55 protein-coding genes (1 of these 55 only partly in view) are annotated in these 57671 nt (G+C 61.2%); 14 read left to right on the top strand and 41 right to left on the bottom strand.

Features of this window, described 5'->3' with window-relative positions; all coding sequences use genetic code 11:
• Window positions 1–96: 96 nt before the first annotated feature.
• The 3 genes from ACWGXF_RS07495 to ACWGXF_RS07485 all read right to left on the bottom strand — a co-directional run bounded on the left by ACWGXF_RS07495 (window position 97) and on the right by ACWGXF_RS07485 (window position 2433).
• Window positions 97–321 (bottom strand): hypothetical protein, encoded by a 225-nt coding sequence (locus tag ACWGXF_RS07495; protein WP_144267725.1) that lies wholly within the window; start codon window positions 319–321, stop codon window positions 97–99.
• Window positions 322–770: 449 nt separating this feature from the next.
• Window positions 771–995 carry a hypothetical protein gene (locus tag ACWGXF_RS07490; protein WP_087866335.1) on the bottom strand — a complete coding sequence of 75 codons (225 nt, stop codon included), beginning with the start codon at window positions 993–995 and terminating at the stop codon, window positions 771–773.
• Window positions 996–1530: 535 nt separating this feature from the next.
• Window positions 1531–2433: a LysR family transcriptional regulator gene (locus tag ACWGXF_RS07485; protein ID WP_202788579.1), complete on the bottom strand. Its 903-nt coding sequence runs from the start codon at window positions 2431–2433 to the stop codon at window positions 1531–1533.
• Between the two features lie 191 nt (window positions 2434–2624).
• On the opposite strand from ACWGXF_RS07485, the gene ACWGXF_RS07480 reads away from it, so the two are divergent.
• The 4 genes from ACWGXF_RS07480 (at window position 2625) to xth (ending at window position 7470) form a co-directional block, all read left to right on the top strand.
• On the top strand, window positions 2625–3530 hold the full coding sequence (locus ACWGXF_RS07480; RefSeq protein ID WP_452101818.1) for a Bug family tripartite tricarboxylate transporter substrate binding protein: 906 nt from the start codon (window positions 2625–2627) through the stop codon (window positions 3528–3530).
• A gap of 11 nt (window positions 3531–3541) precedes the next feature.
• Window positions 3542–5143 carry a sulfatase family protein gene (locus ACWGXF_RS07475; RefSeq protein ID WP_256630947.1) on the top strand — a complete coding sequence of 534 codons (1602 nt, stop codon included), beginning with the start codon at window positions 3542–3544 and terminating at the stop codon, window positions 5141–5143.
• 42 nt (window positions 5144–5185) lie between these two features.
• The gene (locus ACWGXF_RS07470) at window positions 5186–6280 is read left to right on the top strand and encodes a porin (RefSeq protein WP_034394857.1); all 1095 of its coding nucleotides are present in this window, start codon (window positions 5186–5188) and stop codon (window positions 6278–6280) included.
• 413 nt (window positions 6281–6693) lie between these two features.
• Complete coding sequence (gene xth, locus ACWGXF_RS07465; protein WP_041744257.1) at window positions 6694–7470, top strand: exodeoxyribonuclease III; 777 nt, start codon at window positions 6694–6696, stop codon at window positions 7468–7470.
• A gap of 13 nt (window positions 7471–7483) precedes the next feature.
• Here the strand turns inward: xth and ACWGXF_RS07460 are convergent, their stop codons facing one another.
• The 9 genes from ACWGXF_RS07460 to ACWGXF_RS07420 form a co-directional block, all read right to left on the bottom strand.
• On the bottom strand, window positions 7484–8251 hold the full coding sequence (locus tag ACWGXF_RS07460) for a hypothetical protein (RefSeq protein ID WP_240487512.1): 768 nt from the start codon (window positions 8249–8251) through the stop codon (window positions 7484–7486).
• Window positions 8252–8451: 200 nt separating this feature from the next.
• Window positions 8452–10002 carry a nitrogen regulation protein NR(I) gene (gene ntrC, locus ACWGXF_RS07455; RefSeq protein ID WP_039048797.1) on the bottom strand — a complete coding sequence of 517 codons (1551 nt, stop codon included), beginning with the start codon at window positions 10000–10002 and terminating at the stop codon, window positions 8452–8454.
• Between the two features lie 46 nt (window positions 10003–10048).
• A complete protein-coding gene (gene glnL, locus ACWGXF_RS07450) occupies window positions 10049–11158 on the bottom strand; it encodes a nitrogen regulation protein NR(II) (protein WP_256630948.1) in 1110 nt (369 codons plus the stop codon).
• Window positions 11159–11194: 36 nt separating this feature from the next.
• Window positions 11195–11707 carry a hypothetical protein gene (locus tag ACWGXF_RS07445; protein ID WP_452101817.1) on the bottom strand — a complete coding sequence of 171 codons (513 nt, stop codon included), beginning with the start codon at window positions 11705–11707 and terminating at the stop codon, window positions 11195–11197.
• Between the two features lie 179 nt (window positions 11708–11886).
• Entirely contained in the window at window positions 11887–13302 is a 1416-nt protein-coding gene (gene glnA / locus ACWGXF_RS07440; protein ID WP_003063782.1) for a type I glutamate--ammonia ligase, read from the bottom strand.
• A gap of 322 nt (window positions 13303–13624) precedes the next feature.
• Window positions 13625–14512 carry an EI24 domain-containing protein gene (locus tag ACWGXF_RS07435; RefSeq protein ID WP_003063784.1) on the bottom strand — a complete coding sequence of 296 codons (888 nt, stop codon included), beginning with the start codon at window positions 14510–14512 and terminating at the stop codon, window positions 13625–13627.
• Between the two features lie 14 nt (window positions 14513–14526).
• Window positions 14527–15507, bottom strand: a complete 981-nt coding sequence (locus ACWGXF_RS07430; protein WP_012839165.1) for a sterol desaturase family protein — start codon at window positions 15505–15507, stop codon at window positions 14527–14529.
• A 21-nt stretch (window positions 15508–15528) separates the two neighbouring features.
• Window positions 15529–16356 (bottom strand): polysaccharide deacetylase family protein, encoded by an 828-nt coding sequence (locus tag ACWGXF_RS07425; protein WP_256630950.1) that lies wholly within the window; start codon window positions 16354–16356, stop codon window positions 15529–15531.
• Window positions 16357–16428: 72 nt separating this feature from the next.
• Entirely contained in the window at window positions 16429–17595 is a 1167-nt protein-coding gene (locus tag ACWGXF_RS07420) for a YncE family protein (protein ID WP_256630951.1), read from the bottom strand.
• A gap of 17 nt (window positions 17596–17612) precedes the next feature.
• Here ACWGXF_RS07420 and ACWGXF_RS07415 point away from each other — a divergent pair, with 17 nt between their 5' ends.
• The gene (locus ACWGXF_RS07415; protein ID WP_165570843.1) at window positions 17613–17759 is read left to right on the top strand and encodes a hypothetical protein; all 147 of its coding nucleotides are present in this window, start codon (window positions 17613–17615) and stop codon (window positions 17757–17759) included.
• A gap of 116 nt (window positions 17760–17875) precedes the next feature.
• On the opposite strand, the gene ACWGXF_RS07410 is transcribed toward ACWGXF_RS07415, so the two are convergent.
• The 23 genes from ACWGXF_RS07410 to surE form a co-directional block, all read right to left on the bottom strand.
• The gene (locus tag ACWGXF_RS07410; RefSeq protein WP_003063794.1) at window positions 17876–18400 is read right to left on the bottom strand and encodes a phosphoribosyltransferase; all 525 of its coding nucleotides are present in this window, start codon (window positions 18398–18400) and stop codon (window positions 17876–17878) included.
• A 40-nt stretch (window positions 18401–18440) separates the two neighbouring features.
• Complete coding sequence (locus ACWGXF_RS07405) at window positions 18441–19817, bottom strand: adenylosuccinate synthase (protein ID WP_003063796.1); 1377 nt, start codon at window positions 19815–19817, stop codon at window positions 18441–18443.
• 37 nt (window positions 19818–19854) lie between these two features.
• The gene (locus ACWGXF_RS07400) at window positions 19855–21003 is read right to left on the bottom strand and encodes an ATP phosphoribosyltransferase regulatory subunit (protein ID WP_003063798.1); all 1149 of its coding nucleotides are present in this window, start codon (window positions 21001–21003) and stop codon (window positions 19855–19857) included.
• 93 nt (window positions 21004–21096) lie between these two features.
• Complete coding sequence (locus tag ACWGXF_RS07395) at window positions 21097–21285, bottom strand: DUF2065 family protein (protein WP_012839168.1); 189 nt, start codon at window positions 21283–21285, stop codon at window positions 21097–21099.
• 146 nt (window positions 21286–21431) lie between these two features.
• A complete protein-coding gene (gene hflC / locus ACWGXF_RS07390) occupies window positions 21432–22322 on the bottom strand; it encodes a protease modulator HflC (protein ID WP_003063801.1) in 891 nt (296 codons plus the stop codon).
• Between the two features lie 11 nt (window positions 22323–22333).
• Window positions 22334–23725 carry an FtsH protease activity modulator HflK gene (gene hflK / locus ACWGXF_RS07385; RefSeq protein WP_034359349.1) on the bottom strand — a complete coding sequence of 464 codons (1392 nt, stop codon included), beginning with the start codon at window positions 23723–23725 and terminating at the stop codon, window positions 22334–22336.
• Window positions 23726–23796: 71 nt separating this feature from the next.
• Window positions 23797–24960, bottom strand: a complete 1164-nt coding sequence (gene hflX / locus ACWGXF_RS07380; protein WP_452101823.1) for a GTPase HflX — start codon at window positions 24958–24960, stop codon at window positions 23797–23799.
• 101 nt (window positions 24961–25061) lie between these two features.
• Window positions 25062–25316 carry an RNA chaperone Hfq gene (gene hfq / locus ACWGXF_RS07375; RefSeq protein WP_012839170.1) on the bottom strand — a complete coding sequence of 85 codons (255 nt, stop codon included), beginning with the start codon at window positions 25314–25316 and terminating at the stop codon, window positions 25062–25064.
• A 104-nt stretch (window positions 25317–25420) separates the two neighbouring features.
• Window positions 25421–26761, bottom strand: coding sequence for a ribosome biogenesis GTPase Der (der, locus tag ACWGXF_RS07370; protein WP_012839171.1), 1341 nt, complete (start codon window positions 26759–26761; stop codon window positions 25421–25423).
• Window positions 26762–26776: 15 nt separating this feature from the next.
• Complete coding sequence (bamB, locus tag ACWGXF_RS07365; RefSeq protein ID WP_256630952.1) at window positions 26777–27952, bottom strand: outer membrane protein assembly factor BamB; 1176 nt, start codon at window positions 27950–27952, stop codon at window positions 26777–26779.
• Window positions 27953–27954: 2 nt separating this feature from the next.
• Window positions 27955–28632 (bottom strand): YfgM family protein, encoded by a 678-nt coding sequence (locus ACWGXF_RS07360; RefSeq protein WP_034359353.1) that lies wholly within the window; start codon window positions 28630–28632, stop codon window positions 27955–27957.
• Window positions 28633–28681: 49 nt separating this feature from the next.
• Window positions 28682–29998: a histidine--tRNA ligase gene (gene hisS / locus ACWGXF_RS07355; protein ID WP_256630953.1), complete on the bottom strand. Its 1317-nt coding sequence runs from the start codon at window positions 29996–29998 to the stop codon at window positions 28682–28684.
• Window positions 29999–30197: 199 nt separating this feature from the next.
• Window positions 30198–31478, bottom strand: coding sequence for a flavodoxin-dependent (E)-4-hydroxy-3-methylbut-2-enyl-diphosphate synthase (gene ispG, locus ACWGXF_RS07350; protein WP_034378387.1), 1281 nt, complete (start codon window positions 31476–31478; stop codon window positions 30198–30200).
• 18 nt (window positions 31479–31496) lie between these two features.
• On the bottom strand, window positions 31497–32480 hold the full coding sequence (locus ACWGXF_RS07345) for a RodZ domain-containing protein (RefSeq protein ID WP_452101816.1): 984 nt from the start codon (window positions 32478–32480) through the stop codon (window positions 31497–31499).
• A complete protein-coding gene (gene pilW / locus ACWGXF_RS07340; RefSeq protein ID WP_452101815.1) occupies window positions 32473–33324 on the bottom strand; it encodes a type IV pilus biogenesis/stability protein PilW in 852 nt (283 codons plus the stop codon). The genes ACWGXF_RS07345 and pilW overlap by 8 nt, the downstream gene beginning before the upstream one ends.
• 25 nt (window positions 33325–33349) lie before the next feature.
• Window positions 33350–34471 carry a 23S rRNA (adenine(2503)-C(2))-methyltransferase RlmN gene (gene rlmN / locus ACWGXF_RS07335; protein ID WP_034376389.1) on the bottom strand — a complete coding sequence of 374 codons (1122 nt, stop codon included), beginning with the start codon at window positions 34469–34471 and terminating at the stop codon, window positions 33350–33352.
• A gap of 132 nt (window positions 34472–34603) precedes the next feature.
• Window positions 34604–35029, bottom strand: a complete 426-nt coding sequence (gene ndk / locus ACWGXF_RS07330) for a nucleoside-diphosphate kinase (protein WP_003053316.1) — start codon at window positions 35027–35029, stop codon at window positions 34604–34606.
• A 122-nt stretch (window positions 35030–35151) separates the two neighbouring features.
• A complete protein-coding gene (locus ACWGXF_RS07325) occupies window positions 35152–36741 on the bottom strand; it encodes a pseudouridine synthase (RefSeq protein WP_256630955.1) in 1590 nt (529 codons plus the stop codon).
• Complete coding sequence (gene scpB, locus ACWGXF_RS07320) at window positions 36738–37910, bottom strand: SMC-Scp complex subunit ScpB (protein WP_256630956.1); 1173 nt, start codon at window positions 37908–37910, stop codon at window positions 36738–36740. Before scpB ends, ACWGXF_RS07325 begins: the two co-directional genes overlap by 4 nt.
• Window positions 37911–38009: 99 nt before the next feature.
• Window positions 38010–39068 (bottom strand): RluA family pseudouridine synthase, encoded by a 1059-nt coding sequence (locus ACWGXF_RS07315; RefSeq protein ID WP_039048788.1) that lies wholly within the window; start codon window positions 39066–39068, stop codon window positions 38010–38012.
• A 2-nt stretch (window positions 39069–39070) separates the two neighbouring features.
• The gene (locus ACWGXF_RS07310) at window positions 39071–39931 is read right to left on the bottom strand and encodes a peptidoglycan DD-metalloendopeptidase family protein (protein WP_003063839.1); all 861 of its coding nucleotides are present in this window, start codon (window positions 39929–39931) and stop codon (window positions 39071–39073) included.
• Between the two features lie 13 nt (window positions 39932–39944).
• Window positions 39945–40730 (bottom strand): protein-L-isoaspartate(D-aspartate) O-methyltransferase, encoded by a 786-nt coding sequence (locus ACWGXF_RS07305; RefSeq protein ID WP_034361763.1) that lies wholly within the window; start codon window positions 40728–40730, stop codon window positions 39945–39947.
• Window positions 40727–41512, bottom strand: coding sequence for a 5'/3'-nucleotidase SurE (gene surE / locus ACWGXF_RS07300; protein WP_256630958.1), 786 nt, complete (start codon window positions 41510–41512; stop codon window positions 40727–40729). Before surE ends, ACWGXF_RS07305 begins: the two co-directional genes overlap by 4 nt.
• Window positions 41513–41634: 122 nt before the next feature.
• Between surE and ACWGXF_RS07295 the strand changes: the two genes are divergently transcribed.
• The 3 genes from ACWGXF_RS07295 (at window position 41635) to ACWGXF_RS07285 (ending at window position 45999) form a co-directional block, all read left to right on the top strand.
• A complete protein-coding gene (locus ACWGXF_RS07295; protein ID WP_202788568.1) occupies window positions 41635–42612 on the top strand; it encodes an NADPH:quinone oxidoreductase family protein in 978 nt (325 codons plus the stop codon).
• Between the two features lie 86 nt (window positions 42613–42698).
• Window positions 42699–44306, top strand: a complete 1608-nt coding sequence (locus tag ACWGXF_RS07290) for an alkaline phosphatase D family protein (protein WP_256630959.1) — start codon at window positions 42699–42701, stop codon at window positions 44304–44306.
• Between the two features lie 22 nt (window positions 44307–44328).
• Window positions 44329–45999, top strand: a complete 1671-nt coding sequence (locus tag ACWGXF_RS07285) for a phospholipase D family protein (protein WP_256630960.1) — start codon at window positions 44329–44331, stop codon at window positions 45997–45999.
• A gap of 1 nt (window position 46000) precedes the next feature.
• Here the strand turns inward: ACWGXF_RS07285 and ACWGXF_RS07280 are convergent, their stop codons facing one another.
• Window positions 46001–47380 carry an NAD(P)/FAD-dependent oxidoreductase gene (locus tag ACWGXF_RS07280; RefSeq protein ID WP_256630961.1) on the bottom strand — a complete coding sequence of 460 codons (1380 nt, stop codon included), beginning with the start codon at window positions 47378–47380 and terminating at the stop codon, window positions 46001–46003.
• Window positions 47381–47766: 386 nt separating this feature from the next.
• Here ACWGXF_RS07280 and ACWGXF_RS07275 point away from each other — a divergent pair, with 386 nt between their 5' ends.
• From ACWGXF_RS07275 to ACWGXF_RS07265, 3 genes are all read left to right on the top strand, one after another.
• Window positions 47767–48030, top strand: coding sequence for a ParD-like family protein (locus ACWGXF_RS07275; RefSeq protein WP_003063854.1), 264 nt, complete (start codon window positions 47767–47769; stop codon window positions 48028–48030).
• Window positions 48027–48833, top strand: coding sequence for a type I methionyl aminopeptidase (gene map / locus ACWGXF_RS07270; RefSeq protein ID WP_039048783.1), 807 nt, complete (start codon window positions 48027–48029; stop codon window positions 48831–48833). The genes ACWGXF_RS07275 and map overlap by 4 nt, the downstream gene beginning before the upstream one ends.
• A 140-nt stretch (window positions 48834–48973) precedes the next feature.
• Window positions 48974–49306, top strand: coding sequence for an SMR family transporter (locus tag ACWGXF_RS07265; RefSeq protein ID WP_034359382.1), 333 nt, complete (start codon window positions 48974–48976; stop codon window positions 49304–49306).
• Here the strand turns inward: ACWGXF_RS07265 and ACWGXF_RS07260 are convergent.
• The 5 genes from ACWGXF_RS07260 to ACWGXF_RS07240 form a co-directional block, all read right to left on the bottom strand.
• Window positions 49300–49992: an alpha/beta hydrolase gene (locus tag ACWGXF_RS07260; RefSeq protein WP_012839187.1), complete on the bottom strand. Its 693-nt coding sequence runs from the start codon at window positions 49990–49992 to the stop codon at window positions 49300–49302. The genes ACWGXF_RS07265 and ACWGXF_RS07260 overlap by 7 nt on opposite strands.
• Window positions 49993–50187: 195 nt before the next feature.
• A complete protein-coding gene (gene arfB, locus ACWGXF_RS07255) occupies window positions 50188–50598 on the bottom strand; it encodes an alternative ribosome rescue aminoacyl-tRNA hydrolase ArfB (RefSeq protein WP_256630962.1) in 411 nt (136 codons plus the stop codon).
• Window positions 50595–51533, bottom strand: a complete 939-nt coding sequence (locus ACWGXF_RS07250; protein WP_256630963.1) for an alpha/beta fold hydrolase — start codon at window positions 51531–51533, stop codon at window positions 50595–50597. Before ACWGXF_RS07250 ends, arfB begins: the two co-directional genes overlap by 4 nt.
• Window positions 51527–51970, bottom strand: a complete 444-nt coding sequence (aroQ, locus tag ACWGXF_RS07245) for a type II 3-dehydroquinate dehydratase (protein ID WP_003063863.1) — start codon at window positions 51968–51970, stop codon at window positions 51527–51529. Before aroQ ends, ACWGXF_RS07250 begins: the two co-directional genes overlap by 7 nt.
• Window positions 51971–52103: 133 nt before the next feature.
• Window positions 52104–52439 (bottom strand): hypothetical protein, encoded by a 336-nt coding sequence (locus tag ACWGXF_RS07240; RefSeq protein WP_003063865.1) that lies wholly within the window; start codon window positions 52437–52439, stop codon window positions 52104–52106.
• A 226-nt stretch (window positions 52440–52665) separates the two neighbouring features.
• Here ACWGXF_RS07240 and ACWGXF_RS07235 point away from each other — a divergent pair, with 226 nt between their 5' ends.
• The 3 genes from ACWGXF_RS07235 to ACWGXF_RS07225 all read left to right on the top strand — a co-directional run.
• Complete coding sequence (locus ACWGXF_RS07235) at window positions 52666–54483, top strand: glutamine--tRNA ligase/YqeY domain fusion protein (protein WP_256630964.1); 1818 nt, start codon at window positions 52666–52668, stop codon at window positions 54481–54483.
• 309 nt (window positions 54484–54792) lie between these two features.
• Window positions 54793–56214 (top strand): YdgA family protein, encoded by a 1422-nt coding sequence (locus tag ACWGXF_RS07230; RefSeq protein ID WP_256630965.1) that lies wholly within the window; start codon window positions 54793–54795, stop codon window positions 56212–56214.
• Between the two features lie 324 nt (window positions 56215–56538).
• A protein-coding gene (locus ACWGXF_RS07225; RefSeq protein ID WP_256630966.1) for a DUF3300 domain-containing protein crosses the window boundary here: on the top strand, window positions 56539–57671 show its 5' portion. 1099 nt of this gene lie beyond the right edge of the window; 1133 of the gene's 2232 nt are visible here — the first part of the coding sequence; the start codon lies at window positions 56539–56541; the stop codon falls past the right edge of the window.

The raw sequence follows: 57671 nt of genomic DNA, 5'->3' as shown, positions 1-57671 counted from the left end.
CCCCGTCACTGCACCAATGCCAGCCCCCACAGGGCCGAAGCCGCCGCTTACCACTTCACAGTCCTGTATTGTTAGCTCTCTCATAATAATTCCCTTTCAACTAAATATCCATTTTTCGGCCCAACGGCCTATAACAACCGATACAGCAAGAGTCAATGTGAAAAAACCGACGTTGAGTTCCTTTTTTCGATTTTTCTTTTGCATTTTCCCAAGTAATTGATAACCTCCAAAAATAATAAAGAAAACTATTAGTGTGATAGAAAGTGTTACTAGGAAGTGAGAGGTGGTACCTAAATGCCATTTAGCGCCAAGAAAATCCATTTATTTACTCCTTCAAGATACCGGTAAATAGGCTGCTGTGAATGTAGGGTATATTCATAGTTTCTTTAGCTATTGGCCGTTTAAAAGCAAGCGCCGTCAGTGACTTTTGACTGGCAAGACGAGCAAGGTGCTCGAAACGAGGAACAGACTGCACATCTATAGGCGAGATCAGCCACTATCAGATCATTGCCGACACGCACGGATTAGCGATATTTTCCGGTGAGATTCTGAGGAATGCTGCAGCAGGATTGTCTAAGATCAGAGCTTGCTGAGCGAGAACGACTGCTCCACTAGATATGTATCCGGCTTCTATGAACTCCTTCTTAATTCCTAGCCTTGGAAAAACTCCGAACCATTTATGACGGGGTGAACTATGCCAAACGTTCACCAATGCTAGGGGTTCGCAGCTTGAGCTGCTTTTGCAAGTTAGTTCTCTCATACATTTCCTTTCAAAATAATAACCACTTCTCAGCCATGGACGAGGCAAAACCGGAAGTAGATGTCATAAATATAAAAACTAATAGGTTTGGTTTTTTATCCCAATCTTTTTTCCATAACTTCCTTATTAGTTGGTAGGCACCGTACTGCGCGAAATAAACCACGAACCAGGCAACACCCACTACTAGCATGTTTTCCCAGGTTCCGGTAACCCAGGTGGCACCCATAAAATTCATCGCTTCCCTCCCAATTTTGGAAAATCCGTAACGCCAAAATCAGCAAGAATCAAGCTTAACGCAAATAATAATGATTCTTTTTTAAATCCAGCATTAAAGTGAAAATTCGGAAATTTCCTAAAGGAACTGGCGGAGTAATCGACTGAACCAGTGCGGTATGGCGGCTTATTCGGAGGCTACTGTGCCGTTCAGCACAAGTTGACTATGCAACCGCCGCCGTCGTGAGAAGTGGCCCCATTCCTTTGAACAACTCAACCCTGTTGCTAAGCGAGATCCTCGGGGTTATGCCGCCTGCATTTGTGCAAACGGCAACGCTGCAAAGTACGCCTCATCAGGGGTAGCCCGGTTGTGCGCCTGATGGGTGGCTGGAGAGGTGTCCAGCTCGCGTGAGTTTCGCAGCGGGGAAACATGCCCGAACTCACCATTTGCGTGCAAAGCATTGATGCGCCAGATACCTATTCTGGTGTACTCCCACTCCTGCATCTGCAGCCCTCGCTATCGACCAGGGCCCCTCTATCCTTCGTCTTTAGCTGTTTTAGCTGTGAAAGAACTGCTTGAGCCTTTCATAGAGGAAATCATTGAGCAACTTGATGCGCCGGGGCGTGTGTTCGCGCTGGGGAATGAAAACATGCACGTCCAGACGAGGGCCGCTGTAGCCGAGGGGGAGCTCTACCAGCGCTCCGCTGGTGATGAGAGGTCGCGCAAAGTAATCTGTCAGTTGGCCGATGCCTGCCCCCTGCAGCACGAGCTGCCGCTGTACGGCAGGGTCCTGCGTGATGAAGGAAAACGGCGGCTCCAGCATCGTCTGCCGGCGGGCCGATTGAAAGGTCCAGGGCCAGATGCGGTTGGTGCGTGGGTGCCTCAGGCCGATGCAGCAGTGCTGCAGCAGTTCCTGCGGGCTCTTGGGTGTCCCCTTGGCGGCCAGATAGGCAGGCGCGGCGCAGAGCATGTGAGTGAAGCGCCCGACTCTGCGCGCGACCAGCGATACGTTGAGCAGTGGCCCGCCGATCACACCGATATCCATGCCCAGGTCCACCGTGTCGGGCCAGGGGTTCTGTGTCACGAGTTCGATGCGGATATCGGGATAGCTTTCATTGAACTGTGCCAGCAGTGGCGCCACCAGCAACTGCCCGAGACTCAGGCTTGAGGCAACCTTGATCGAGCCGGTGATGCCGCTTGCGCGGTCGCGCAATTCGCGCTCGCCCTGGTCGATCGACTGAAGACCGACACGGCAACGTTCATAGAACACACGGCCGTCTTCCGTCAATGCCATGCGGCGCGTGGAGCGGTGGAACAGGCGCACGCCCAACCACGATTCGAGCTGTGATATTTGCAGACTCACAGCCTGTGGCGTCAGGTGCAGCGATTGCGCGGCACGGCTGAAATTCTCTGCCTCAGCCACGTTCATGAATGTGGTGATGAGTCTAAGCCTGTCCATAGATTTACAAATTCTGCTTGAAGCTGTTTCAATCTTGTACCCACTGTGACAGCACGCGGGCGCTAAGTAAAGTTTGGCAAACATTCAAAATCGCCGGAGACACACAGATGCCCCACCTGCTTGGACAACTATTACTTCCCCTTTGCCTCGGCCTCGGCGGGGCAGCTTGGGGCGCGGCCGCGCAAACCGGCATGCCCACACATCCGGACAGGCCCATCACCTTGGTCGTCTCGTTCCCGCCAGGAGGAGCTCCCGACCAGATAGCGCGCCTGTTGGCGCCCCAGCTTCAAGCCCGCTGGAAAAATCCCGTCATCGTGGTGAACAGGGCGGGAGCGTCGGGCAACCTGGGCAACGACTCCGTAGCCCGCGCCGAGGCCGACGGCCACACCCTGCTGGTGACACCGAATACCTTCACCATGGTCCCTCACGTGCTGCCGGCGGGCGGGCAGCATGCCGATGTCGTCAAGGACTACACTCCGATCGCGCTGCTCTCATCAGCCTCCATGCTGATGCTCGCCAACCCCAGACTCGGTGCAAAAACGGTGGGCGATGTGGCCCGGATGGCAAAGACACAGCCCGACCTGGGCTACGCCACCTCGGGCAATGGGTCTCCCATGCATATCGTGGGCGAGCTGTTCAACAAGGTAGCTCGCGTGCAATTGCGCCATGTGCCCTACAAAGGCACGACACCGGCGATCAACGACGTGCTGGGCAGCCATGTGATGCTGACCTTCCTCGGCATGCCTGTTGCCAAGCCCCTGATCGATGCGGGACGCCTGGTACCGCTGGCCGTGGCAGACAAGGCCCGCAGCTCTTTTCTGCCCAGCTTGCCAACCATGCAGGAACAAGGCTTTGCAGGGGTGGAGGTCGACATTTCCTTCGGCGTCTATGGCCCCCGCAACATGGACCCGGCGCTGGCTGACGATATCAACAAAACCTTGCGCGAGATTCTGGCCAAGCCCGAGGTCGAAGCCCAGTTCAGAAACCTGTACCAGATCGTGGAAAACCAGCCACGCAGCGCTTTCGCCGAAAAGACCCGCGCCGACTACAAGCGCTACGGCAAGCTTGTGAAAGAACTTGGCATCACTGCCGACTGAAAGCCGGCCCCATGACGAACAAGACTCCCAACGTGCTGCTGATCGTCACCGACCAGCAGCGTGCCGACCACCTGGGCTGCGCGGGCAACACGCTGCTAAGGACGCCGAACATCGACCGCCTGGCCCGCACCGGCGTACGCGCCAGTAACTTCCATGCGGCCAGCACCACCTGCATGTCCAATCGCGCCACGCTGATGACCGGACGGCTGCCATCGCTGCATGGCGTGGTGCACAACGGCATCAGTCTCTCGCGCGATCACACTACCTTTGTGGAACTGCTGCGCGCAGGAGGCTATGCCACGGCACTCATAGGCAAGTCTCACCTGCAGTCTTTTGGCTATGACGGCCCGGCACGCCGTCGCTGGAGCCAGGGTGACCAAGGTGTTGCGCCGCCGCTCGATCTACTGGACGCACGAAAGCGCCAGCGTGACGGCGACGGGTATTTGAACGAATGGACGCCCGATTGGCGCAGTGGCAAGCGCATGGCGGTGACCACCCCTTACTACGGCTTCGAACACGTGGAGCTGGCTACGTTCCACGGCGACCAGGTCGACGGTGACTATGCCCGCTGGCTGGCCCAACGCCACCCCGCACCCGACAGTCTGCGCGGCCGTGCCAACGCCCTGCCTTCGCCAGGCTACAGCGCGCCGCAGGCATGGCGCACGGCCATGCCCGAGGCACTGTACCCCTCGGCCTGGGTGGGGGAGCGCGGCTGCGATTGGCTCAGAAAGCATGTGCAGGGTTCACCCGGCAAGCCGTTCTTTCTCAACCTGTCCTTTCCCGATCCGCACCATCCGTTCACCCCTCCGGGACGGTTCTGGGATATGTACCAGCCTGCGGACATGCCATTGCCGCCCAGCTTCGGCAAGCCCGGAAACTCTCAACTGCTGGTCGACGTTCATCGCTATACCAGAGAGGGCAGCTCCCGCGAGGGTTACGGCGCCTACGCCGTAACCAGCCGTGAATGCCAGGAAACGCTGGCCCTGACCTACGGCATGGTGAGCATGATCGACGAGCAGGTCGGGCAGTTACTCCAAACTCTTCAGGAGTTGGGCATAGAGGACGACACCGTCATCATCTTCACCAGCGACCACGGCGACATGATGGGCGACCACGGCATCGTGCTCAAGGGTGCCATGCATTTCAGTGGGCTCACGCGCGTACCCTTCATCTGGAAGGACCCATGCAGCCGGGCCGCTCCTCCAGTCCTGGATCTGCCATCCGGAACCATCGACATTGCCAAGACCGTGCTGGCGCGCTGCGGGCTCGCCCCCTACAACGGGATTCAGGGACTCAATCTGCTGCCCTGGCTGGACGGGCAGTCGCAAACAGTCCCATCGCGCCCTGGTGTCATTGTCGAAAGCGAGCCCGTGGTGCTGCCGCACGGAAGAACGCACCGCTACCGCCTTCGCAGCCTCGTCAACGAAGAATGGCGCCTGACCTTGAGCAACTTGCCCGAGCTGTGCGAGCTCTACGACCTGCACGCCGATCCGCTCGAGCAACACAACCTGTGGCATGAGCGCGCTGCCGAGCGCGGACAGTTGTGTATGCAGCTGCTGATGGAGCTCAGCGAACAGGCTGATTGCTCGCCACTGCCGACGGCTATCGCCTGAGGTGCATGCGAACGTTGGACCGCAATGCTGGAGGAGACCCCGATGAACAAGCAATTTTTCTGTGCCGCTGCATTCCTGTGGGTGGGAGGCACCTGTCATGCCCAAGCAAGCATCACAATCTATGGGCTGCTCGACACCGCTGTCGAGCACATCAACCATGTGGGTGCCACTGGTTCTGGGCTCACGCGCATCCCCAGCAATGCGGGCAACATTCCATCCAGGCTGGGATTTCGTGGCCGTGAAGATTTGGGGGGAGGAATAAGTGCCCAGTTCGTTCTCGAAATGGGCATCGCACCTGATTCGGGCGTCTTGAACCAAGGTGGGCGCGGGTTTGGGCGACAGTCGTTTGTTGGCCTGAACGGCCCCTGGGGTCAGGTTGGCCTGGGCCGGCAGTACACGATGCTGTTTTGGTCGATGCATGACGCCGATGTCATCGGGCCGGGTATGCACAGCATTGCGAACTTCGACAGCTATTTTCCGAATGCACGCGCCGACAACGCCATCTCCTACAAGGGCACATTCTCAGGACTGACCGTGGGCATGACCTACAGCTTTGGGCGCGATACGGTCAATGCTGGCCCTAGCCCCGCCGGCACAAATTGTGCCGGCGAGAGTGGCACCGACAGGAATGCTTGCCGCGAATGGTCGATGTTGCTCAAGTACGACTCCGCCAGTTGGGGGACTGCGCTGGCTCATGACGTGCTCAAGGGGGGCTCAGGTGCATTTGGTGGTCTAAGCCAAAGCAGCATGAGCGACAAGCGCACCATGCTCAACGGTTATGTGAAATTCAACGGAATCAAGATTGGAGCGGGATTTCTGCGCCGCGACAACGATGGCTACAAGGTCTCCCCCCGCAGCGACCTGTGGTTCGTCGGCCTTTCATATCCCGCAGGGGCATGGACTTTCGACACCCAGTACTACCGGCTCCAGTACAAGTCCAATAGCGACAAAGGCCAGTTCATGGTGCTGCGTGGCACCTACCACTTCTCCAAACGAACCGCCGCCTACGCGTCACTGGGACACATGAAGAACAGCGGCAATGCCACATTCAGCGCTAGCAGCGGCCAGGCTGGCAGCCTGCCGGTCGCCGGAATCAACCAGACAGGCTTCGGCGTCGGTATCCGTCATATGTTTTAGCCAATGGCACTCGCCCAAATACGAGCCTGACGGAGATGCCGAACCAGCCTTGTTGCTGTGACATGGCGCAATCACCTCTCTGGTGCAAGCCGTCAAGGCCCTGGAGCTTGTGCGTAGCCTGATCGCACTCTGGCTGTGACACCGGCACGGCACGTGCACGTGCATGTGCATGTGATGCCACATGTGCGACGGCTCAAAGGCATGTTCATCACTCATAGGCTTGCGACTGCAACTTGGCCGCCTTATTCCAAAACGCGCTCGCTCAGCGGGAACTATGTGGCTGATACGATAGAAGGAGCTGAAAGCACGACCATCTTTTGAACACCTTTTTTAGGTAGCTAGCTGGGTAGCTAGAGCTAGGAACCTAAAAATCAGATACGCAACCCATTGAAATCAAGTGGGCTTATATGACAATGAAAATTGCCACCTGGAATGTGAACTCCTTGTCCGTACGACTGCCGCAGGTGCTGGACTGGCTTGCCGCCAACCCCGTCGATGCACTGGGACTGCAGGAGCTCAAGCTCACCGACGACAAGTTCCCGCACATGGCGTTCGAGGAAGCTGGCTACAAGGCAGTCAGCCACGGCCAGAAGACTTATAACGGCGTGGCCTGGATCACGCGCGACACGGGGCGCGATGTGGTGCGCAACATTCCCGGGCTTGACGACGAACAGGCCCGCATCATTGCCACGACCATAGACTCGCCGAACGGCGAAATTCGTCTGATCAACGGCTACTTCGTCAACGGCCAGGAACCTGGCTCGGAAAAATTTGCCTACAAGATGCGCTGGCTGCAGGCGTTGCACGATTGGATCCAGAACCAGATGACCCTGCATCCGCGCCTGGTGCTGGTGGGGGACTTCAACGTGGCTCCCGAAGATCGCGACTCCTACGACCCCGTCGGCCTCAAGGACACGATCCACCACACGGTGGAAGAGCGCGACCATTTCCAGCGCCTGCTGCAACTGGGCTTGAGCGATGCCTTCCGCATGTTCGAACAGCCGGAAAAAAGCTACTCCTGGTGGGATTACCGCATGCTGGGCTTTCAGAAGAATCGCGGCCTGCGCATCGACCATATTCTGGTCAGCGAGGCTCTCAAGAGCAAGGTCAGCGCCTGCAGCGTGGACCGCGCTCCGCGCAAGAACAAACAGCCCAGCGACCACGCCCCCGTGGTTGTCACACTGGACTGAGGCGGGACGCGGATCAGGCGGCGCCATGGCTCAGCCACTGCAAGGCCTGCAGTTGGCCACGCAACAGCATCACATGGCGTTTGAGCAGCTTGGCGACTTTGACCGGCAAATCCAGCTGAACAGTGTGCTCCGTGCGCTCCAGCCAGGTCTGCAAGCGCCGCAGCACATCCAGCCAGGTTTCGGCCGCCGTCTCCCCCAAGTAGTCAAGCCAGGTCTTGCGCACTCGCTCCAGCAGACCGCCCTCATCCAAGGCCATGGATAGCGGGGCGACCGGAACACCATCAAGCAGCTCCTCCAGTTCGGAAACCAGCTTGTGCGAATCCTGCGAGAAGCGGCGCAGGGCATCGACAGCCATGCTGGAGTCCGCAGTCGTCAAGAACAGTCTGGAGCTTTGCGCAAAACGCCGTCCTGCCTGTAATGCCAGAGCAAGACTGTTCTTCGCCATCTGGCCCAGTACAGCCTCCGCGCAAGGCTTGGACACAGGTGGAACAATCGCACGGCGCCAGGCTGCCTTGACGGCTGCTCTGACCTGAGACCAGTCCAGCAGGCTGCCCCCGCAATGCCGCGACCAATGCTGGCGCAACTCGGCCTCCAGGGATTCGAAACTCCTGCTCCTCCCCGAAGCCGTCTGCCGAGCCCGATATCTGCCGGCCTGCCAGCCCAGCAGATAGGCGGGGTAATACTGATCAAAGCTACGCCCCGGGACAAAGTAAGGCTCGCACATATAGCGCTCGTGCCAGAAGGCCTCCTCGGCCTCCGGCATCTGCAGCAATGGCGACAAGGCGTTCGCATCCCGCGGAAAAGACTCCGGTGCAGGCGGGAAAGAGATGGGTAAAGGCAAGGCAGACAACGCAAACAGTCCAATCAACAAAAGGCCTGTTGATTTTTATCCCTGCGCCATCTGCCTTATGTCGTCAACCGTGATTGCACCATGTAGGACGGATAAAACCCACCGCGAAAGCAAGTGACCACTTCACTGCTTCAGTCGAAATTCTCGTTTTCCAGCCCCAGCTCCTGCAGCTTCCGGGTGATGGTGTTGCGGCCAATCCCCAGCCGGCTGGCAGCCTCGACTCTGCGACCATGTGTGGCTGCCAGGGCCGTTCGCAGCAACTGAGCCTCGAACTGATGGGACAGCTGATCCCATACATCGTGGTGGCCTTGCGACAAAAGCTCCTCGGCCTGCTTGCCCAACCCTTCCAGCCAGCCCTCGGTCAATGCCGGAGCTTCGGTCAAAGGCGTTGCCGCAGTGCCTGGCACGGACATGGATGCCGCCTCAGGCAGATTTGCCCTGGACTGGTCCAGGCCCACACCACTGCTCAATGCGCCGGCAAAGACTGCTGTGCTCACCGGTGCAGAGCTGCCCAGCACTTCGGGCGGCAAGTCCTTGAGTGCAATCTGCTGGGCCGGAGCCATGACGGTCAACCAGTGGCAGATGTTTTCCAGCTGGCGCACATTGCCCGGGAAGTTGAAGGCCTGCAGGCGGCTCATGGCGGCCGTGCTCATGCGTTTGGGCTCAACCCCCAGCTGACGCGCGCTTTGCTGCAGGAAATGCTGGGTCAGCATGGGCACGTCTTCCTTGCGCTCGCGCAATGCAGGCAGGCGCAGACGGATCACATTCAGGCGATGGAACAAGTCCTCGCGGAAAGCTCCGTCCTTGACGCGCAACTCCAGATCCTGGTGCGTCGCCGCAATCACACGCACATGGGCCTTGACGGCCTGATGTCCGCCAACCCGGTAGAAATGACCGTCGGAGAGCACCCGCAGCAGACGCGTCTGCAGCTCGAACGGCATGTCTCCGATTTCATCGAGAAACAGCGTACCGCCTTCGGCCTGCTCGAAACGCCCCCTGCGCTGGGTCTGCGCGCCGGTAAAGGCGCCGCGCTCGTGGCCGAACAGCTCGGACTCCAGCAGATCTTTCGGGATGGCTGCGGTATTGATGGCCACAAACGGTCCGCCGGCAACCGGAGAATGCTTGTGCAGAGCCCGTGCCACCAGCTCCTTGCCGGCACCGGACTCCCCGGTGATCAGCACCGTGACATGACTCTGGCTCAGTCTGCCGATGGCGCGAAACACGTCCTGCATGGCGGGTGCCTGACCCAGCATTTCCGCCTGCACCGGAGCCTGCACATCCGCCACCTCCTCGCGCTGGCTTTCCTCGACGGCGCGCCGGATCAACTCTACGGCCTTGGGTACGTCGAAGGGCTTGGGCAGATACTCGAAGGCCCCACGCTGGAACGCCGAGACGGCACTGTCCAGATCGGAATAGGCCGTCATGATGATCATGGGCAGTCCAGGCTGCTGCGCCCTGACCTGCTCCAACAGCTCAAGGCCCGAACCGCCAGGCATGCGTATATCGCTGACCAGCACCTGTGGAGCCTGACGCTCGGGATCGCTGTTGTCCACATCAGCCAGGGCCTTGAGCACATCACGCGGCTGGGTAAAGCTGCGAATGGGCCAGCCTTCACGCCCCAGTGCCTTTTCAAGCACAAAGCGGATGGAAGGGTCGTCGTCCACAATCCAGATTGGCTTCATTCGTGCAACATCCTTCCCTTCTTCTGCATATTGATAATGTCAGGCTTTATGGCAGTGGTATCAGGATTCGGAAATCCGTCCTCCCCGGCTGGCTCTCGCACTCGATCAGGCCATGGTGACGCTGCACAAAGGTCTGAGCCAGCGTCAGCCCCAGGCCGGATCCGCCGTCTCTGCCTGAGACCAAAGGATAGAAAATCCGCTCCTTGATGGCATCTGGCACGCCTGACCCGTTGTCGATTACATGCAATTCCAGTGCCAATCTGTAGCGCTCGCGCCCCAGAGTGACCTGTCTGGCCACACGCGTCTTCAGAATGATCTCGGCATCGCCCTCTGCAATGCGCCGCCCCAGCGCCTGTGCCGCGTTCTGAACGATATTGAGCAGAGCCTGTATCAGCTGTGCGCTGTCGCCTCTGAACTCGGGAATGGAAATGTCATAGTCGCGCGTGATCTTGAGCCCCTGAGGATGCTCGACCAGCACCAGCGAACGCACGCGCTCGCAGACCTCGTGGATGTTGACGTCGCCCACCTCATGCGGGTGGCGATGCGGGGCCAGCAATCTGTCCACCAGCGCCTGCAGGCGATCGGCCTCGTGAATGATGACCGTGGTGTATTCCAGCAACTCGGGCGTGACCAGATCCATCTGCAGCAACTGGGCCGCGCCGCGAATGCCGCCCAGCGGATTCTTGATCTCGTGCGCCAGATTGCGGATCAGTTCCTTGTTCGCCAGCGCCTGCTCTCGGATGCGCTCCTCGCGATCCTGACGGGCCTGCTGCTCCAGCGGCCACATCTCCACCATGACATGACCGGCCTTCTCGGCCAGCGAAACCGCCGCGTGAATCGGCAAGGGCTCCTGCCCCAGGCGCAGCAGGCTGGCCTCGAAGCGCAGCGCAGCAAAGTCGTTGGAACGGGCGCCGCTGAGCGCCTTGTCCAGCAAGGCAGGCTCGGCAAAGCAGGTGGCGAAGTCACTGCCGACCATGATGCGGCGCGACTGGCCCAGGGCGTTTTCCAGCGCCGCGTTGACGAAGCGCACCATGCCATACTCGTCAAGCACGGCAATCAGGGTGCAAAGCCAGTCCAGCGACTGGTAGCCGTGAGCATTGGCCTGATCCGGATCAGGCCTGGCGATATCGGGGAGCGGGGCTGCAGTGGAACTCATTCGATAGACCAAAAATGACCAGCCCCAGGGGCCGGATTAATTGACCGCAGGCAGCCGGTCCAGCTCTCGCCTGATGCCTGCGATATCACTTTCCTGACGTGTGATATCGGCCTTGAGCCTGGCCACCCGCTCCGGGTAGCCCTGAGGATTGCGCAACTCCAGCGCCGTGCGCACGGGGTTGCCATCGTTGTACTCCGCCTTCAGCTCGGACAGTCTGGCCTGGGCCTTGTTCAGCTCGCCTTGCAGGATGGCTCGTGCATCGGAGTCACGCGCTTTCTGCGCGGCATTGTCGCTGCGAGCCGGGGCCGGCGCGCTCGATGCAGAGCTACTTGCCGGCTTGGGCTTGGCCGCAGCCGCAGCGGCATTGCCACCCGAGGGCCTGGTGCCGTGAATCACCGTCACGCCACTGCCATCGACCGGCTTGCACCCTTTGGCCTTGGCCTGCGAAACATTGTTGGTGTACTCATTGCCGCAGCGGTAGATCACATCCTGGGCAGAAACCAGCCCGGATGCAAGACACAGCAACGACAACACATAAAACTTCTTCATTCGGTCCTCTCAGGCAGACGGCGGCCGCAAGTCCGCAATACCCTGAGTATCGCTCCAAGCCTGCGGCTTTTATTGACTACTTGACCGCCACCAACCCGTTTGGTTCCTTTGCTGCCACGCCCGCCGCAGCGGGCGCTCAATAAAAAAGGCGGCTTGCGCCGCCTTTTTTGACCTCTGCTTTACAGCGAGAAGTACATATCGTATTCGACAGGGTGCACCGACTGGCGATAGCGAGTCACTTCGCCCATCTTCAGCTCGATGTAGGCATCCAGCATGCTGTCGGAGAACACACCGCCCTTGGTCAGGAACGCACGGTCGGCGTCCAGGGCTTCCAGAGCCTGATCCAGGCTGTGGCAGACGGTAGGCACCAGCTTGTCTTCCTCGGGAGGCAGGTGGTAGAGATCCTTGGTCGCGGCTTCGCCGGGATGGATCTTGTTTTCCACGCCGTCCAGGCCGGCCATCAGCAGAGCTGCGAAACCCAGGTAGGGGTTCATCAGAGGATCGGGGAAGCGGGCTTCCACGCGACGAGCCTTGGGATTGCTGACGTAAGGAATACGGATGGAGGCCGAGCGATTCTTGGCCGAGTAGGCCAGCTTCACGGGCGCTTCGAAGCCGGGAACCAGACGCTTGTAGCTGTTGGTGCCGGGATTGGTGATGGCGTTCAGCGCACGAGCGTGCTTGATGATGCCGCCGATGTAGTACAGGGCGAAGTCGGACAGGCCGGCATAGCCGTCGCCGGCAAACAGGTTCTTGCCATCCTTCCACACGGACTGGTGCACGTGCATGCCGGAGCCGTTATCGCCAGCGTAGGGCTTGGGCATGAAGGTTGCCGTCTTGCCGTAGGTGTTGGCCACGTTCCAGATGATGTACTTCTGCAGCTGTGTCCAGTCGGCACGCTCGACCAGGGTCGAGAAGCGTGTGCCGATTTCGTTCTGACCGGCGCCGGCCACTTCATGGTGGAACACTTCGACAGGGATGCCGACCGCTTCCAGCAGCAGCGACATCTCTGCACGCATGTCCTGGGTGCTGTCGACAGGAGGAACGGGGAAGTAGCCACCCTTGACGCGAGGACGGTGACCACGGTTACCGGTTTCGAACTTGGTGCCGGTGTTCCAGGGAGCCTCGTATTCTTCGATTTCGAAGAAGGGGTTGTGAGGCTCTGTACCCCAGCGCACGCCGTCGAAGATGAAGAATTCGGGTTCGGGACCGAAGTAAGCGGTATCGCCCAGGCCGGAAGCCTTCAGATAGGCTTCGGCACGCTTGGCGATGGAGCGGGGATCGCGGTCGTAGGCCTTGCCATCACCGGGTTCGATCACATCGCACTGCAGAATCAGTGTGGTTTCTTCGAAGAAGGGATCGATATTGGCAGTGTTGGGATCGGGAACCAGCTGCATGTCCGAGGCTTCGATACCCTTCCAGCCGGCAACGGAAGAACCGTCGAAAGCATGGCCCGAGGCGAACTTGTCCTCGTCGAAGTGCGACACGGGCACGGTCACGTGCTGTTCCTTGCCGCGGGTATCGGTAAAGCGCAGGTCCACGAACTTGACCTCGTTATCCTGCACCATCTGCATCACGTCTGCAACGGTCTTCGCCATTAGATCTCTCCTGCCAACTTTGGCTGATCAAATAAAGAATGAATAGTATCTAGCAGTTTGCGTGCCAACTCGAACTCGGCGCCTCACAACAACATCTGCGCACCGAAACCGAGCCTTGGTGTAAAGATATTCGGCACAAGACATAGGCACTTACCAGAGCTGCATCTGCAAACTGCACCAAACAGACGCGCATTGTCTCACTGCCAGAGCACGCCTCACAATTGCACCATCTTGGTGAATATCATTGCACCAATATGGTGCAATTTGGAAATAGGATTGTTTTTGGTGCATGACACCTGATTCGCCCTGCTGCAGACGCTTCTCAGCGAGCCACCGAAGCTGCACCATCCGAATCATCTGCACCAGGTGCAAACGGGACCTGCGGGTCGGCAGCACTTGGCATGGTCTGCGCCCTCATTTGCTCCAGCGCCGCCAGGCAGAAGTGAGCAAACCACAGTGCAGAGAAGGCAAACACCAGCGCATAGATCCAGATCGCAATCGGAACCAGAATCCAGAAAGCGGCCAGGAACAGCAGCCCGGAAATCCAGACCACACCAGGTGCTGCGCCCAGATAGCCGCAGATCACACCCATCAGAATGAGCGACATGCGGTGACGGGCAAACAGGGCCCGGCGCTCGTCCTTGCTGGCATGCTCGGACAAGGCGTCAAATGCCATGACCCTGTAGGTGAGCCATCCCCAGATCAAAGGCGCCACCACCAGCATCAGCGGCGGGAACACCCATAGCGGCAGAGTGACAAACAAGGCCAGTAGCGCAATCAACGTGGAGCCGCCCGACCAGACCAGGCTGGCTACGGTGGAACCACCATGCTTTTTCTCGAGCCCGACAAAGCGTTTCTCGGCCACCAGCTGTGTCAGCACAGGCGCCATGAACAGGCCCACCAGCAGCAAAACCAGCACCACGAGTACCGGCATTGCGCCCAACACAACAAAAATGGAAGCCACCACCTCCGAGGCATACCCAAGGCCCAGCCCCTGCAGCCATAGCCATAAGGAATGCAGCCAGCCCACCCCGTCCAGCAGGCTTTGCACCTTGAGGACCGCATCGGCCCAGAAGAAGTAACCCAGAAGCCAGGCCATCAAGGCCATGGCCAGCAGCGGCAGGAGTGACCAGACAATGACCCGCTTATGCAGGCAATACGCCATGGCACGCCAAAAAGAGTCGAGTAGCAAGCTCATGCTGGCAAGCATACTCAAGGATTGACTTATGCGCGACCCATCAATCGCAGGACAGCCAGCCACTGCTGCGCCCAGAAGCCACGGCCATAGTCGCGCAATTGACCTTTTGCATTCGCTTGCACCTGATCGCGAATGCCCGTGGGGTCATAGCGCAGATCAAAGTTGGCCGTGCCAAACAATATGTCCCACCAAGGCAACAATACGCCGAAATTGTTGCCATGCACCTTCTTGTTGCGCACGGGCGCCATGGGTTCGTGGCCGATACCGATGGCGTGGTGGCGGCGGTGAAAGCGTGGACTGATCCACAGGCGCTCGCCCAGCTGGCCAAACCAGATGCGCACGTTGGCATGCTGAAAGCTCTCGCTGAGCTGGGTCAGGGCCACGATGGCCACGAACTGCCCCGGAGCCACGCCAATCAGCTGTGCCACCAGCACGATGATGGCGTCATGGATCACGTCGTCGAGCAGGTGATTGCGGTTGTCGCTCCACACCGTCATCTGGCGCTGCGAGTGGTGCACGGCATGCAGCTTCCACCACCAGGTAAAACCGTGCTGGCCTCGATGAATCCAGTACTCGACCAGATCGAAGACGACCAGATACATCAACAGGCTGACCCAGGCATTGTCCGTCACACCCGGCCAAAGGTCGTCAAGGTGAAAGCCCGGCAAGCCCCAGACATGAAGCTGGCCCATGAGCGAATTCCACAGCGGCTCCGTCGTGAAGAACAAGGCCAGCCTGAACAGTCCCAGCCGATGAATCAGCGTATAGAGGATGTCCACACGAATCGCCTGACGGTCCACCACGGGCTCGACCGGCCTCCAGCGCTGCAGCGGCACGATCACCGCGACCATGACCGCTATCTGCAGCAAGCCCACCAGCAGCCAGCCTGTGGCCGTGTAGCCATCTTCGAGCAGGTTTGCCATGCCGAAATGGAACAGAAACGGCTGAACCACGCCTTCAAACAAGCGTTGCTGTGCCTCTCCAAACATCTGAACCAACCAATCCACAACTCACTCCTCTTGCAGCACTCAGCGGTGCTGCGCAATCCAGCCCTGGTACGCCGGATGCTCGGCCAGCGTACGAAAGCAAAAACCCTTATCCAGCAGACCGACGATCAGAGGCTCCAGCACCGCCGGGGCCCAGGGATCCTGGCGCGACCAGATGCCGAGGTGGGCCAGCAAGATATCGCCGCCGCCTATGTTTTTGAGTGCCTGGGCCAGCAAGCGTTCATTCGGATATTTGTCGCTGGGCAGCTCGTCGCCCAGAAAGCCTGCCGGCGCCCAGCCCACATGCTGAAAGCCACCCTGCTGCGCTGCGGCAATCAGCGCGGGCGATGTCTTGCCGCCCGGCGCACGATACAGCGGCAAGGTCTTGCGCCCCGTGATCTGGGTCAGCCGCTGGGCGGAGCGCGCAATCTCCTGGCGATATTCATCGGCAGATACCACAAAGCTCTGACCGGCTCTGGACCCGGCCGAGGGCTTGACCTTGAAGTGCGTGACCTGACCCGAGGCCTTGTCGCGGATATCGGCCAGCCAGTACATGTGGTCGAAGGTATGGGATGCGAGCTGGTGACCTTCGTCGGCACGCGCCTTCCACCAGGGCGCCCAGAAGTCGCCCAGACTGCTGCCCCCCTCCTTCGTGGCCTCATTGGCCGCAAAGAATGTGACGGGAACCTTGTGCTTTTGCAGCACCTGGGCGACAAGCTGGGCTATGCCCATATGCCCGGTGTCGAAGGTCAGGTAGACCGCCTTGGAGCAAACGCCTGAAGCCATCTTCTTTGCCGCTTCGGCAGCAAAGGCTGGAACGGCAGACAGGCCGCCGACCAGCGAGCCGAGCATGAAACAACGTCTTTGCATCCACCCTCCTTAAGGTGGTCAACACGGAGCCCAAGCCATCCCTGCCGTTTCGATGCAGCAGGGACAAGCACCTTAGCGCGCGGCGTGGGACAGCGTCCAGACACCGTGAGGCGACTTGCCCACATTGACCTGATTGACCACCTTCTTCTCCACCGTGTCGATCACCGACAGCTTGCGCGCCCAGCGCGAGGCCACGAAGATGTAGCGGCCGTCGGCCGAGACATCCATGCAGTCGGGGCCGCCAGGGGCCGGGTAATTGGCAACGACCTGGCTGCTGACCATATCGATCTTGCTGATGGTATTGGCCACGCGATTGCTCACGTACAGATGGCGGTCATCGCCGGCGGCGCGGAAGGCATGGGCGCCAGCTGCCGTCTTGATCTGACCCAGGCTGCGTGGTTCGGGACCGGTGATGTCGAACACTTCGACACCATCGCCGCCCGTCAGGCCGACAAACAGCTTTTTGCCGTCAGGGCTGCCATAGACGTCGGCAGGCATGGGGCCGGTGGGCACTCGGGCCTTGATGGTCTGGGTGGCGATATCGATGGCCACCAGGGCGTCGCTGTCCTGCATGGTGGAGTACAGCGTCTTGCTCTGCGCGTCGATGAACAAATGGCTGGGCGTCTTGCCGGTGGAGACGCGCTTGACCAGGGTCGGCGTCTGCGTGGCCGCATCCCAGCGGTAAAAATCGATGTGGTTGAGGCGGTTGGCTGCCGTGACAAACCACTTCATATCCGGCGAAAAGCGCAGGTGGTACGGGTCCACGATATCGCGGATCACGCGCTGCACGGCACCCGTGCGCGGATCCACCAGAGTCAGCGAATCGCCCAGCGCATTGGCCACCACCAGCGACTTCTCATCTGGCGTCAGATACAGGTGATGAGGCTCCTTGCCCGTGGGAATGCGCGACTGCTCCTTCCAGGTCTGCGGATCGATCACGCTGATGGATGCATCCAGGGAATTCAGCACGAAGATGGGCGTTGGGCCTTGCACTGCACGCGCAGCCTGTGCGGGCTTGACAGCGGCGGGCGACACAGGTGCACCGGTTGCAACTGCCGCCGCGGGCGCGACCACAGGAGCGGCAGCGACCGCAGGAGCGGCTGCCTTGGCAGACTTGAAACCGGGAAAGGCCGAAGCCCCCAACCATGCCGCGGCGCCCACGCCCACGACCAATGCCACAGCAGCGCCAGTGCGCCCAATAGAAAGACGTCCCACAACCACCACCTTCTCAGAATCCATGCAGTGTAGCTGCGTCAATGCAGCCGCTGCCAACACAAGCCTTCTGGTTTACAAAGCTTGTTGAAATGCCGCGCCAAGCTTGCCTGATCGGCGCAGGCCGCATCATGACAACAATTCAAAAACAGGAGCAGCTAGCTCCTGCTTTTATTACGGTACAGCTTTAAAAAAGCTTGAAACCGTTGGAATAAAGGCACATGACGCTCATCTATTGATGAACATCATTGCTCTATAAAAAAAGGAGCCCCAAAAGGGCTCCTTTGCCAACGTCGGTGACGGGTCCTCAGACCTTCCACTTCTCCGCCAGCTTTTCGGGATTCAGCGTGTCATAGCCTTCGAAAGGCTGGTGAATCCAGGGGTTGGTGGCCAGGAAGTCCACCGAGTAGTCAGGCTCGAAGGTCGACACGCCCTTGGTCCAGATCACGGCGCTGCGCAGCTCCGTAATAGGTGCGTAGTTGGTCTTGAGCATGGCGATCACGGCCTTGAGCGTGGCGCCCGAGTCCGCCAGATCGTCCACCAGCAGCACGCGGCCGGAAATATCGCCCTTGGGCGTGGCGATGAAGCGGCCGATGTCCAGATGGCCCTGCACCGTGCCGGCTTCGGCGCGATAGGAGCTGGTGGACATGATGGCCAGGGGCTTGTCGAAAATGCGGCTCAGGATGTCGCCGGGACGCAGACCACCGCGTGCCAGGCACAGGATGGTGTCGAATTCCCAGCCGGACTGGTGGATCTTGATGGCGAGCTTTTCGATGAGACCGTGGTACTCGTCGTAGCTCACATACAGGTGCTTACCGTCTTCTGTCAGCATGGGCACAGTTCCTTTGAAAGTTCAGTAAAACCCGGCCCGATCAGGCGGCGCTGTACGGGTTGTGCATCAGGATGGTGTGGTCGCGGTCGGGGCTGGTGGACACCATGGCAATGGGCACACCGGTCACTTCGGCGATACGGTCCAGATAGCGGCGGGCGTTCACGGGCAGCTTGTCGTATTCGGTCACGCCCACGGTGGAGTCTGTCCAGCCAGGGATGGATTCGTAGATGGGCTTGCAGCGCTCGATATCGTCCGCGCCCAGAGGCAGCAGGTCGATCTTCTCGCCGTCCAGCTCGTAGCCCACGCACAGTTGCAGCTCTTCGATGCCGTCCAGCACGTCCAGCTTGGTGATGCACAGGCCGGACAGACCGTTGATCTGGGCCGAACGCTTGAGCAACGCAGCATCGAACCAGCCGCAGCGGCGCGAACGACCGGTGGTCACGCCCTTCTCTGCGCCCACGGTGGACATGACCCAGCCGGGAGTGCCTTCCTTTTCCCATTCCAGCTCGGTGGGGAAGGGACCGCCGCCCACGCGGGTGCAGTAAGCCTTGGTGATGCCCAGGATGTAGTGCAGCAGACCCGGGCCCACGCCAGCGCCTGCGGCGGCATTGCCGGCCACGCAGTTGGACGATGTGACATAGGGGTAGGTGCCGTGATCCACGTCCAGCAGCGTGCCTTGCGCGCCTTCGAACAGCAGGTTGCCGCCTTCGGCGTGAACGGCATTGAGCTCGCGCGAAACATCGGCAATCATGGGCTTGATCAGCTCGGCATGACGCATGGCTTCTTCGTACACGGCGTCGAACTGAACTTCGCCGTCCTTCATGTAGGGAGCCAGGCCGGCGCCGAAGTCGAAGTTCTTGGAACCCAGCACGTTCACCAGAATGTGGTTGTGCAGGCTCAGCAGCTCGCGCAGCTTGGTGGCGAAGCGCTCGGGGTGCTTCAGGTCCTGCACACGCAGGGCACGGCGGGCGATCTTGTCTTCATAGGAGGGGCCGATGCCCTTGCCGGTGGTACCGATCTTCTGCACGCCACCCTTTTCACGGGCCGCTTCACGGGCCACGTCCAGAGCCTGGTGGAAAGGCAGGATCAGCGGGCAGGCTTCGGACACGCGCAGACGCTCACGCACTTGCACGCCGGCCTTTTCCAGGCCTTCGATTTCTTCAAACAGCTTGCCCACGGAGAGCACCACACCGTTGCCGATGTAGCACTTCACGCCGGGACGCATGATGCCGCTGGGAATCAGGTGCAGAGCCGTCTTCACGCCGTTGATGACCAGTGTGTGACCGGCGTTGTGACCGCCCTGGAAACGCACGACGCCGTTGGCGCTTTCGGTCAGCCAGTCAACCAGCTTGCCCTTGCCCTCATCACCCCACTGGGTGCCGACGACGACCACATTGCGACCTTTGGATGTATTCATATTCCAATCCGATAAATCGAAGAATTAGTCAAATGCCTTAAATGGCTTGCACGACCCATTGCCCGCCGACATTGGCAAGCTCACGGTCGCAGTGGAACTCATCCACTTCGCTTTCATGCCCTGGCAGCACGCAGACCACCGTCTCGCCCTGCTGGCGCAATGCGGCAATGGCGGCAGCCACTTGCGCGTCATCACCCCAGGGGGCGCGAATGGCAGCCTTGAGCGGACGCTCGGGCACGACAGCCACCAGTTGTTTGATATCGAGACTGAAGCCGGCAGCGGGACGATTGCGCCCGAACACTGCACCGACTTCGTCGTAACGGCCACCGCGCACCAGGGCATCGCTGCCGCCGGGCACATAGATCGCAAAGCGCGTGCCGCTGTAGTAGGAGTAGCCACGCAGGTCGGCGAGGTCGAAGCTGACCTTGACGCCATCCAGATGCTGCACCAGCCAGCGCAAATGTGACAGCACATTGCGCACGCCGGCAGTGCGCTCCAGCAGCTTTTCAGCTTGATCGAGCACTTCCATGCCGCCGTACAACTGCAGCAGCGCCATCAGGCCTTCACGCGAGGCTTCGGGGAAATCGCGGGTCAGCTGAGCCAGCTCGGTTGCATCCTTGGAGGCCAGGGCCGCATGCACGCCACGCAGCACCTGCTCGTCCACCATCACGCCAGCCAGCAGGCTGCGCACAATGCGCACATCGGCCAGATCCACGATGACGTCCTTGACGCCCGCTCCCTTGAGGCAGTCGAGAGCCAGATGCAGGGCTTCGAGGTCGGCTTCCAGGCCTTCATGGCCGTAGATTTCAGCACCGAACTGGAACGGCTCACGCGTGGCACGCGGACGATCGGGGCGCGCATGAACGACAGGACCGCAGTAGCACAGACGGGTTACGCCCTTGCGATTGAGCAAATGTGCATCAATGCGTGCCACCTGCTGCGTCATGTCTGCACGCAGGCCCATGGTGCGACCGGAGAGCTGGTCAATCAGTTTGGAGGTTTGAAGGGCAAGAGCTTCGCCTGTACCCGTCAGCAAGGACTCCAGATACTCCAGCATGGGTGGCATGACAAGCTCATAGCCATAGCTGCGCGCAGTATCGAGCAATCCTCGACGCAATTCTTCGATGTGCCGTGCCTCGGAGGGCAAAACATCGGCAATGTGATCCGGCAGGACCCAAGCAGACATGGAGAAATGGGGAGGCTGTTAAAAATGCGATTCTACCGGCTTTGCCAGCCCTGCCCAATTTGACCGCTAAGGCCTAGCCAGTATCGGCAGTATTTAAAGCAGCACCAGCATGATGGCGCCTGCTGCGATACAGAGCAATCCGCAAAAGCGCAGCTGCCCATCCCTGAGTTGCAGCAACTGGGAAAACAGCTGGCGCCACAGCCCGGGCGCGAACAGGGGCAGCAGCCCCTCCAGCACCAGCAACATGGCGATCGCCAGTCCCAGGATCTCCCACCAGTCCATTGCCATCTCCCAATAGAAAATGGCCCTCAAGGGGCCATTGCTTGTATCGTTGTCAGAGCTTTCCGAACTTGCGCAAACAAGGATGCACAACAGGCATTTCTATCGGCAAAACACCATGCCTGATCCGAATTTGCGCAAGCCAAGGCCTATTTGCCAGCGGAGCCGCCACTGCGATAAGCCTTGAAGAAGTCGCTTTGCGAAGGATCTAACACCAGCACATCGCTCTTCTTGGAGAAGCTCTCCTTGTAAGCATCCAGACTGCGATAGAACTGCGCAAACTGCGGATCCTTGCCAAAGGCTTCTGCGTAGACCCGTGCCGCTTCAGCATCGCCCTCACCCTTGATCTTCTGTGCATCGCGGTAGGCATTGGCAATGGTGATGTCACGTTGACGGTCGGCCTCGGCGCGAATCTTTTCACCCTCAGCCGCGCCTGTGGAGCGCAGCTCGTTGGCCACGCGCTTGCGTTCGGCCTCCATACGGCGATAGACGGACTCGGTGATGGTCTCGGCATAGTCCACGCGAGTGATGCGCACATCGACGATGTCGACACCCCAGGGCTTGGAGCCGCGCACGGTTTCCAGCACTTCACGCTTGACGTCGGCCATCAGCGTTTCACGCTTGGAAGACAGCAACTCACGCACGGTACGGCGGTTGATCTCTTCCTGAAAGGCATTGCGCACCACGCGGTTGAGCTGCATGGCACCGGCAGATTCATCCAGACCCACGTTACGGATGTATTCCGAAGGCTCGGAGATGCGCCAGCGCACATACCAGTCGATGACCACGCGCTGCTTTTCAGCCGTGAGCATGGGCTCGGTATCGGTGCTGTCGAGCGTCAGCAGACGCTTGTCGATGTAACGCACGTTCTGCAGCGGTGGCGGCAGCTTGAAGTTAAGCCCGGGCTCGGTGATTACTTCCTTGATCTGACCCAGCGCATAGACCACACCGAACTGACGCTGATCCACGACAAACAGGGTCGAGCTCAGCAAGGCCAGCACCACGAGAATGCTGGTGACAAAAAATCCGATTCGATTCACTGCATTCTCTCCTAGCGTGCGTCACGGTCACGGCTGCGCGCATCGCGGCTGCGGGCATCACCGGCTGGATTGGGTACTACACGTACGTTGGCTGGAGCCGAAGCTGCGCCGCCGGCAGCTGCATCACCCGACGCAGCAGGAGCAGCGGCGCTGCCACCCACGTTCTGCATGATCTTGTCCAGAGGCAGATACAGCAGATTGGAGCCCTGGCGCGACTCCACCAGAACCTTGGTCACGTTGGTGTAGACCTGCTGCATCGCATCGATGTAAAGACGGTCACGTGTGACCTGAGGAGCCTTCTGGTACTCGGAATACAGCGAACTGAAGCGTCCGGCATCACCCTGAGCCTGGGCCACGATCTTGGACTTGTAGGCAGCAGCCTCCTCACCCAGACGCGCCGCTGCACCCGCAGCACGGGGCACCACATCGTTGGCATAAGCCTGGGCCTCATTCTTGGCACGCTCACGCTCCTGACCAGCCTTGAGCACATCGTCAAACGAGGCCTGCACCTGCTCGGGCGGCCGCACGCCGCCTTGCTGCATATTGATGCCCACCACCTCAACGCCCACCTTGTAGCGATCCAGAATGGACTGCATCAGATCGCGCACTCGCGGCGCGATCTGGTCACGCTCCTCAGCCAGAGCCGCGTCCATCTTCATCTTGCCGACGACTTCACGCACGGCGGACTCTGCCACCTGGATCACGGCCTCGGAAGGACTGCGGCTTTCGAACAGCCAGGCTCGCGCATCGCTCAGTCGGTACTGCACGGCAAACTTGATCTCGACGATGTTCTCGTCCTCGGTCAGCATTGCCGATTCACGCAACCCCGTGCTGCGCACGATGTTGTCGCTCCCCACTTCCGCAGAGCGAATCTGCGAAACATAGACCAGCTCATGCTTTTGAACGGGATAAGGCAGGCGCCAGTTGAAGCCCGCTCCCACGGTGCTCTTGTACTTGCCGAACTGCGTGATGACGGCCTGCTGGCCTTCCTGCACGATGAAAAAGCCCGTACCCAGCCAGATCAGCACAGCCACGCCGGCAATCAGGAAAATTCCTTTGCCGGGGTTGAAAGGCTCGCCAGGCTGACCGCCGCTGCGGCTGGGCGGCACACCACGGCCGTTGCCGGAGCCACCACCAAACAGGCCGGAAAGCTTGCGATTGAGATCACGCCACACCTCTTCCAGATCAGGCGGCTGGCCTTGCTGAGGAGAGGAAGGACGGGGTCGCTGCTCGGGTGCGGGCGGCATCGGAGGACGCTCCCCTTCGGGTGCCGAGCCGTCCGGCTTGGAGCCATCTTCGTTGTTGTTGTCGCCACGACCCCAGCGCGGATCGTTCAAATTGAACATCCCGCGAATGCGTTGCGGCAGCACCGCCAGGCGATGGACGCGTTGTGAAAAATTCATGCGAGACGTCTCTGTGTTTTCAAAAAGACATGGACCATGGCAAGCATTGTGCCCAATAGGAACGCAAGCCCCTAGTATTGCGCGTCGTCATCAGGGGACATCCAGTACGTATCGTCCTGCCCCTCGACTTCTTCGCGTGCCGCCTCTTCACGTACCTGCAAAACCCGGTCAGCCAACATCTGCCGCAGCTGCGCCAGCCCCTGCCCCGAGCGAGCACTGACAAACACACGCGGCACCGGCGTGCCATCGAGCTCATACATATCCTGCAGCATGGCAGGCTGACGCTCGGGCTCAATGGCATCCAGCTTGTTGAAAACCAGAATCTGGGGCACATCATCGGCCCCGATTTCACCCAGAACTTTTTGGACTTGTTGTATTTGTTCGGGGAATCCGGGGTTCGATGCATCCACGACATGCAGCAGCAGATCGGCGTCAATCGCCTCCTGCAAGGTGGCCTGGAAAGCATCCACCAGACCGTGCGGCAAGTCACGAATAAAACCGACGGTATCCGACAGGGAAACCGACTCCTCGGCCTCCGCCAGATACATCTGCCGGGTGGTGGTATCCAGCGTGGCAAACAGCTGATCTGCGGCATAGGCGCGAGCCTTCACCATGGCATTGAACAGCGTGGATTTGCCGGCATTGGTATAGCCAACCAGGGAAATATTGAAAACTTCGCGACGCGAGCGCTGACGCCTCTGCGTAGAACGCTGCTTCTTGACCTTTTTCAGGCGCTCCTTGGTGCGCTTGATGGCATCGTCAATCATGCGGCGGTCAAGCTCGATCTGCTTTTCACCGGGGCCGCCACGGCCACCGATACCGCCAGCCTGGCGCTCCAGGTGACTCCAGCGGCGCACCAGGCGCGTGCTGATGTATTGCAGGCGAGCCAGTTCCACCTGCAGTTTGCCTTCATGGCTGCGTGCACGCTGGGCGAAGATTTCCAGGATCAGCATGGTCCGGTCGTTGACCGGCATCTGGATATGGCGCTCCAGATTGCGCTGCTGCGCCGGGCTCAGAGCCTGGTCGAACCAGACTTCCTTGGCGCCGTGCATCTGGGCCAGCATGCGGATCTCATCCGCCTTGCCACTGCCCACGAACAACGCGGGATCGGGAGCTTTGCGCTTGCAGGTCAAGCGCGCCACGGGTTGCAAGCCAGCAGTCTGTGCCAGCAGGCCCAGCTCTTCCAGCTCGTCATCGAAATGGGGAACACCAAATTCCACGCCCACCAGCAGCACTGGCGCAGACGCGGAACGTTCAAAGGATTCAGAACTCAAATACCTGTCCCGTAGGGTAAGAGCCGCGCCGGACTAGCCGGCGGGCGTTGACGCAAGAAAGCTTAGGCAGCAGCGGCGTCGTTGTCAGCCGGAGTAGCGGCCGAGAAGTTCACGGCGCGACCGGGAACGATGGTGGAGATGGCGTGCTTGTATACCATCTGGGTCACAGTGTTGCGCAAAAGCACCACATATTGGTCGAACGACTCGATTTGGCCCTGCAGCTTGATGCCGTTGACCAGATAGATGGAGACCGGCACATGTTCACGACGCAGTGCGTTCAGGAACGGATCTTGGAGGAGTTGACCTTTATTGCTCACGATATTCTCCGTGTTCGAAGAGTGTTGTTGTAAACCGACACATTACCACAGGGCCCGGGAAAAACAGCGAAAAGGGTTTTCCCGTAGGCACCAGCAGACAGCTATTAATCCTTGTCGGCGTAAGGATTATGGGAGGTTTTCAAGTCGATGCGCAACGGGGTGCCGACAAGATTGAACTCCTTGCGGAAACGACCTTCCAGAAAGCGCTTGTACGCATCGGTGACCAGTTCCAGCGAGTTGCCATGGATCACGATGATGGGCGGGTTCATGCCGCCCTGGTGGGCATAGCGCATCTTGGGACGATAGGCTCCCACCTTCTTGGGCGTCTGGAACTGGATCGACTCCATCAGAATGCGTGTCAGCACAGGAGTAGGCATCTTGCAGGTGGCTGCACGATGGGCCTGGATGATGGATTTCCACAGCGGCTCGAGACCCTGGCGCTTTTGTGCCGAGATGAAGTGCAGCGGCGCAAACTTCAGGAAGGACAGGCGCGTCTCGATGGAGCGCTCCAGCATCTGACGCTGGTAGTCATCCACGGCATCCCATTTGTTGATGCCCAGCACGACCGAGCGGCCGCTTTCCAGGATATAGCCCGCAATATGGGCGTCCTGGTCGGTCACGCCTTGCGTGGCATCGATCAGCAGCAGCACGACGTTGGCGCCTTCGATGGCCTGTAGCGTCTTGACCACCGAGAATTTCTCGATGGCTTCGAACACCTTGCCCTTGCGGCGCAGACCTGCGGTGTCGATCAGCTCGAACTTCTGGCCATTGCGCTCAAAAGGCACCGTGATCGCATCGCGCGTGGTGCCGGGCATGTCAAAAGCCACCAGGCGCTCTTCACCCAGCCAGGTATTGATCAGCGTGGACTTGCCAGCATTGGGACGACCTGCCACCGCCAGACGCACGGGCTTCTGATCTTCCTCGCCAAAGACCTCGTCTTCAGGCTCAGGCAGATTCAGCAGACCCAGGGCTGCATCGACCAGGCTGCGCACACCCTGACCGTGGGCGGCAGACACGGGCACGACCTCACCGAGGCCCAGTTCATAGAACTCGGACAGCTGCACGCCATCCTTCATGCCTTCGGCCTTGTTGGCCACCAGAATGGTGGGCTTGCCCAGACGGCGCAGGTAGTTGCCGATCTCGTGATCCTGACCGGACAGACCGGCACGCGCATCCAGCACGAAGATCACGACATCGGCTTCCGCCACGGCTTGCTGCGTCTGCTTGGCCATCTCCTTGAAGATGCCGCGCGATGCATCCGGCTCGAAGCCGCCCGTATCGATGACGATGTACTCATGCTTGCCCTGACGGCCCTGGCCGTAATGGCGGTCACGCGTCAGCCCTGCAAAGTCGGCGACGATGGCATCCCTCGACTTCGTGAGTCGATTGAACAGCGTCGACTTGCCCACATTGGGGCGCCCTACCAGGGCAATAACTGGCTTCATTCCAAAAACAACCTATCAATCCGGCTTGAAGCCATACACAGTTCCGCTTCGGCTGACGATCACCAGAGTATTGGCGGCGACAACCGGGGAAGTGGCAACTCCTGCCTTGTCAGTTTCCAAACGGGCCAGTGCAGAGCCGTCTTCACGCGAGAGCATATGCACTGTCCCCAAATCATCGGCCAGCACCACGGAGCGGCCCAGCACCAGAGGTGCCGTCAGCTTGCGGTACTGCAGCTTGTCGATGGACCACAGACGCTGACCGTCTGCACGATTCCAGGCCTGTACCGTGCCGTTGCTTTCGGCGCCAAACACGGCCTGCTCGTCGCCCGCCACGCCATCGCTACCCTTGGAGGTCTGCGTCCAGCGCACATTGGCCGTGCTCACATCCACGCACCCCACCGAGGCCTGGAACGCACGTGCGCAGACACTGCTGCCCACACGGCTGACGGGACCGACCAGATCCACCAGTCGCTCCACATCGTTGGTCCCGCGCGGTGCGGCCAGAGGAGCCATCCAGCGCACCGAGCCATTGTCAGGATCAACACCTGCCAGACGTCCGGACACGCCTACCACCAGATTATTACCAACGGCCTGCAAAACGCCTGGCTGGCGCAGAATAAGCGGTTCATTGCTGGGGCCTTCAACCGACCACAGCTCACGACCCGTATTGGCATCGAAGGCCGCCAGAGAACGGTCCGCCGCCATCACGAACACGCGGCCGCCAGCCACCAGAGGCGGCGTATAGACTGCGGCAGTCAGATTGTTCTTCCACAGCTGCTTGCCTTCGGCAAACACCATGAGCTGGTTGCTGCGTGTAACCACCGCCGTGCGCTGTCCGTCGCTGCCCACACCGGTGGTCAGCGGCTCGCCCGCACTGAACTTGCCCAGCTGGCTGCCGGTATTGCCATCAAGCGTCGTAACGCTGCCATCCTTGGTGACCACGGTGACGGTATTGCCCTGCACCAGCGCAGGCATGGCCAGAGGCACTTCGTTGCCGAGCTTGGCCGACCAAGCCTGATGCACCGCGATCTTGCCCGGATTGGCCCCCAGGTCCAGGGGCTTGGGCTTGTCCTTGCCGCCGAACATGGAGCAGGCAGCCAGCGACGCGGCCACAGCAGTCAACACCAGCACACGGGCTGCGGATTGCGCTGCGGGGGCAGCGGACTTCACTTGATGGGCAAAAGTCTTCAAGATTATTTCTCCGACGGCGTTGTCTTGACCAGGGTTGCGGCTTCAGGAGCCACGCCCAGCGCGTTCAGCTTGAATTCCACCAGATGGCGGTAGTCCAGATCCTTGTCCAGTGCCTTGTAGGCAGCCTGGTACTGGGCAACCGCCTCAGCCTGCTTGCCCAGCGCCACATACAGATCGCCACGGCGATCAGCCTGCAGACCGGCATAGGACTCGGGCATGGCCGCCTCAAGCACCTTCAGGCCTTCGTCATAGCTTTTTTGCTGCTCCAGCACGGAAGACAGACGAATGCGAGCCAGGGCCTTGAAGCTTTCATCGCCCTTGTCGGCCACCCAGCTCAGCTGAGCCTTGGCGTCATCGAGCTTGCCGGCATCCACCGAGGCCTTGGCCATCAGCAAAGCCGTCTGGGCGGCCTGTGCCGTGCCCGCGTACTTGTCCCGCAACTCGCTGAAAGCCTGGTCTGCGCGCGCCGCATCCTTGGCCGTCAGCGCTTCGTCCACGGCGAACTCCAGGGCCGAGGCCTGGGTGGCCTGACGCTTTTGCCAGTACTGCCAGCCGTTCCAGCCGGCCAGTCCGAGAAAGACCACGACCAGCACGCTGGTGATCAGAGTTCCCCAGGAATTCCAGAAATGCTTGAGCTGCTCAATTTGCTCTTGTTCTTCAAGATCGAGATGGTTTGCCATGGCTACTTAGATTGAGTGGAACGCTGGTCGGAAAATGAGGTGCGGAAAATCAAACCGCCGATTTTAGGCTGCCGGCCCACAGGGCCACATCCGCCAGAGCTTGCTGCACCTGCTGGCCTTCGCCGTCGCGCAGCGACTTCACGGTCACCTTGCCCTGGGCCAGCTCGTCGGAGCCAAAGATCAGGGCAAAGCGTGCACTCGAGCCATCGGCCTTCTTGAACTGGGACTTCATCGAGCCCATGCCCTCGGCCGAGCCGCCGGCCGCTGCATGCATCTGAACCGCCACACCGGCTGCACGCAGCTGCTGCACGGTCTTGAAGACCTGAGGCAGCACCGAGGCGTCGGGAATGATGGCGTAGACATCGGCTGCGGGCTGGGGAATCTCTACCCCCACCTCCTTGAGCACTTCGAGCACGCGCTCCACACCCATGCCCCAGCCCACGGCCGGAGCGGGTTTGCCGCCGATTTCCTCGATCAGATAGTCGTAACGACCGCCGCCGCAGATCGTGCTCTGCGAACCCAGCTTGTCGGTAATGAACTCGAACACCGTGAGGTTGTAGTAGTCCATGCCGCGCACCAGACGCGGGTTCAGGCTCCAGGCCACGTCGTTGGCATCCAGAATGTCCTGCACGGCCTTCAGATGCGCCTTGGATGCATCGCCCAGATAGTCCATCAGCCTGGGAGCTGCGTTGACCATTTCCTGCATGGCAGGATTCTTGGTGTCCAGCACGCGCAGCGGGTTGCTGTACATGCGGCGCTTGGCTTCCTCGTCCATCACCTCTGTGTGCTGCTCGAAGTAGGCAATCAACGCCTCGCGGTGGGTCTTGCGCTCCTCGGGCTGACCCAGGCTGTTGAGTTCCAGACGCACGCCTTCAATGCCCAGCTCTTTCCAAAGTTGAGCGGCCAGCAGAATCACTTCGGCATCCAGCTCGGGACCGGCAAAACCCAGGGCTTCCACACCGACCTGGTGGAACTGGCGATAGCGACCGCGCTGGGGTTTTTCGCGCCGAAACATCTGCCCGATGTAGAACAGACGCTTGCCGCCTTCATACAGCAGATTGTTTTCCACCACCGAACGCACCACGCCGGCCGTACCTTCAGGACGCAGGGTCAGATGCTCGGCCTGGCCATGCTTATCCGCCCGGTCCTCAAAGGAGTACATCTCCTTTTCGACGATATCGGTCACCTCGCCCAGGCCGCGCACGAACAGGGCCGTGGGCTCGACGATGGGGGTGCGCATATTGCGATAGGCAAAGCGGCCCATCAGATCGCGCACCTTGGCTTCAAACCACTCCCAACGCGCCGAATCGGGTGGGAGAATGTCGTTCATGCCTTTGACGGCGGTCAGTTTTTCGTTCTTGGCCACGTGAAGTCTCACACTTGGGCTACTAGCAAAACAAGAGCATATTGCGCACGGCAATCATGCCATTCAACTAGAAACCTAATTCAAATCCATACAGATAGCGCGCAAGCAGCTATCAATTCCAAAGTCTTGGCTCGCTGGCATTGTGCCAGCAAGCGCAATCACCACCCGCATGCCGGGCCACTGCAAGCGCTCGAGTCGCTCAGGCCTTCAGGCCGTAGCGGCGCTGCACATATTCCAGCACCAGGGTCTGAAACTCCTCGGCGATATGTTCGCCGCGCAGCGTCAAGGCCTTCTCGCCGTCAATGAAAACGGGCGCCGCTGGCGCTTCGCCATTGCCGGGCAGGCTGATGCCGATATCGGCATGCTTGCTCTCGCCGGGGCCGTTGACGATGCAACCCATCACGGCCACCTTCATGGCTTCCACGCCAGGAAACTGGGTGCGCCAGACCGGCATTTCACCACGCAGGAAATCGTCGATCTTCTTGGCCAGTTCCTGGAAGGTGGTGCTGGTGGTGCGGCCGCAGCCCGGGCAGGCGGTGACGCTGGGCACGAACACGCGCAGGCCCAGAGCCTGCAGAATCTCGGAGGCCACCACGACCTCCTGCGTGCGCGCTTCACCCGGCTGGGGCGTGAGCGAGACGCGAATCGTGTCGCCAATACCCTCTTGCAGCAGCACCGACAGCGCAGCCGTCGATGCCACCGTGCCCTTGGTGCCCATGCCGGCCTCGGTCAGACCCAGATGCAGCGCATAGTCGCAGCGGCGCGCCAGCTCGCGATAGACCGAGATCAGATCCTGCACGCCGCTGACCTTGCAGGACAGGATGATGTTGTCGGGGTTCAGGCCGATATTCCTGGCCAGCTCGGCCGAGCTGATGGCCGAGGTGATCAGCGCCTCGTACATGACCTGGCGTGTCTCCCAGGGTCTCTCGCGACGGCTGTTCTGATCCATCAGATCGGCCATGATTTCCTGGTCCAGCGAGCCCCAGTTCACGCCGATACGCACGGCCTTGTCGTACTTTGCAGCGATCTCGATCATCTGGCCGAACTGCTTGTCCTTTTTGTCGCCCTTGCCCACGTTGCCGGGGTTGATGCGGTACTTGGACAGCGCCTGGGCGCAGTCGGGGTAGTCGGTCAACAGACGGTGGCCGTTGTAGTGAAAGTCCCCCACCAGCGGCACATACTCGCCCATCCGGTCGAGCTGCTCACGGATATAGGGCACGGCCGCCGCCGCCTCGGGCGTGTTCACCGTGATGCGCACCATCTCCGAGCCAGCCTGGGCCAGCTGTCGCACCTGGATGGCGGTTTCAACCGCATCCACGGTGTCGGTATTGGTCATGGACTGCACGCGCACGGGCGCATCGCCCCCGACAGTGACCACGTTGTTGCGCCACACCACACGGGCCTGGCGCGATTTGCGCGGCAGCGGGCTGGCGATGGCTATCGCCTGGCTGAGCTGCTGCGAGCTTTGAGAATCTTGCACTCTTTTTACCTCGAACGGTTACTTCACCTCGAAGCGAGCCACATTGTCGCGTGTGCTCGAGATATCGAAGGGTTCGCCACGTACCGTCACCTGCGTGCCCTTGGCATTGCCCACAATCACCGACAGGGGCAACTGGCCTTCGGCAGTCGCAGATTCGTCCTTGGACAGGGTCTTTTCCAGCACCACCTTGCCGGCTCCGTCCTTGACCTTGACCCAGGACTGGCCGGTATTCACCTTCAGCACCAGCAGGCCGGCAGCGCCGGTCGCCGGCGTGGCCACCTCGGCTGCCGCGGCTGCGGTTTGGGCAGCTGTCGCAGATGCGGGAGCGCTTGCTGCAGCTCCGTCGCCTGGCATGCTGGCAGCAGCAACCGGCACAGGTTCTGTCACTGCCGCCGCGGGTGTGGCAGAACTGCCCTGTGCGCCGCCCTCGGCCTGGGCAAGCGGTTCTGCAGCCGGCGCGCTCACCACTGGCGTCTGGCCGGACTGGGCCTGAGCCGGCACTAGCGCGCCTGCCCCATCGGGGCCGTCCACCATCTGCTGGAATGGCACAAAGTACACGGCAGCGGCAGCTGCCAGCAGAATCAGCACGCCTGCCGCAATCTTGCGAGAGCTGCTGTTGCCGGAGTCCAGCGGTGTACCCGTGACCTTGAAGCTGCTGCGCACCTTGACGGTCTCGTTGATGCCTGGACCCGCATTGGCAAGGCTTTTGATCTCGCTGCGTGGCAGCTTGGCCAGCACCGATTCGGCATCGATATGCAAGATCCGGCACATTCCCATGGCCAGGGCACGCATGAACACATGATCGGGAAAAGCCGCATAGTCATCGGCCTCCAGCGCCTCCAGCTTGTGCTGCGGCACCTTCAATGTCGCAGCCATCACGGGCAACTGCATCCGGGCTGCTTCCCGTGCCTGACGCAACAAGACTCCGGCCGTGGCCTGACCCTGAGTTGGCACCTGCTCTTCGCTTTGCATAGTTTCCTCTTCCACCGCAGCCTCATTCATTGAAAGCTCCACGTTCATAGGCCAGCCACTGACGCGATTGAGGAAAACGCTCGCGCAACTGATGGGCCTGTTGACGCACTCCAATGTCGTCGTGCAATGCCCTGTCTATTTTGATCCCCAGCCAGAGGCTTTCCGCACTGGCCTGATTGCTATTGTTATTCAAGCGCCGGATGTAGAACTGCGCCTTCTTCAGATCACCTTTGAGCCAAAGCACATTTGCCAGGTTGTAGCCTGCAGCGGGGTTGCCCACATCCATCTCGTAGGCACGAAACATGTTCTGGTAGGCCTGCTCCAACTGTCCCGCCTGCTGGTAGCACATGCCCTTGGCCAGCAGGGTCCTGGGCTGTTCACGGTAGCCCGGAGCCTGCAAGGCTCTATCAAACCACTGCTGGGCTACGTCGAAATGCTTTTGCTGGCATTGCATCCAGCCGTAATTGTGAATCTGGTTGCCGTCGCGCGGATTGAGATCCACGGCCTTGCGCATGGCGATCTCCGCCTGCGTCCAGTCCTGGTTCTGCATGAGGATCAGGCCCAGCAGGCCGTATGCATCGGCGTAATCGGGCTTGGCAGCCAAAGCTTGCCCTACCTCGTCCATGGCCACATCCAGGCGCCCGGCCTGAAAGTAATTGGCAGCCAATTCCAGGCGAATCTGGGCACGGCGATTGGCATCGGCGACCTGGGTCCCGGCCGTGCCAACCACGGAAGTCTGGGGCACGGACGTAGAGGAAGTGGTGGTGGTCGTTGTCGAAGTACAACCCACAAGTGCCGCGACCGCAACCGGTACCCCCCACCGGGCCAACAAGCCCCAATGTTGCCAAACCGGTCGCTGTACCACTGCCCTCATTGATTGTCCTTTATTCAAAACTCCGTCAAGACACCTGCTTGAGCGGGATAGTACGCTGCTTGGCCATGCGCTCGGCAGCGCGAGTTCTGTCCTTCACGTCGCCCGCGAGCTGACCACAGGCCGCATCGATATCGTCACCGCGGGTCTTGCGCACCGTGGTCACGATGCCGGCATTGCTCAGCAACGTAGCGAACTCGGTCACACGGGCCGAAGGCGAGCGCAGCAGACCCGAAGCGGGGAAGGGATTGAACGGGATCAGATTGAACTTGCACCAGCTCTTGCCATCGCCGCGCGCGCGCACCAACTCTATCAGCTGGCGCGCATGCTCAGGCTGATCGTTAACGCCGTCGAGCATGCAATATTCAAAGGTGATGAAGTCACGCGGCGCGAACTCCAGATAGCGCTCGCAGGCGTCCAGCAGCTCGGCAATCGGGTACTTCTTGTTCAGCGGCACCAGGTTGTCACGCAGCGGATCATTGGGCGCGTGCAGCGACACCGCAAGCGCCACCGCGCAGTCCTGCGACAGTCGATCCATCATGGGCACCACGCCCGAGGTGGACACCGTCACGCGACGACGCGACAGGCCATAGCCATGGTCGTCCAGCATCACGCGCAAGGCAGGCACCAGCGCACTGTAGTTCTGCAAAGGCTCGCCCATGCCCATCATCACCACGTTGGAGATGATGCGATCTTCGGTGCCGAAGCGCTTGCGCAGCGAATGCTCGGCATACCAGAGCTGGGCAAGGATTTCGCCGGTATTGAGGTTGCGGCTGAAGCCCTGATGCCCCGTCGAGCAAAAGCGGCAGCCCACGGCGCAACCTGCCTGGGACGATACACACAGCGTGCCGCGGTCGTCCTCAGGAATGAAAACGGATTCAACGGCATTGCCGTCACCCACATCGAACAGCCACTTCACGGTGCCATCGGCAGAGACATGCTCCGTCACCACAGGCAAAGCGGTAATGTGGGCCCGGCTTTTGAGCTTTTCGCGCAAAGACTTGGCCAGATCTGTCATCTGGTCGAAATCGGATGCGCCACGCTGGTGAATCCAGCGGAACAGCTGCGTCGCACGGAAACGCTTCTCCCCGAGCTGCTCGCAATAAGCGGTCAGTCCTTCGAGGTCAAAATCAAGCAAATTAGTAGTCATATCGGCATGTGGCGAGGCGTCTTGCGAACGGTGTTTGCCACGCCGTGGCCAGCATCTTCAAGTGCTGACACCCGCCTTGCACGAATGCAAAGCGCTGGCGTCAGCGAGAGCATGCTGTAAAGCTAGCGTGGATTAACGCGAGTACACGTTCATGCCGGGGAAGAAGAAGGCAACTTCCACAGCAGCAGTTTCAGCAGCGTCGGAGCCGTGCACGGCGTTGGCATCGATGCTGTCGGCGAAGTCGGCGCGGATGGTGCCCTTTTCGGCCTTCTTGGGGTCGGTGGCGCCCATCAGTTCACGGTTCTTCAGGATGGCGTTCTCGCCTTCCAGAGCTTGAATCATCACGGGGCCGGAGACCATGAAGTCCACCAGATCCTTGAAGAAAGGACGGGCAGCGTGCACAGCGTAGAACTGCTCGGCTTCGCCGCGCGACAGGTGCACCAGCTTGGCAGCCACGATCTTCAGGCCAGCAGCTTCGAAGCGGGCGTAGATTTGGCCGATCACGTTCTTGGCAACTGCGTCGGGCTTGATGATGGAGAGGGTACGTTCGATAGCCATGATGATTATTTCCTAATCAGGGTTACTATGGGTTTTTGCCAAAAAAGCAAAACAGTTGATTTTAGCGGTGCCGCCATAGACCTTGAAGTCCGGGCAGCACTCAAATCCTTACGGACGCCTTTTTAGCGGCCGCCGCGGCGGCCACCACCACCGCCGCCACCAGGGCGACGCTTGGCGTTCTGACGGGCACGCGAGAGGCTGTCGCCGCCGATATAGCCCACCGAGGTGCGCATGGGATCGGGCTGACCGCCTCCCTGCGAGCGCCCCGAGCCACCGGAGCGACCACCAGACTTGTTGCGCGGATTGTCGCCCAGCATGCCGCTGGGTGCCGGACGATTGCCGTCCCACTCGCCACGGCGCTGGCCGCCGCCCTCGCGTCGCCCCTGAGGCGCGCGATCGGCATTCATGCCATTGCCGCGACCGCCGCTGCGGCTGTTGCGGCCGCCACGGTTGTTGGCGCCACGGGCACCGCCGCTGCTGCGCTCGACGGGAGCGCGCTCCTTGACACCGGCTGCCGACATCAGCGCCTGGATATCGGCCTGATCAAGCTCCACCCAGGCGCCGCGCTTGAGGCCACGCGGCAGCATCATGGCGCCGTAGCGGATACGGATCAGACGGCTGACGGCATGGCCCACGGCCTCGAACATGCGTCGCACTTCGCGGTTGCGGCCTTCGGAGATGGTCACGCGGTACCAGCAGTTGGCACCTTCGCCACCGCCATCTTCCACGGCACCGAAGCTGGCTTCGCCGTCTTCGAGCTGCACGCCGTCCAGCAGGCGCTGCTTTTCTTCCTTGCTAAGCGCGCCCAGCACGCGGGCCGCGTATTCACGCTCCAGGCCGAAGCGGGGGTGCATCAGCGAGTTCGCCAGCTCGCCCGAACTGGTGAACAGCAGCAGACCTTCGGTATTCAAGTCCAGACGACCCACCGACTGCCACTTGCCATGCTGCAGCTTGGGCAGCTTGCGGAACACCGTGGGGCGGTTTTGCGGATCGTCATGCGTCACCACTTCGCCCACGGGCTTGTGATAGGCAATCACGCGTGCGGGAGGGGGGTCGATACGGAAGCGGATGGGCTGGCCGTTGACCTTGACGATATCGCCGAACTGAATGCGCTGGCCGACGTGGGCAGGCTCGTTGTTGACCGAGATGCGCCCTTCCAGTATCAGCTGCTCCATCTCCAGGCGCGAGCCCATGCCGGCCTGGGCCAGCACCTTGTGCAGCTTGGGAGAATCGACCTGGGGCGCAAGCACGCGCTTGGCGGGCATGGCGCTGCCGTTCTCTTCCTCGTCGTCGAAGTCGCCCGAGATCACATCGGCAAAGTCGATGTTCTGACCCTTGCGTCCCTTGGGCCCATGAGGAGCGGCAACGCTCTGCACAGGCACTTCGGCAACGACGGCATCCACTGCATCATGACCCTGGTCTTGGTCCTGGGACTGCAGCTCCTGCTCAGCCACGGGCTGAACCGGCTCCTCGACGGCCACGGCTTCTTCGGTACGCGGCTTGGTCACGCGCTTGCGCGCAGGCTTGGCCTCGCCAGCAGCGTCCTTCTTGACGCCGGCGCGCTTGCGCGGTGCGGCAGGCTTTTTGGCCTCGGCGGCATCCTTGGCCCCATCGGCCTTGGCTGCGCGGGGCTTGCGAGTCTTCTTGACCGGTTCGGCTTCGGGCGAAGCGGCTGCGGACTCGGGCATCGGGTTCGATGTCTCGTTGTTCATTCCAGTTTTCCTTCGGGGATGACGCCATCGTCACCCTCCACAATTCCTTGTTCTGCTGACCCGACGGCATCGTCGGCCCGCGCTTTCGCCTTTGTGTCCTCGGCCTCGTCGTCGTCGCTGCCGTAGTCATCCTCGAGAAACGCTTTCAGGCCCACCCACTCGGTACGTCCAGCTTTCTTGGCCGCCGGTTTGGGCTCCGGCTCTGCCGCCTTGGCAGTCCTGGCGGGCCTGGCCGCTTTGGGCTTGCTCACGGATGGCGGCTCTTCAGTCGGCCCTGGCTCCGAATCCGGTAGCTCAATCACTATCTCTTCAATAGCATCTTGCTCAATATCACTCTGCGCCTGATCCGGATATGACTCCAACTCTGGCGCATCCACCTCGGGCTGAAGCTCCGACACAAGCTCTGCAGGCTTTTGCGCTACTGGGTCCGCATCGGTATCCGGCAGCACCTCGGCGCCATCTTCCTCGTCCGGGGCACCCAGGATTTCACTCTCAGCAGCATCGGACTCTGCAGCGACATCCGTATCCTCAGCGACCTCGACCGGCTCTGAGGCTTCCACACCCTCCTGGGGCTGGGCATCCTCCGCATCGGCCTGCGGCACGGCGGTCTGGTCGCCCTCCTCCCCATCCAGCGCCTTGAACAGACTTTGCTGAGCCTGGGTTTCCTCCAGCATGGGCAGTTGATCCAGCGACTGCAGACCCAGATCATCGAGAAACTGGCGCGTGGTGGCAAACAGCGCGGGCCGCCCCACGGTTTCACGATGGCCGATGACCTCGATCCAGCCTCGGTCTTCCAGCTGCTTGATGATCAGGCTGTTCACGGTCACGCCGCGAATATCCTCGATATCACCCCGCGTGACCGGCTGACGGTAGGCAATGATGGCCAGCGTCTCCAGCGTCGCCCGCGTGTACTTGGGCGGCTTCTCGGGGTGAAGCTTGTCCAGGTAGACGCGCATCTCGGGCCGGCTCTGGAAACGCCAGCCAGAAGCCACCTGCACCAGTTCCACGCCCTTGAGGGCCCAGTCCTTTTGCAGGTCCAGCAGCAAATCCTTAACCGTGTCCGAGCCCAGCACATCATCAAAAAGTGAGCGCAATTCCCGCAGCGTTACAGGCTGCGGGGCACAAATCAATGCTGTTTCAAGAACCCGCTTGGCATCTACCGTATTCATGGGCGCAGCGTTTCGGGAGCGGCTGTCGCACCGACTGCGGTGGGACGCCTGATTCTAAGAAGAGAGGGAAGCGCCCCAAAGATGCCATGCGAGTGATGGTCAGAGGCTTTCCGGCAGATTGTAACGCAGACCCCATAAATCCAGTGCACCGGCCATGTCTTGTGGCAGCGGCGCATAGTGAACCAGCGGCTTTTTCGTCACAGGGTGCTCAAAGGCCAGCCTGAAGGCATGCAGTGCCTGGCGCTCCAGTCCGCCCTCGGGCTGGCCGCCATACAGCGTATCGGCTATCAGCGGATGACCGAGCGACGCCATGTGCACCCGGATCTGGTGCGTGCGGCCGGTGTGCAGCGTGCAGCGCACCAGGCTATGCGCTGCATCGCCATCGAGCAGATCGAAGTCGGTACGCGCCTGCTTGCCGGGGTGCAGATTCAGATCCACCACCGCCATGCGCAGGCGATTGCGCGGGTCACGGCCGATCGGCGCATCGACTTCGCGGCGCTTGCGGCTACCCCATTGCTTGTGGGCAAGTGCCAGATACTGGCGACTCACCTCACGTGCAGCGATCATCTTGATGAGCGCATCCATGGTGCTTCGATTGCGCGCCACCACCATCAAACCGCTGGTGTCCTTGTCCAGCCGGTGAACAATGCCGGCGCGCGGCACCTGGCGCGCTTTTTCGTCACGCGCCAGCAGGCCGTTGAGCAGCGTGCCCGTCCAGTTGCCGGGCGCCGGATGCACCACCAGACCCGCAGGCTTGTTGATGACCAGCAGATCCTCGTCCTCATAGACCACCTGCAAATCCATGGTCTCGGGCTGGAAAGCCATGCTTTGCTGGGTGGGGCGCATTTCCACGCGCAGGCGGTCGCCCACGGCCACCTTGACCGAAGGCTTGAGCAGAACCTTGCCGTTGAGCGTGACTGCACCGTCGGCCAGCAACTGCTGCAGATAGCTGCGCGAGAACTCGGACACCCCCAGCGCCAGCACCTTGTCCACACGCTGACCATGATGCTCGGTGCCGACCATGAGTTCGCGGTTCTCGACCTCGGCCGAGGCAATGGCGTCTTCGGCTGCTTCGTCCCAGCTCTGCTCGACCGCGTCAGAAGGCACAAGCCCCTGCGGGGCAGGGGCTTGTGCGGCTTGCTTGCGTTGCGAGGCCATGCTCAACGCGAAGGCAGATAACGCGAAGGATCGACAGGCTTGCCCTGGCGACGCACCTCGAAGTGCAGCTTGACGCGATCGGCATCGGTGCTGCCCATCTCGGCAATCTTCTGCCCCTTCTTCACGGCCTGATCTTCCTTGACCAGCAGAGACTGGTTGTGGGCGTAGGCGGTCAGATAGGTGTTGTTGTGCTTGAGGATGATGAGATTGCCGTAGCCACGCAGGCCGGCACCGGCATACACCACACGGCCATCGGCCGCAGCCAGCACGGGATCGCCGGCCTTGCCGCTGATGTCGTAGCCCTTGTTGCGCTGCTCGTCGAAGCCGGCAATCAACGAGCCGCTGGCAGGCCAGATGAAGTTCACATCATCGGCGCCCTTGGCAGCAGGCGCCGGGCTTGTTGCAGGCGTGGATGGCACTGGCGTTGCGCTTGCAGCCGGGGGAGTCACGGGTGTGGTCGTCGTTGCGGCGCTGCCACCGCCCACAACCACGGGCGCGACACCGCGACCCGAACCGGACGAGGCGACAGGCGCCTCGCGTCCGGGCGGCACCACACGCACCACCTGACCGACTTCAATCACGTTGGGATTGTCCAGATTGCTCCAGCGAGCAATGTCCTTCCAGCTCTGGCCGTGCTCCAGACCAATCCTGATCAGAGTGTCGCCAGGCTTGATGGTGTAGTAACCCGGCTTGCCGGCATTTTCAGCGCCGGGCAGCGACTTGACGTCCACAGTTGAAGACGAGGAGGCCGACTGTCCGCGATCCTCCACAGGAGCCCTGTTTGCCTGGGCAGCACAACCGGCCAGGATGACACCTGCCAGCACGGCCGTTCCCCATGCACCAAGACTTCGCGATACCAACATAAGCTATTCCCTTCTAGGCGATCCCCGATTTTAGAGGGACAAAGTTGACTGCTTCCAAAACTGTCTGCGTAAAACCGTGTGAACTCTTGTCAATCACCAGCAGTGCCTGCTTACCCGCACCCACCACGACCGGAGCCACCAGACGCCCGCCCACCGCCAGTTGATCACACCACTCTTGCGGCACCACATCACCTCCGGCAGCGGAGATGATGCCCGCATAGGGCGCGCCACTGGCAAAACCCACCATGCCGTCACCGAGGATCAGATGCACATTGGACAGGCGCATGGGGCGCAGATGACCGCGCGCCTTCTCGTGCAGGCCACGCAGCCGCTCTATCGAATAAACCTCTTTGGTAAGCATGGACAGCACGGCCGCCTGGTAGCCGCAACCGGTGCCGATCTCCAGCACGCGCCCTTGCCCGTTGCGGGCCGCATCGGAGTCGAGCAGCAGCTCGATCATGCGGGCCACGATGCTGGGCTTGGAGATGGTCTGGCCCAGGCCGATAGGCAGACTGGTGTCTTCGTAGGCCTGATTGACCAGAGCACTGTCGACAAAGCGGTGACGCTCCACCGTGGCCATGGCCTGCAGCACGGCAGGGTTGCTGACGCCGGCCGCACCGATGCGCTGGGCCATGCGGGCACGCACCGTGGATGAGTCCAGCCCCACGCCCACCGGCGAGGCGGCCACACGCAAGGGATTGATGGGCTTGGGAGCAACGGGCGGCCGTGCCGCGCCGGTGCCCGTCTGCACCGAGCGTGCAATCCAGCCCGGGACCTGAGGCGGACGACGCTCGCTCACGATGCGGCCGCCGATGTGTTGGATGGACCTGCCAGCTTGCTGGCCGTCTGCGCCCAATAGCCGAGGTTTTCATGATCGGTCAGATCCACCTTGAGCGGCGTCATGGAGACATGGCCGTGGGCCGTGGCATGGAAGTCCGTGCCTTCGGAGTCGTCCTTTGCTGCGCCGGCACTGCCGATCCAGTACATGGTCTCGCCACGCGGACTTTGCTGCTGAATGGCCTGTTCGGCCGCATGACGGCGCCCCAGGCGACACAGCTTGACACTTTTGAGTGCATGCAGCGGCATATTGGGAATATTCACGTTCAGCAGCCAGGGAGCTGTACTGATCAGCTGCTGGGCCTGCATCTGCTGAACCATCTGACGGGCTGTGGCAGCCGCCGCTTCCAGCTCGGCCCAGCCCTTGTCCACCTGCGAGAAGGCAATCGAGGGAATGCCGAACAGATAGCCTTCCATGGCCGCGCCCACGGTGCCCGAGTAAATCGTGTCGTCGCCCATATTGGCGCCGTTGTTGATGCCCGAGACCACCAGATCGGGCCGGTAGCCAAGCAGGCCGGTCAACGCGATATGCACGCAGTCTGCAGGCGTGCCGTTCACATAGCGAAAGCCGTTATAGGCCTGGTGCACATACAGCGGTGCATTCAGCGTCAAGGCATTGGACTTGGCGCTGTTGTTGTGCTCGGGCGCCACCACTTCGACGTCTGCCACGGTGCGCAGCGCATCGTGCAGGGCCACGATGCCTGGGGCCTGGAAGCCATCGTCATTGCAAATAAGAATCTTCATGGATGAGGCGGATTGTAGGCGGCTCCAAGGTCACGACAGAGACACGCGGCATTCGCACCACACTTCTATCATCTGCGAGCCGATTCCCCCAATCTCACCTCAAGAAGATCAGGAGACAAGATATGCACGCATGGCTTTGCACCACACCCACCGGCGTCGAGACCCTGAAGTGGACCGAGCAGCCCACGCCACAGCCCGGCCCCGGCCAGGTGCTGCTGGAAGTCAAGGCCGCCAGCCTGAACTTTCCCGATCTGCTGATCGTGCAGAACAAATACCAGATCAAGCCGCCCCTGCCCTTTGTGCCGGGCTCGGAATATGCCGGCGTGGTGCAGGCCGTGGGCGAAGGGGTCAAACATCTCAAGCCAGGCCAGCATGTGGCCTGTCTTTCGGGCACGGGCGGGTTCGCCACGCATACGCTGGCACCCGCTGCCATGTGCATGCCGCTGCCGGCCGACTTCCCCTTTGTGGATGCCGCCGCCTTCATCATGACCTATGCCACCTCCCACCATGCGCTCATGGACCGAGGTCAGCTCAAGGCCGGCGAGACCGTACTCGTGCTGGGCGCGGCGGGCGGCGTGGGCACGGCAGCCATACAGATTGCCAAGGCGGCCGGTGCCCGGGTGATTGCCGCTGCCTCCACCGACGAGAAATGTGCGCTGTGCAAGGCCCAGGGCGCAGACCTCACCATCAACTACAGCCAGGGCGATCTGCGTGAAGCCATCAAGGCAGCGACAGACGGCAAGGGACCTGACGTGATCTACGATCCCGTAGGCGGCGATTTTGCCGAACCTGCCTTCCGCTCCATTGCCTGGCGCGGCCGCTATCTGATCATCGGCTTTGCCTCCGGACCCATCCCCTCGCTGCCGCTGAACCTGCCTCTGCTCAAGGGCGCTTCCCTGGTCGGCGTGTTCTGGGGCGATTTCGCCAAGCGCGAGCCTCAAAACAATGCCGCCATGATGCAGGAGCTGTCTCAATGGTGGGCCCAAGGCAGGATCAAGCCCGTAATCGACCGCACCATGCCCATGAGCGAGCTCTTCGCCGCCTATGAGCGCATGGGCTCGCGCCAGGTACAGGGCAAGCTGGTGCTGGTCAACGCGTAAAGCTGCGGTAAACCGCGGCGATGCCTGTGGGGTCGGGGAGATACTTCCAGCCACTGGCTACAAAACCCCAACACCGCAGCATCGCCATGTTTTCTCCTCTTCACGCGCCTGCGCCGGATCGCCGGCGCTTTCTGATTGCCTCCAGCCTTGCCACGGCCGTGGGCGCCCTGCCCGCCTGGGTCCGTGCCACGGAATCACTGGCCCACAACCCGTTCACCCTGGGAGTGGCCAGCGGCGACCCGGAGCCCGACAACATCCTGATCTGGACGCGGCTGACAGCGCCTCTGGCCTATCTGGGCACGGCGGTCGCGCCAGACCTGGCAGCACAGACCGTGCATTGGGAAGTGGCACACGATGCCCAGTTCCGCCAGGCCGTGGCCCATGGGCAGACTCAGGCCAGGGCTGAATGGGGCCATGCCGTCCATGTGCAGGTCAACGGCCTGAGCCCTGACCGCTGGTATTTCTACCGCTTCCGCTGTGGCGACGCCTTCAGCACCACCGCACGCTGCCGTACCGCCCCGGCGCCCGGAGCAGATGTGCGCAAGCTGCGCCTGGCCGTAGCCTCCTGCCAGCGCTGGGAACACGGCTTCTACAGTGCCTGGGCCGACGCCGCGCAGGCCTCGCCCGATCTGGTGCTGTTTCTCGGTGACTACATCTATGAATATGCGCAGCCGGCCAAGCCCGATGGACTGGCGCGTGCGCAGCCGCTGCGTACCGCCCAGACCTTGCAGGACTACCGCGACCGCTATGCGCTGCACAAAAGCGATGCTCATCTGCAGGCCGCCCATGCCGCGTGCAACTGGTCCGTCATCTGGGACGATCACGAGGTTGAAAACGACTATGTAGCTCAGTACGGACGCGGGGATAGTGCTCACTTTTTGGCTAGGCGCATGGCGGCCTGGCAGGCTTTCTACGAAAACATGCCGCTGCGTGACAGCGCATTGCAGCGCAACTTTCAAGGCCTGGCGCTGTACCGCAGCCTGCAGTGGGGCAAGCTCGCCAGACTGCATCTGCTGGACGGCCGCCAGTACCGCGATCTGCAGGCCTGCCGCCCCGAGGGCAAGGCCAGCACCGGCACCGTGGACCCGGCCGAATGCCCCGCCCTGCAAGATCCGGCGCGCAGCTTTCTGGGCTGGGATCAGGAGCACTGGCTGGCCCGGCAGCTGCAGGACGATGCACGCGAGAGGGTCGACGCCACCCGCTGGAGCACCGTGGTGCAGACCACCTTGTTCTCGGCCCGCAAGCATCCCAATGGCAGACAGTCGACCGACAGCTGGGACGGCTACCCTCAGGCCCGCCAGCGCCTGGTGCGCCAGATTGCAGAAAGCCAGCCGCGCAACAGCGTGCTGCTCGGCGGGGACATTCACCAGAACTATGTCTGCGCCATTGCGGCCCAGGCCGATCAGGCCCCGGACAGAGTCAATCCGGTGATTGCCAGCGAGTTCTGCGGCACCTCCATCAGCTCGCACAGCGGCACCACACAAGCCAGGGTCGATGCCATCATGGCCCACAACCCTCAGGTGCTTTTCGCGCGCTGCGAGGAGCGCGGCTACAGCCTCGTGGATATCACGCCGCAGTCCATGACCACGGAGCTGCGCGCCGTGAGCAACCCGCTCCACGCCGACAGCAGCCTCTATACGCTGGCACGCTTTGTGGTCGAGGACCGCCGCCCCGGTCCTGTGAAGATCGCCTGATGCGCTGCGGCATACTCGGGTCATGCAAAACACACAGGCCTCGAGACCCGAACTTCCCCTGTGGCGCGGTACGGCGGCCGCCCTTCTGATCGCGGGGCTGCTCACAGGCTGCGGCCTGCCTCCCCTGCCGGATCGCATGGCCAGCGAGGCCCTGAGCGCCGAGCAGGCCCTGCAAACCCGGCTCGGCCAGGCGCTGGCGCCGCTGCAGCAGGCACATCCTGGGCAGAGCGGCATCCATATGCTGGCCGATGCCCATGACGCCTATGCCGCCCGCGCCCTGCTGGCCCGAGCCGCGCAGCGCACGCTCGATGTGCAGTACTACATCTGGCGCAACGACACCACCGGCCATTTGCTGCTCGATGAGCTGCTGCTTGCGGCAGACCGCGGCGTGCGCGTGCGCCTGCTCTTGGACGATGGCGGCACCGGCGGCATGGACGCCACCCTGGCCGCCCTGGACCAGCACCCTCTAATCGAGGTGCGGCTATTCAACCCCTTTGCCCTGCGCACGCCCAAGGCGATTGGCTATGTGACGGACTTCGCACGCACCCAGCGGCGCATGCACAACAAGAGCTACACGGCCGACTCCTCCGCCACCATCGTGGGCGGGCGCAATATCGGCGACGAGTACTTTGCCGCCTCCGACGGCGTGCTGTTCGCCGACCTCGATGTGGTGGCCACAGGCTCGGTGGTGGGCGAGGTGGCAGCGGAATTCGACCGTTACTGGAACAGTCCCTCCGCCTACCCGGCAGCCAGCCTGCTGCCCGCCATGCCACAGCAGGCCGTGGACAAGGTCTATGCAGGCCTGCACGCCGATGTGAATCGCCCCGAATCACAGGCCTATGTGAAGGCCGTCAGCCGCAGCCGCTTCAGCACCGATTTGCTGGCAGGTCAACTGCCGCTGCAATGGGCCGAGACCACCCTGGTCAGCGACGACCCGGCCAAGGTCCTGCGCGAAGCCGCACCCGAGGACTTGCTGCTGTCCCAGCTCCAGCCTGTGATTGGCCAGCCACAGCAGTTGCTGGAAGTGGTGTCGCCCTATTTCGTGCCCACCCAGGCCGGAGTCGACGCCTTTGGCCATCTGCGCCAGCAAGGTGTGCGGGTGCGCATTCTGACCAATAGCCTGGAGGCGACCGATGTGGCCGTGGTGCATGCCGGCTACGAGAAATACCGCAAGCCGCTGCTGAAAATGGGCGTGGAACTCTACGAGATGCGCCGTCAGATCGATCTGCGCAACCAGCCCGCAGCCAACGAGCCGGACAAGACACCAAGGAGCGAGCCTGCCGAAAAGACTCCCAAGCGCGAAGCCCCCTCACCTGCAGCGCTGAGCGGCAGCTCCGCCACCACGGGCAGTTCGGGCGCCAGCCTGCATGCCAAGACCTTCGCGGTCGACGGCAAGCAGCTCTTTGTCGGCTCCTTCAACTTCGATCCGCGCTCGGCCATGCTCAACACCGAAATGGGCGTGGTCATCAAAGACCCGGCCTTGAGCCAGCAGGTCAGCACCTCGCTGGATCAACATCTGCCGTACATGGCCTACAAGGTGCAACTGGACACGCAGGGCAGGCTGAGCTGGACGGGCCAGAGTCCGCTGCCGCCCCATGAAGCCCAGACCTTCAGTGCCGACCCCGGTACCAGTTGGTGGCAGCGCTTTATGGTGCGGGTGCTGAGCTGGCTGCCCATCGAAGGATTTTTGTAACTCAGTCCAGGCGGATGGAGGGCCGCAGCCGCGCGTTCATCAGGTCGATCAGCCACAGCAGGCCGCCGCGCCAGAAGCCGTAAAGCCGCGCCTGGTGCGAGCGGTACAGCATGATGTGGCTGAGCATGGCCATGCGGCCGCGGATCACGCCGCCGTTGAACAGGCCGAACTTGCCCAGCGAGCCATAGGCGTCGTAATGCGCAAGCGACACCAGGGCTCCAAAGTCACGATAGGCAAAGCCTACGGGTTTGGCACCGGGACGCTCCAGCACATGAGGCAGAGTCTCGATCAGATAGCGGGCTTGCTGGTGGGCCACCTGGGCCGTAGGAGGCAAGGCTTCCTGCTTGCCCGGCAGGGTATAGCTGGCGCAGTCGCCCAGGGCATAGATATCGGGGTCGCTGGTCTGCATCTCGTCATTGACCAGTAGCTGATTGCTGCGCGTGGTCTGCAAACCCAGCTGCATCAAGAATTCCGGGGCCTTTACCCCCGCTGCCCAGACACGCAGGCTGGCAGGAATCAGCTCGCCATTGGCCAGCTCGAAACCTTGCTCGGTCGCACGGCTGACGCGGCCGCCGACGATCACGGAAACGCCCAGGGCCTGCAGCCGCACACGCGTGGCTTCGGAGATCTCCTCGGGAAAGCTGGGCAGCAGGCGCGAGCCGGCCTCGATCAGCACGATGCGGAACTTGGCGGCCTCGCCCAAGGCGCCGTAGGCCGTGGCACTCTCTGCAAGCTGAACCAGCTCCGCCGCAAGCTCTACCCCCGTGGCGCCGCCGCCCACGATGGCGACCTGCAACTGTTCGCCGCTGGTCATGCAGCGCACCATGCGCAAACGAATTTCCTGGTTGAAGGCATCGGCCTTGCGGCGCGAATCGATCATGAAGCAATGCTCGTGCACACCAGGCGTGCCGAAGTCGTTGGCACCGCTGCCCACCGCAATCACCAGCTTGTCATAGGCAAGGCGCCGACCCGCCACCAACTCGCGACCATCGGGGGCATAGATGGGGGCCAGCAGAATCTCGCGTGCCTCACGGTCCAGACCGCACATTTCGCCGGGCTGGTAGGCAAAGTCGGCATCGGTGGCCTGAGCAAGATAAGTGGTCTGCTGCTGGGCCAGATCGCGAGTGCCGGCTGCAATCGTGTGCAGCATGGGCTTCCAGACATGGGCGGAGTCGCTGTCCACCAGCGTCACCGTGTCAATGCTTTCACTCTTGAGCTTGCCCAGGGCCGTGGCCACCTCCAGCCCCGCCACACCACCGCCCACGACCACGATGCGGGCCGCATGCCCATTGCGTGGATGCTGTGGCTTTCGAGCTTGCGACTCCTGGGATTCGGTGATGGGCTGCTCGCCCTGCTCTGCTTGATTGACTGCGTTTTCCATGAACGACCCTGACTCTGCGTCTGTTGTGACCGGACGCCAGAACATCTCAAGATATCTGGCACGCATTGATTGTTCTTCAATTTTTATAGCAGGAAACTCAATATGGACAAGGCAAATACTGATGATATATATCTTTTATAAGACTTGAGCTGCGCCAATGCAAGGTCTGCCTTGAAAGCTTTCAATTTTCTGAATAACCCTGGCTGCAAGCAATGCCAATCAAGCGTGGCGCGCTATCAACTTCTTGAGCGCCATGTCGTACGACGTGGCCTTAAAACCCCATTCGACGAACAGCGCTTGTCAAGCAGCGGCAAAACCGCGGCTTCAACCATGCAATTTTCTTTTGTCAATATACGAAACGTATACAGACCTTATGATGCTCGGCCATGGGAATCGTCAAAATTTCAGACCAGTTACACGACCAGATTCGTGTCTCCAGCGCGGCCCTCGGCCGCTCCATCAATGCCCAGGCCGAGCACTGGCTGCGTGTAGGCCAGCTGGCCGAGCATCACCCCCAGCTCAATTACGAAGGCATCTGCGCCCTGCTGCTGCAACAAGCCGAGCGTGAGCTGCAGCCTGCCAGCGCCCATGAAGCCGACACAGTCGTGCGCCGCCCCCGTCCTGTGCGCCTGGTAGGAGGCATGCAATGAAGCGCGGCAAACAGAAAGTCGTACCCATTCATGACGCCACCGACATCTACCTCTCGCGCAAGGCCGGCGGCCTGGCCGCCAAGGTGCTGGCCATGCTCACCCCTCATGTGCAGCCCGGCGTAAGCACAGAGGAACTGGACAAGATCTGCCACGACTACATCGTCAACGAGCTGAAATGCACTCCCACCAATGTGGGCTACTATGGTTTTCCCAAAACCGTGTGCACCTCCGTCAACCATGTGGTCTGCCACGGCATCCCCGATACCAAGCAGGTCCTCAAGGACGGCGACATCATCAATGTCGACGTCGCAGTAACCACGCCCGAAGGCTGGATCGGCGACACCAGCCGCATGTACTACGTGGGCCAGCCCAGCAATCTGGCCAGGCGCCTGGTCAACACCACCTATGAAGCGCTGGTGGCCGGCATCCGCGCCGTCAAGCCCGGGGCCACGCTGGGCGATGTAGGCCATGCCATCCAGACCGTGGCCCAGCGCGAACGCTTTTCCATCGTGCGCGAGTACTGCGGCCATGGCATCGGCAAGGTCTATCACGACGAGCCCCAGGTGCTGCACTACGGCACGCCCGGTCAGGGCCTGACGCTGCAGCCCGGCATGATCTTCACCATCGAGCCCATGCTCAACGCCGGCAAGGCCGCCACGCGCGAACTGGCGGACGGTTGGACCGTGATCACCAATGACAAATCGCTCTCCGCCCAGTGGGAGCATATGGTGCTGGTGACGGAGACCGGATTTGAGGTTCTGACCCCCTGGCCCGAAGGTACAGGCGACTACCCAGCCATCTGATCAAGCGCGGCGAACCGCGCGTATTGCCCTGGGCGAGGTGTGCACAGCCGCTGGATTTTGGCAATAACGGCCAGAAGCGGTCCGGGGTCTTGAAACCAGTCTGGAAACAGCCAGGCCCCAGCCGCACTACAGTGCCCGGCATGACAAATTACCTGTATCTGGGTCTGGCCATCATCTGCGAGGTGATTGCCACCTCCTTCCTCGCCAGGTCGGAAGGCTTCTCCAGGCTCGGCCCTACCGCGGTTTCCCTGGTCGGCTATGCGATTTCTTTCTATCTGCTGTCGCTGACGCTGCGTACCGTGCCCACGGGCGTGGCCTATGCGATCTGGTCCGGCGTGGGCATCGTGCTGGTCTCGGCCGTCGCCTATTTCTGGCAGGGCCAGAAGCTCGATGCCCCCGCTCTGGCCGGCATGGCCATGATTGTCGGCGGCGTGCTGGTGATCAATCTGTTTTCAAAGACCGCCGGTCACTGATCGCCATCGCTGCTGAAGTCATCTGCTGACTGCGTCAGATCCTGCAGCCACTGCATGCTGGCGCGCAGTTCCTCGGGCCGGATCTCATGGGCGCCCGGATATTCGTGATAGCTCAGTTGCAAGGGCAAGGAGGCCAGGCGGTCACGCACGGCATGGGCGCTGGTCAGCGGAATCACATTGTCATAAGTCCCGTGGCTGACCCAGGCCGACTTGCCCTCGAATGCGGCAGCGGGCGCGTGCAGCGACGCGATCTCGGGCAATAGACGGCTGTGCCAGACCAGTGCGGCACGCAAGGTCTGGGGCTGGGTCAGCAACTGGCTCAGACTCATGATGCCGCCCTGGCTGAAGCCTCCCAGCACCACCCGCTCGGGCGGAATGTCCAGCTGCTGCGCGGCCTGCTCCACCGTCTGCTGCAGCAAGATGCGCGCCTGCTGCTCCTGCGGCACATTGATATGGCGTGTACCATCGGCATCCACAGTGAACTGAAACCAGGCATAAGCACCCATGCCCATGGCAAAGGGCGCACGCAGACTGAGCACATGAAATTGCGGCGGCACATAGGGCACCAGGCCGAACAGGTCCTGCTCATTGCTGCCCACGCCATGCATGAGCACCAGCAGCCAGGCAGGCCGGCCGGCGTCAAGCTGCGCGGGCCGCTCCAGATAAGTCAAAGGCAATGTGCTCATGGACAACTCCCGAAGGCAGCACGGAATTTGATGGGGAACAGGCTGTAGCGCCTTTGCATTCTGCGACTGCAGCTATCAAAACAATATAGCGCAGACCCGCAGCCGGCTGACCGATCCGCACCCGGCCCGACTGGGTACGCGCATGCCTTTTGATACAGTTGACTGGCCTGAGCGTGGCGTTGCCGCTACACAAGCTCAGTCATGCACCCGCCCGCGCAATGCCTTGATGCCGGAGCGCAGGCTTTTGCCCTGCAGGCGTCTTTGCTGCGAGCCCCAGGTCGGCTTGGTGGGCTTGCGCGGGCGTGGCGGCCTGGCAACCGTGGCCACCAACGCATTGAGGCGCTGCAGCCCATCCCACAGGTTGTGCTCCTGAGTGCGGTATTTTTGCGCCTTGATGACCACCACTCCATCGGTGGTGATGCGCGAGTCGCCCAAAGCCAGCAAGCGCTGCTGCACATCGACCGGCAGACGCGAGGCTCGAACGTCAAAGCGCAGATGCACGGCGCTGGCCACCTTGTTCACATTCTGGCCGCCCGGGCCTTGAGCGCACACGGCGCTCCAATGCACATCGGCTTCGGTCAGCTCGAAGGCGGCCGCATTGCTCACGACAGAGCCTCCTGCAGCGCAGCGCAGAAGGTGGCCGGATCCTCGTGCTGTACCCAATGGCCGACGTTCCGCATCACCTGCCAGTCCAGCGCCCCCCGGCACTGACGCTGCATCAGCAGTTGCAGCTCGGCCAGGCAGCCCGCATACAGAGGGTCATGCTCGCCATAGATCGCCGCCACCGGCACCTTGATACGGGTCAGAGCGCGGGCCAGCACATCGGTGCGCGAAAGCCGTCTGCGCGGCAGCCGGTCACGAGCCACATTGAGCGCATGCAGAGCCAGCGTCTCCTCATCAATCAGCGCCGCGTCATGCAGCATGAGGGCCGCGATATTGTGGCGATGGGCCTGCATCTGGGCCTCCAGCCCCTGCAGGTGGCGCCAGCCCAGCAGGCGCACGCTGCGTCCTTCGGTCATTCCCATGCCGGGAGCGCCGACCAACACCAGCCTCCGGGCCAGTTCCGGATGCTCGGCGGCCAGCAGACCAGCAGTCATGCCGCCAAAGGAAAAACCGACCAGATCGCAGACCGGACCCGTGTCGGCATTGCCCAGCAGTTGCCGGATGCCATAGGCCAGGGGCTCCAGCATGGTGTCCACATCCATGCCGCCGGGCACGCCATCGGATTCGCCAAAACCCGGCAGATCGGCCAGCCACAGGCTGTAGCCCGCCTCGGTCAGCGGCTCAATCACGCGCAACCAATGCGTCCAGCTACCGCTGCCGCCATGCAGCAGCACCAGCGGCAGGCCGCGCTGCGCCACCCCGGCCGGGGGCTGCCAGCCATGCCAGATCATCGCGCCGCTGTCGGCAGCTTCTCCAAGCCGGGTCTGCACGCGCTGCGCCGTGGCCTGCAACCGGGCAATCGCCGGTGGCACGTCGACACCCAGCTCCTGCGAGACCTGCTCCAGCGAACAGGCTGCTTCAACCGCCGATGTCACCACTGCGCCACCGCATCGATGGCCAGACCGTAGCCTGCCACGCCGAAGCCGCACATCACGGCGCGCGCCGTGGCCGACAGATAGGAATGGTGGCGAAAGCTCTCACGCGCATGGACATTGCTGATGTGCAACTCCACCAGCGGCACGGCCGTGCCCTTGACGGCATCGAGAATTGCCACACTGGTATGGGTATAGGCTGCGGCGTTCATGATCAGTGCCTGCAACTCCCCCTTGGCGTGCAACCGGCCTGCCTCGTGAATCCAGTCCACCAGCTCGCCCTCATGGTTGCTCTGGCGGAATTCCAGCTTCAAGCCATGGCGCAGGCAAGCTTCCTCGCAGAGCTTCTGGACATCGGCCAACGTGGCCGATCCATAGATGCCGGGTTCGCGCATGCCCAGCAGATTGAGATTGGGGCCATTGAGGACATAGACGGTTTTCACGGAAGCACTCTCCTGATTTTTGAGGACTGCCCGGATTATGCGAGCGCTGCAACCGACCCGCAGGCATAAAAAAACGGCTGCCTGGGCAGCCGTCCGTGGTGCAGAGTCTTTCAGGGCTCTGTCATCGATGCCATCAACGATAGTGATGATGATGGCGATGACCACGCCAGCGCGGGCCGCCACCGTAATAGACCGGGCCGGGCACGACCATCACGGGTGCGGGACGATACACGGGAGGCGGCGGCGCATAGTAGACCGGTGCCGGAGGCGCATAGTAGACAGGGCGCGGCGGCATATAGACCGGGGCCGGCGCCATATAGGGTGTGGCGTAAACGGGAGCGCCGACGCCCACGGCCACGCCGGGCACGCCGATGCCGACCGACAGGCTGACGCCGCCATGTGCCTGGGCGCCTGCGGCAGCCATCAGGCCTGCAATAGCGATAGAGCCAGCGGCAAGCAGCTTGGCCATGCGGGGGGAAGTTGTTCTGGACATCACAATCTCTCCTCTGTTTATGTGTCACCGAGGGCAAGCCTGCAGATCTGTGCAGCGCCTTCGGCCCTTGGGGATATAACGTTTCAGAGTCCCGTCAGGATGGCACGGTTCCTCCAAAACATTGTGTCCAAATGCACACGAGGCAAAGCTGCAGTGTCCGCTGATCAACATGAGGTCATGACAGCCGGCCTAAAATGGTGCAATGAGCTCTGCTGACGCCTCCAAATCCAACAACTCCGCCCCTGAAGCGGTCAAGCCAACCAATTTCCTGCGCCAGATTATCGAATCGGATCTGGACAAGGGCACTTATGCCACCCGTCACTGGGGCGGCGCGCCCGGCGATGCCCAGCATCACCAAAGCGGCCAGGTCGACGAAGCCAAGATCCGCACCCGCTTTCCGCCAGAGCCCAACGGCTATCTGCACGTGGGTCATGCCAAGTCCATCTGCCTGAACTTCGGTCTGGCCCGCGACTTCGGCGGCGTCTGCCATCTGCGCTTCGACGACACCAATCCCGAAAAGGAAGACCAGGAATATGTGGACGGCATCATCGATGCCGTGCGCTGGCTGGGCTTCGACTGGAAGGATGCCGACGGACACGAGAACCTCTACTTCGCCAGCAATTACTTCGACTTCATGTACCGCTGTGCGGTCTACCTGATCGAGCAGGGCCTGGCCTACGTGGACGAGCAGTCGGCCGACGAGATGAAGGCCAACCGCGGCGACTTCACCCGTCCCGGCGTGAACAGCCCCTTCCGCGACCGCTCCGTGGCCGAAAACCTGCAGCGCTTTGCCGACATGAAGGACGGCAAGCTGGCCGATGGCGCCGCAGTGCTGCGCGCCAAGATCGACATGGCCGCGCCCAATATCAATCTGCGCGACCCGGCCATCTACCGCGTGCGCCATGCCGAGCATCACAACACTGGCAATCAGTGGTGCATCTACCCGATGTATACCTTTGCGCACCCCATCGAGGATGCCTACGAGCACATCACCCACTCCATCTGCACGCTGGAGTTCGAGGATCAGCGCCCCTTCTACGACTGGCTGCTGAACCACCTGCGCGAAGGCGGCCTGATCGACGCCCCCCAGCCCCGCCAGTACGAGTTCTCGCGCCTGAACCTCACCTATGTGATCACCAGCAAGCGCAAGCTCAAGCATCTGGTGGACAACCGGTTCGTCACCGGCTGGGACGACCCGCGCATGCCCACCGTGGTCGGCCTGCGCCGCCGCGGCTACACGCCAGCGTCCATCCGCAACTTCTGCGAACGCATCGGCGTGACCAAGGACTACGCCTGGATCGACTACGGCACGCTGGACGGCTGTCTGCGTGAAGATCTGGAAAACAAGGCACACCGCGCCATGGTCGTGCTGGACCCGGTCAAGCTCGAACTCAGCAACTGGGCCGAAGTGTTTGGCAGCGCCGAACATCTGGAGGACTGCCACCTGCCCGCCCTGCCCCACGCGGCAGAGGGTGAAACCGTGCCAGAGCGCCGTTTCACCCTTGGCCGCGAAGTCTGGATCGAGCGCGAAGACTTTGCCGAAGTGCCGCCCAAGGGCTACAAGCGCCTGTTCCCCGGCAACAAGGTCCGCCTCAAGGGCGGCTATGTGATCGAATGCACGGGCGCCGAAAAGGACGCCGATGGCAATGTGACCAAGGTGCTGGCCACCGTGGTGCCCGACACCAAGAGCGGCACACCCGGAGCCGACAGCGTCAAGGTCAAGGCCGCCATCACCTGGGTGGGCGTGGCCGACGGCCTGCAGGCCGAAGTGCGCATGTACGACCGTCTGTTCACCGACCCGCAGCCCGATGCAGGCGGCAAGGACTTCCTGGCCCTGCTGAACCCCGACAGCCTGAAGGTCGTCACCGCCTATGTGGAGCCTTCGCTCAAGGCGGCCCTGGCTGACGACAAGTTCCAGTTCGAGCGCTTTGGCTACTTTGTGGCCGACCGCAAGGATCACCGCAGCGACAAGCCCGTGTTCAACAAGATCACCGGACTCAAGGACAGCTGGGGCAAGTAAACGCTCCAGCCAGTTTCAGCAAGGCTGCCAGGATTCACTGGCAGCCTTTTTTATTGCGCAAACCGCTGCGGCATTTATCCCGAGAACAGCCATTCGGTTCTCCGATCGGGAAATGGATGACGCCCCTAAATCATGATTACATATTGAAATAAATACCGCCGGTATTGATTTTCAATACTTGATAAGCATTTACATAAAATGTTCTGAAATTCAGAGCATTCCATTATTTTCTTTCTAGAATCCTGCTCACCACAACATTACCAATCCGCAATTCATTCGCGGATTTTTTATTTTCATCAAAGGTCAAGAATGAACAAAAAAGCAGGGGCAGGCATTGCAGCGGCCATCGCCGTGATCGTGGCGGGAACACTGGGCACCAGCTATTACATGGGCGGCAAGCTGCAGCAGAGCTTTACCGAAGGCCTGGACAAGTGGAACGAGCATGGCGTGAAGATTCAGGTCACCAGCTATGACCGCGGTGCTTTTTCTTCCACCGCCAAAACAGTCTGGACGCTGGACAGCGGCGACGAGCCCGTCCAGTTCACCGCCGAGCACAAGATCAGCCACGGTCCGCTGCCCCTGGGCCATGCCGCCGAAATTCACACCAGCTTCAATCTGCCCGAAGACGCGGACCCGGCGCTGAAGACCGCGCTCAACGGCCGCTCGCCGCTGGAAGTCGACACCAAGGTCGGCTGGGGCCGCAGCAGCTCCAACGTCATGACATCGCCGGCCGTGAGCAGCAAGATCAAGGACAGCGAAATGAACTGGGGCGGCATGAAGATCGTCTGGGACATGCCCGCCGACATGAAGGCCGCCAAGGGCACGGGCAGCTTCGCCGGCCTGCAGTTCAAGGACGAGGAAGGCAGCGTGACGCTGGACAAGGCCGATATGCGCTTCGACATGAAGCAGCCCGCGGGCCAGCAGTTCTGGACCGGCCCGTTTGCCATGACGATTGCCAAGATTGCCGCCACCAAGCAGGAAGAGGAAGGCAAGAACTCTGCCAGCCACTTCGAAGGCATCTCCATGGATTCGGACACCATCCTCAAGGGCGAGGTGGTGGAAATGACGCTCAAGACCGGCATCAAGACCGCCAAGCTCGAAGACAAACAGGCTGACGATCTGGTGCTCGACATGGCGTTCAACAATGTCGATGCCAACTGGATCAACCAGGTCGTGGAAATGAGCAAGCGCAAGAACCCGCTGCTCGGTGCCTCAGGCGAAGCCGGGGACGATGAAGACGCTGAAGAACAGCAAAGCGGCGATCTGCGCGAGAAAATGCTCAAGTCGCTGACACAGGCGCTGGCACGCCAGCCCGTGATCGAACTCAAACGCCTGTCCATGCGCACCCCCGACGGCGTAAGCGAGTTCGCGGCTGCCATTCAATATCTGGGCGATGGCGAGAAGATGGGCACTCTGCTGCAGGACCTGAAGGTCAGCCTCAAGGCCGATATGCCCAAGGCCTTCATGGAAAACATGATGCTCTCGCGCAGGCGCTCCAGCCTGCTGGCCGTGTTTGAAGGCGAGAGCGAGTACAAGCCCGAAGATATCGAGGAAGCCGCCAAAGCCCAGACTCAGGCCAGCCTGGACATGCTCAAGGAGCAAGGCATCTTCGAAGACAAGGACGGCAAGATGCGCACCGAGATCGTCTATGCCAAGGGGGAATTCCAGGTCAACGGCAAACCGCTGGATGCCATGGGCACGAGCACACTCATGGGCACCATGACCGAATGATGTGACCGGCGTGCTGCTTCGCGGATAGCTCCAGGGCCTGCCTCGCGCAGGCCTTTTTCATGGAAAAAATCGCCCCGGGCGTGGACATACAGGCGAGCAAGCGCTCTCTGCATGCTCCGCCCAAAATTCTGAGTATTTTTAGCCTCTAAGCCTTACCTACTCTACGAAAGAAGCTATCAGAATTTATATTCTCTCGCCGACCATGGCCTGCAGCCACAGGCTTTATTTGCTTACAACACTCTGTCAACAACTGCTCAACACTGGCGTTAAAACAGCATCCGCCAAAGCACCGTGATTTGCACGGCGCGGCGCAAGGAGCGTCAGATGTCGCATTTCTCCCGGACCCGGTCTGAGCAGCCGGAACTGCAGCCAAACACGGTCGCCCGTCTCTGGCACCCGGGCGTGATAGCCCTGGCCGCAGCCATGGCGCTGAGCGCCTGCAATGACAAGGATTCGCCGATCAAGGCGGACAGTGCACCGCCGGCCTCGGCACCGGTCGCCACGCTCGATGCCGCCCGGCCTCAGCCAGCAGCCTATATGCCACCCGATGCAGACGCGCTCTACCGGATGGTGGCGCCGATTGCGCTGTACCCGGACAAGCTGGTGGCCCAGATCCTGGCCGGTGCCACCTATCCAGACCAGATCAGCGCCGCCGAAACCTGGCTGGGACAGAACCCCGGCCTGCAGAAGACGGCGCTGAGCAATGCCGTCAACGCCCAGAGCTGGGACCCGTCCGTCAAATCATTGACCCAGTTTCCCAACGTGCTGGAACAGATGGCCTCCAATCTGCCCTGGACCACGGCGCTGGGCAAGGCCTATTACAACGATCCCTCGGATGTGATGAATGCCATACAGGTGATGCGCAACCGGGCCTACAAGGCCGGCACGCTCAAGACCTCCAGTCAGCTCAAGGTCAACCTGGCCTCCACGCCAGCCGCCGTGGCCTATACGCCTGGAGCCGTGGTCACACCGCTGCCGGACCCGGTCATAGAGCCCCCGGAGCAGTTCATTGAAATCAGCCCTTCCCAGCTGGATACGGTCTACGTTCCCCAGTACAACCCCGCTGCGGTCTACGGTCAGCCGCTGCCCGTATATGGCGGCTACCGTTATGTGGAGGTGCCGCCTCCGACTCCCGTGGCCGGCGTGCCCGTGATGGCCGGCCTGCTGGGCTTTGGCACCGCCATCGTGCTGGCCGGGTCCATGGACAGGCATCCGTCCTGGGGCTGGAATGCCTGGAATATGCACTGGGGCGATCCCGAAAGGCCCTGGCGCCACGGCGAGCGCCCCCCGCCCCCGCAGGCCCGTCCGGCCGTGGTTTATAACAACACCACCTATATATCGCAGTCGCGAACCGTGGTGCAGAACATCCATCGCACGGACAACACCTACATCAACAACATCCATGCAAATGCCGCAGGCGAGCGCCAGGTACAAGCCGGACAGCCTCAGACTGCAGG

It is taken from the genome of Comamonas sp. HJ-2 (assembly GCF_053615495.1).
Note: the sequence above shows the minus strand (reverse complement) of the source record. Positions and strands in the feature narration are given on the sequence as shown.

Bases quoted from the DNA above. Each gene is read 5' to 3' on its own strand.
- ACWGXF_RS07495 (WP_144267725.1), bottom strand. From the start codon at position 321: ATGGATTTTCTTGGCGCTAAATGGCATTTAGGTACCACCTCTCACTTC.
- ACWGXF_RS07490 (WP_087866335.1), bottom strand. From the start codon at position 995: ATGAATTTTATGGGTGCCACCTGGGTTACCGGAACCTGGGAAAACATG.
- ACWGXF_RS07485 (WP_202788579.1), bottom strand. From the start codon at position 2,433: ATGGACAGGCTTAGACTCATCACCACATTCATGAACGTGGCTGAGGCA.
- ACWGXF_RS07480 (WP_452101818.1), top strand. From the start codon at position 2,625: ATGCCCACACATCCGGACAGGCCCATCACCTTGGTCGTCTCGTTCCCG.
- ACWGXF_RS07475 (WP_256630947.1), top strand. From the start codon at position 3,542: ATGACGAACAAGACTCCCAACGTGCTGCTGATCGTCACCGACCAGCAG.
- ACWGXF_RS07470 (WP_034394857.1), top strand. From the start codon at position 5,186: ATGAACAAGCAATTTTTCTGTGCCGCTGCATTCCTGTGGGTGGGAGGC.
- xth (WP_041744257.1), top strand. From the start codon at position 6,694: ATGAAAATTGCCACCTGGAATGTGAACTCCTTGTCCGTACGACTGCCG.
- ntrC (WP_039048797.1), bottom strand. From the start codon at position 10,002: ATGAAGCCAATCTGGATTGTGGACGACGACCCTTCCATCCGCTTTGTG.
- glnL (WP_256630948.1), bottom strand. From the start codon at position 11,158: ATGAGTTCCACTGCAGCCCCGCTCCCCGATATCGCCAGGCCTGATCCG.
- ACWGXF_RS07445 (WP_452101817.1), bottom strand. From the start codon at position 11,707: ATGAAGAAGTTTTATGTGTTGTCGTTGCTGTGTCTTGCATCCGGGCTG.
- glnA (WP_003063782.1), bottom strand. From the start codon at position 13,302: ATGGCGAAGACCGTTGCAGACGTGATGCAGATGGTGCAGGATAACGAG.
- ACWGXF_RS07435 (WP_003063784.1), bottom strand. From the start codon at position 14,512: ATGCTTGCCAGCATGAGCTTGCTACTCGACTCTTTTTGGCGTGCCATG.
- ACWGXF_RS07425 (WP_256630950.1), bottom strand. From the start codon at position 16,356: ATGCAAAGACGTTGTTTCATGCTCGGCTCGCTGGTCGGCGGCCTGTCT.
- ACWGXF_RS07420 (WP_256630951.1), bottom strand. From the start codon at position 17,595: ATGGATTCTGAGAAGGTGGTGGTTGTGGGACGTCTTTCTATTGGGCGC.
- ACWGXF_RS07415 (WP_165570843.1), top strand. From the start codon at position 17,613: ATGCAGCCGCTGCCAACACAAGCCTTCTGGTTTACAAAGCTTGTTGAA.
- ACWGXF_RS07410 (WP_003063794.1), bottom strand. From the start codon at position 18,400: ATGCTGACAGAAGACGGTAAGCACCTGTATGTGAGCTACGACGAGTAC.
- ACWGXF_RS07405 (WP_003063796.1), bottom strand. From the start codon at position 19,817: ATGAATACATCCAAAGGTCGCAATGTGGTCGTCGTCGGCACCCAGTGG.
- ACWGXF_RS07400 (WP_003063798.1), bottom strand. From the start codon at position 21,003: ATGTCTGCTTGGGTCCTGCCGGATCACATTGCCGATGTTTTGCCCTCC.
- ACWGXF_RS07395 (WP_012839168.1), bottom strand. From the start codon at position 21,285: ATGGACTGGTGGGAGATCCTGGGACTGGCGATCGCCATGTTGCTGGTG.
- hflK (WP_034359349.1), bottom strand. From the start codon at position 23,725: ATGAATTTTTCACAACGCGTCCATCGCCTGGCGGTGCTGCCGCAACGC.
- der (WP_012839171.1), bottom strand. From the start codon at position 26,761: ATGAAGCCAGTTATTGCCCTGGTAGGGCGCCCCAATGTGGGCAAGTCG.
- ACWGXF_RS07360 (WP_034359353.1), bottom strand. From the start codon at position 28,632: ATGGCAAACCATCTCGATCTTGAAGAACAAGAGCAAATTGAGCAGCTC.
- ACWGXF_RS07345 (WP_452101816.1), bottom strand. From the start codon at position 32,480: ATGAATGAGGCTGCGGTGGAAGAGGAAACTATGCAAAGCGAAGAGCAG.
- pilW (WP_452101815.1), bottom strand. From the start codon at position 33,324: ATGAGGGCAGTGGTACAGCGACCGGTTTGGCAACATTGGGGCTTGTTG.
- rlmN (WP_034376389.1), bottom strand. From the start codon at position 34,471: ATGACTACTAATTTGCTTGATTTTGACCTCGAAGGACTGACCGCTTAT.
- ndk (WP_003053316.1), bottom strand. From the start codon at position 35,029: ATGGCTATCGAACGTACCCTCTCCATCATCAAGCCCGACGCAGTTGCC.
- ACWGXF_RS07325 (WP_256630955.1), bottom strand. From the start codon at position 36,741: ATGAACAACGAGACATCGAACCCGATGCCCGAGTCCGCAGCCGCTTCG.
- scpB (WP_256630956.1), bottom strand. From the start codon at position 37,910: ATGAATACGGTAGATGCCAAGCGGGTTCTTGAAACAGCATTGATTTGT.
- ACWGXF_RS07315 (WP_039048788.1), bottom strand. From the start codon at position 39,068: ATGGCCTCGCAACGCAAGCAAGCCGCACAAGCCCCTGCCCCGCAGGGG.
- ACWGXF_RS07310 (WP_003063839.1), bottom strand. From the start codon at position 39,931: ATGTTGGTATCGCGAAGTCTTGGTGCATGGGGAACGGCCGTGCTGGCA.
- surE (WP_256630958.1), bottom strand. From the start codon at position 41,512: ATGAAGATTCTTATTTGCAATGACGATGGCTTCCAGGCCCCAGGCATC.
- ACWGXF_RS07295 (WP_202788568.1), top strand. From the start codon at position 41,635: ATGCACGCATGGCTTTGCACCACACCCACCGGCGTCGAGACCCTGAAG.
- ACWGXF_RS07290 (WP_256630959.1), top strand. From the start codon at position 42,699: ATGTTTTCTCCTCTTCACGCGCCTGCGCCGGATCGCCGGCGCTTTCTG.
- ACWGXF_RS07285 (WP_256630960.1), top strand. From the start codon at position 44,329: ATGCAAAACACACAGGCCTCGAGACCCGAACTTCCCCTGTGGCGCGGT.
- ACWGXF_RS07280 (WP_256630961.1), bottom strand. From the start codon at position 47,380: ATGGAAAACGCAGTCAATCAAGCAGAGCAGGGCGAGCAGCCCATCACC.
- ACWGXF_RS07275 (WP_003063854.1), top strand. From the start codon at position 47,767: ATGGGAATCGTCAAAATTTCAGACCAGTTACACGACCAGATTCGTGTC.
- map (WP_039048783.1), top strand. From the start codon at position 48,027: ATGAAGCGCGGCAAACAGAAAGTCGTACCCATTCATGACGCCACCGAC.
- ACWGXF_RS07265 (WP_034359382.1), top strand. From the start codon at position 48,974: ATGACAAATTACCTGTATCTGGGTCTGGCCATCATCTGCGAGGTGATT.
- ACWGXF_RS07260 (WP_012839187.1), bottom strand. From the start codon at position 49,992: ATGAGCACATTGCCTTTGACTTATCTGGAGCGGCCCGCGCAGCTTGAC.
- ACWGXF_RS07240 (WP_003063865.1), bottom strand. From the start codon at position 52,439: ATGGCCAAGCTGCTTGCCGCTGGCTCTATCGCTATTGCAGGCCTGATG.
- ACWGXF_RS07235 (WP_256630964.1), top strand. From the start codon at position 52,666: ATGAGCTCTGCTGACGCCTCCAAATCCAACAACTCCGCCCCTGAAGCG.
- ACWGXF_RS07230 (WP_256630965.1), top strand. From the start codon at position 54,793: ATGAACAAAAAAGCAGGGGCAGGCATTGCAGCGGCCATCGCCGTGATC.